This is a genomic window from Arthrobacter sp. 01T425, from assembly GCF_056398725.1.
Genome location: NZ_JBFTPY010000023.1, coordinates 1 through 55092 on the forward strand (window position 1 = coordinate 1; position 55092 = coordinate 55092).

Genomic DNA, 55092 nt, shown 5'->3' on the forward strand with positions numbered 1-55092 from the left:
CACGGACCTGGTCCGCGACGAGGGCATCCGTCCCGGGTCCTCGGCGGAGAAGCTCGCCGGGCTCAAGACCGTGTTCCGGACCGGGAACGGCACCGTCACGGCCGGGAACGCGTCCCCGCTCTCCGACGGCGCGTCCGCGGCGTGGCTGGGCAGTGAAAAGGCCGCCGGGATCCTGGGGATGGAGCCTTTGGCCCGGATCGCCGGGCGCGGCGCGCACGCCAACGACCCGCAGTACTTCGGCTACGCCCCGGTCGAGGCCGCGAACAAGGCCCTCGCCAAGGCCGGGATCGGCTGGGACCAGGTCGGCGCCGTCGAACTGAACGAGGCGTTCGCCGCGCAGTCCCTGGCCTGCATCAACGCCTGGGACATCGACGCGGGAATCGTGAACCGGCACGGCGGCGCGATCGCCATGGGCCACCCGCTCGGCGCCTCCGGCGGCCGCATCCTCGGCACCCTGGCCCGGTCCCTGCACGCCTCCGGGCAGCGCTGGGGCGTCGCCGCGATCTGCATCGGCGTCGGCCAGGGCCTCGCCGTCGTGCTCGAAAACGTAACTTCCCGCGATGCGGCATAGAGGACAGGGCAAAGACAGATGCTGAATTTCATCGACACCGTCGGCGAGGCAATCGCCGGCATCAAGGATGGCTCCACCGTGATGATCGGCGGCTTCGGCAACGCCGGGCAGCCGTTCGAGCTCATCGACGCGCTGCTGGAGTGCGGCGCCACCGGCCTGACCGTGGTGAACAACAACGCCGGCCAGGGCGACCAGGGCCTGGCCCTGCTGATCAAGGAAGGCCGGGTGAAGAAGATGATCTGCTCCTTCCCGCGGCAGTCCGACTCCTGGCATTTCGACGCCAAGTACCGCGCCGGCGAGGTTGAGCTCGAACTGGTCCCGCAGGGAAACCTCGCCGAGCGGATCCGTGCCGCCGGCGCCGGGATCGGCGGTTTCTTCACGCCCACCGGCTACGGCACCATGCTCGCCGAAGGCAAGGAAACCCGCTTCCTGGACGGCAAGTGGCAGGTGTTCGAGACCCCCATCCACGCCGACGTCGCCCTGATCAAGGCCCTCACGGCGGACGGCCGGGGCAATCTGGTCTACCGTAAAACCGCGCGGAACTTCGGCCCCATCATGGCCGCCGCCGCGAAACACACCATCGCCCAGGTGTCCGGGATCGTCCCCACCGGCGGACTGGACCCGGAAAACATCGTGACCCCCGGCATCTACGTCAACAGCATTGTGAAGGTGGCCTGAGATGAGCATCCCAACCAATGACCAGAGTCTGCGGACCGGCAACCAGGCTGATCTCCAGACGTCCGGCAAGCCGCTGGGCCGTGACGATCTCGCCCGCCTCGTGGCCCGCGACATCGTCCCCGGATCGTTCGTGAACCTCGGCATCGGCCAGCCCACCCTGGTCTCGAACTACCTCGAGCCGGAGCAGAACATCACGCTCCACACCGAGAACGGCATGCTCGGCATGGGCCCGGAGGCCACCGGGGACCAGATCGACGGCGACCTCATCAACGCAGGGAAGATCCCCGTGACCGAACTGCCGGGGGCGTCCTACTTCCACCACGCTGACTCCTTCGCCATCATGCGCGGCGGACACCTGGACATCTGCGTCCTGGGCGCCTTCCAGGTTTCCGCCACCGGCGACCTCGCCAACTGGCACACCGGGGCCCCGGACGCGATCCCCGCCGTCGGCGGCGCCATGGACCTCGCCACCGGCGCCAAGGACGTCTTCGTCATGATGACGCTCCTGACCCGCGACGGCGTGTCCAAACTCGTGGAGAGCTGCACGTACCCGCTCACCGGGATCGGCTGCGTGACCCGCGTCTACACCGACAAGGCCGTCTTCCTGACCGGACCCGACGGCGTCCAGGTGCGGGAGACCTTCGGCTGCACGCTCGAGGAACTCCAGGCCATGGTCCCGATGCCGCTCCGGGCGGCGGACCCAAGCTGACAGGCCTGCGGCCGGACAAGCTGTGGGCACCGCTAAAGTGATGCGGGACCGAGAGGCGGAAAATGACTGAGCCAGCCAAGAGCGGCGGCGCGCCCGCGGCCAGCGACCAGTACGTGCAGTCGCTGGCGCGCGGGCTCGCAGTGATCCGTGCCTTCGACACGGAACACCCCAAGATGACGCTGACCGAGGTGGCGGCCCGGACCGAGCTGACCCGGGCCACCGCCCGGCGGTTCCTGCACACGCTCGCGGAGCTGGGCTATGTCCGCACGGACGGCAAGATCTTCGCCCTGACTGCCAAAGTGCTGCAGCTCGGCTACGCCTACCTGTCCGGGCTCTCCCTGCCGCAGCTCGCCCAGCCGCACCTGGAAGAGCTCTCCCTCGAACTGGGGGAGTCGACGTCGGCCGCGGTGCTCGAAGGCACCGACATCGCCTACATCGCCCGGGTTTCCACCCGGCGGATCATGACGGTCGGCATCACGGTGGGCACCCGCTTCCCCGCCTACGCCACGTCCATGGGCAGGGTGCTGCTCGCGGCCCTCCCGCCGGCGAAGCTGGAAGAGTACCTCGCGGCAGCCGAGATCCGGCCCCTGACTCCCGGAGCCATCGGAACGCGGGCCGCCCTCCTGGCGGAGCTGGATACTGTTCGCGCCCAGGGCTGGTGCCTGCTGAACCAGGAGCTGGAGCTGGGCCTGATGTCCATTGCGGCGCCCGTCCACGACGGGCCGAAAGTGGTGGCGGCCATCAACGTCTCGCTGCAGGCCCAGACGGTATCCGCGCAGCCCGATCCGGACTCCTACCTCAAGGCCGTGCGTGAGGCGGCGCTGGCCACGGCGGAAATTATCTCCGAGGACCTGACCTCGGGCCGGTGAAACGCGTTTCAGACGGTACGTCTGGGAAGGGGTACGTCCTGGGAAGAGAACCGTCAGGTAGCGGGATCCGGGATCGGCTCAGTTGAAACCGTGATCGTCACGCCACCGGGTTCGTCACCGATTTTCAAATGCAGGTCCCTGCCCACCAACAGGGCATGGATGTCTTCGCTGCCTCCGGGCGCGATCTGCTCGGCCAGCCGCGTGAGCGCCAGTGCCATCGCCCGGCCCCAGTCGTGCGGATCGACGCTGGATGATTCTGCCGTCGCTGAGTAATTCTCTGTTTCAGTCATCTGCCCCCGCTTTCGGCGTCCGGAGCGCAGCCTCCGGCACATCACGAAGTCCAGTCTAGTGAGCCTGCGGAGCGCACGTCCACGATTCGCGCCGGCCCTGCGCAGGTTACGCGGGCACTGCGGCTAGGATTTTAGTTCGGGAACCCTCCGCCGAATTGCCCCTAAGGACGCCATGACAGAGAACAGCACCGCGACGTCGGAGACCCTGGAAACCGGGGACAATACAGCGTCCCGGCGCGCCGCCGTGGTTATCAACCCCATGAAGTCTCCCGGCGACAGCTTCCGCGCCTCCTTCTTCCGCCTGTGCGAGACCCAGGGCTGGGCGGAGCCGCTGTGGCTGGAAACCACGAAGGAGGACACCGGGCTGGGCCAGGCCCGCGAGGCGCTGGAGGCCGGAGTCGACGTCGTAATCGCCGCAGGCGGCGACGGAACGGTCCGCTGCGTGGCGGAAGTCCTCGCAGGCACCGGAACGCCGATGGGCCTGGTGCCCCTGGGGACCGGGAACCTGCTGGCCCGCAATCTCGGCATCGACATCACGGACCCCGTGGCGGCCAGCTACGACGTCCTGAGCGGCACGGACACCAAGGTCGACGTAGTGAAGGCCACGCTGGACCACGCCGAGACGGAATCCACCTTCCTGGTGATGGCCGGACTTGGCTACGACGCTGCGATCATGGCCAACACCGTCGACGAACTCAAGGACCGCGTGGGCTGGCTCGCGTACGTTGAGGCGGGCATCCGGCACCTGCCGGGCAAGCCCATCAGGGCGAAAATCAGCATGGACGGCGAGCACCCGGTACGGCGCCGCATCCGCAGCGTGATGGTGGGTAACTGCGGCAAGATCATGGGGGGCGTGGAGATCTTTCCCGACGCCAAGATCGACGACGGCATCCTGGACGTCGTGATTTTGGCCCCCATCGGCCGGTTCGGCTGGCTGGATGTGCTGGCCGGCGTCTTCGGCCGGAGGAATGCCAAGAATGCGTCGGTGGAATACTTCGCTGGAAAGTCAGCCGAGATCGAACTCGCCCACGAGCAGGAATTCCAGCTCGACGGCGACCCCCTCGGCAAGGCCAAGCACCTTAAGGTCACGGTCGAGCAGGATGCCCTCACCATCCGGATGACAGGCATCTGACCCTGCGCCAACCATCGGGCGGCTATTTCACCGGCCAGCCGGGCCGCCGGCCTGCCGGGCCGGCTAACGCGCCGCCGGCCGGTGCGCCAGGATCTCCGCGAGTTCGGCCAAACGGTGTGCGCGGGCAGACTCGGCAGGCGTAAACGGCTCGCCGGGCCGGGAAAACGTAATGGGCCCGTGCCACGCCGTAGGGATTTTCAGGACCGTCCCGTCACCGCCCGTGGAGGGCGGGCCCTCGGTGATGCCGGCGGCCGTTCCGGGGATGATCCGTGCCCGCAGCAGTTCCGCGACCGCCAGCGGCAGCTCCTCCGGGCTGGCGGCGATCCGGGCGGCCAGGCTCAGTGCGCCGGTTTGCCCGTCGGCCATGGCAAGGGCGGTGGTCGGCCAGACGTGCGGGTCCGCTCCGCCGCCGGCCCGCAGCGCCCGGAGCAGCTCGGCTTCGCGGACTTCGCCCGGGGCCGAGAGCACAAACTCGTCCAGCACACCGCCGGCCACGGGATGAACATGAATGCTGAGGATGTTCGTGTTCAGGCCGGCCAGGGCCTGCGTCAGTTTCTGCAGCGACCCGGGCTTGTCTTTCAGGACGGTCCGCGCCCGCCACAGGGCGGGTGCGGCGCCGAGCCGTTTGCGGTGCCGCAGGGCCGGGGCATGCAGCCAGCCCCTGAGCATCCGGGCCGCCGAGGGTTCGGCCACCCAGATCACCAGGATGGTCGCGGTCATGGTCAGCACCAGGACCTTGGCAACGTATGGCAGGTGGGTTTGCACCACCGCCGCGTGCACCAGCAGTTCGATCGGGAGCATCACGGCGACATTGGCCAGGGTCAGCCGTGCCTTGGTCGGTTCGGGCATCTGGCCGCACACTTCGCAGCTCAACTCGGAGGTGGCCGGGGACTGGGCTTTGCCGGTGGTTTTGGCAGGGTTTTTGCCTGTAGCGTTGCGCGTCATGCTCCCATGATTCCGGCCGGCTGTTTCGGCCGGGTTGCCGCCGGGTGACGGTTTCGCGCCGGGACCGGGCCAGGCCGAGTGATCGTGCTGTTACAGGTCCGGTCCACCCTCCGGGCCGCGCTGGAGCAGGTGGCGGTGGGCGTAAAGGTCGCGGAGCAGGGCGACCTCGGCCAGGTGGTGGATCATCTCACGGTTGATGTGCAGGACCAGTGCTGCCATGGGGGCATCGGCGTACGGGCCCTCGGCCGGCCCGCAGGGTGCCGCCAATCCCGATTCGTGGAGGCCCTTCACGCCGTGGATCCACCGGCCGTAGTACTCGTCCAGCTGGGCCAGTGCCCCGGCCGCGGTGCCGGGGTAGGCGAAGCTCTGGTAGTCCAACGGTGGGCCGCCAAAGTGCGATGCCGTGCGTGCGCCGAGGACGCCGACCAGAATGTGGCACAGGCGCCACGCAATGGTTGTCACCGGAGCAGGAACGGGCTCCGGGTAGCTGAAATCTATGGTGAATTCGCCCGAACCCGGCGCGGCCGGTGGTGTTGAGGCGTCTTTGCGGCGGACATTCCAGCCCGGTACCGGCTCCCAAAAGTACTCGTGGTCAGTCAACCCCTCCAGCCGCGGCCGGGCCTGATTGGCAAAATGCCAGTCCAGTTGGTCCACCAGCTCGTGGTTCCAACTAAGGTCCGGCATGGTGTTCCTCCTTGGCAGTCAAGCTCGCGCGGCGGGCCCCTACATCAAAGCACTCCGGTCCGGCCGCCCGCCAGAGGGCCCGGCAAGGACGGGTCAGACGTGAGTTCGGCTTGCGGTTCCGGCCGGTTCGGACGAGTGTGCCTTCCCCTCCGGGTACTCCCCGTCCCGGTGTTCCCCGTCCGGGTGTTCCCCGACGCGGGCGCGGGTGGCGGCGGAGTCCGGGCCGGCCAGATTGGCCAGCAGGTCGCGGATCTCGGCCAGCAGCGCGGTGTCGGCCGGGATCGGTTTCTCCTCGGGCTCGGCTGCCTTGAGCCGGTTCTTGACCATTCGGTTGATCCGGTTCATGGGGGCCACGAAAATGAAGTACACCACCGCGGCGGTGATGAGGAAGGTCAGGAAGGCCGTCACCACGGCGCCGATGTTGACGAAGGTCTTGTCGTTGCCAGGCCAGACGTAGAAGCCCAGGCCGTGGGTTTCGACTCCGCCGGCGGCAGCCAGGATCGGGTTGACGATGTTTGCGGTGAACGCGCTGACCAGGGCGGTGAAAGCGGTGCCGACCACGACGGCGATGGAAAGTTCGATCACGTTGCCGCGCAGGATGAAATCCTTGAATCCTTTGAGCATGGGGAACCTCCGGTGTGCGTTGCGGGCTTGATTCAACCGATAGACGCTACCACTTCGCGGTGCAGCCGGCCGATCCCGATCAACGGATTCCGATGCCGCCGCCGCGCCGTTCCGGCGTAAACTCCCTCTTGGATGCCAGCGCCGCCGTCGTAACACTCCGGCTGCAACGAAAGGCGCCTGAACTCATGAACAAATGCGTGAGAACCCGCCCATGAAGAGCTTTTTCGCTGTGAGGCCGGCGCTATGAAGGTGTTCGCCGAGATGTTCACCATCGCGCCGGGCAACAAGGACCACCAGGTTGCCTTCCGCTGCGCCGTGGGAGTCTTTGTTCCGCTGATCACGCTGGTGCTGCTGGACCGCCTGGATCTGGCAATCTTCGCTTCCTTCGGCGCCTTCACCGGCATCTACGGCCGCAACGAGCCGCACGCCAGGCGTCTGACCCTGCAGGTCCGCGGCGGCGGGCTGATGCTGCTGGTGATGTTCCTGGCCGCCCTCACCGCGCGGGTGGACGCCCTGGCCGGGCTGTCGGCGGCAGGCACCACCTGGGTCCTGGTCGTGGCCACCACCGTGATCGCGTGGGGCTGCTCCCTGGTTGTCGCGTGGTGGCGCCTGCGCCCCTCCGGTTCGCTGTTCCATATCTTCGCGTTCGCGGCCATCGCGTCAATCCCCAATCAGCCGCCGCTGTGGCAGGCCATGCTGGTGGCGGTCCTCACGGTGGCTTTCTCCCTGCTGCTCGGCCTGTCCTCGCGGGTGGCCCGGAGCCACCGGACCCCGTGGGTGAATCCGAGACCGGCGGCCCTCACTCCGCGGGAGACACGCACCGCGTGGCATGAAAGCTGGGGCTACCTCGTGGCGGCAGGCCTGGCGGGAACGCTGGGAACCCTGGCCGGGGAATGGCTGGGCATTGGCCACAACTACTGGGCGATGGTGGCCGCCGTCGTTCCGCTGGTGGGCCACACAACCCGGCACCGCGTCAGCCGCGGCCTGCAGCGAATCGCGGGCACAGCCCTGGGGCTGGTGCTGCTCGCCGGCATCCTGCTCCTGCAGCCGACGCCCTGGCAGACGGTGCTGGTCATTGCCGCGTGCCAGTTCGGCGCCGAGATGTTCATCGCCCGCCAGTACATGCTGGCGCAGGTTTTCGTCACGCCGCTGGCCCTGACCTCGACGCTTCTCGTGGCGCCCGTGCCGCCCGGCCTCCTGCTCCGCGACAGAATCGTCGAGACCATCATCGGCGCCGCCGTCGGCATCGCCGTCGTGCTGGCGCCCGGCGCGTGGCGCAAACTCAGGGGCCGCCGCGAGGCGCGGACCCCGGAGCGCTTCTCCTAGGCGCGACTGACGGCTACGAGTGCCCGACGCTGGCGCCGGCGCGGGACACTGCCGGAACGGTCTGCGGGACAAAGGCGAGGGCGAGCACCGCCAGGACGGCGGCCGCGGCGAAAACATAGAAGCCCCACGGGTAGGCGATGCCGGCGGCCACCAGCGCGCCGGTGACGGCCGGGCCCATAATTGCCCCCAGCCGGCCCACGCCGGCGGCAAAGCCCAAAGCGGTGCCGCGCAGGCGGACGGGGAAGAGCTGGGTGACCCAGGCGTAGACCAGAACCTGGGAGCTGAAGACGAACACGCCGGTGACGAAGACGGCGGCATAGAGCACCACTTCGTTCTGGATCTGGACGCTGAGCGCGGCCAGGAACACGGCGGAGAGGCCAAACCAGAGCAGGACGATCTTCTTGGTCCCGTGCCGGTCGGCCAGGACGCCGGCGATCAGCAGGCCCACCACGGCGCCCACGTTCAGGACCAGGAGCAAGGCGAGGCCGGCGTTCAGGCTGTAACCGGCGGAGGCCATGAGCTGCGGCAGCCAGGTGTTCAGGCCGTAGACCAGCAGCAACCCCATGAAGGACGCCACGGCCACACCGGCCGCAATCAGCGGGTAGGGCTTGCGGCCCAAATCCCGGAAGCTGGCGCGTTCTTCCGCGGGCGCGGCCCCGGCCTGTGTGCGGGCCTGGCTGCCGGCCGGGGACTTGGCGGCCGCGGGGATGTGGTGGACCGGCGGAAGGGTCTCCGGAAGCTTGAACCACAGGAAGGGGACCAGGGCGAAGCCGGCCAGGCCGCCGGCCACGAACATGGTCCGCCAGCTTGGAATGACCATGAGGGCCAGGAACGCGGTGGCCACGGCGCCGACGTGGTACCCGGTCATGGTCCGGGTGGTGGACTTTCCGGCCGTTCCGGCGGGTGCGTAGTCGTTCATGTACGCCAGCGCGGCGGGCAGGCAGGCGCCCAGGCCGAGGCCCGCCAGCAGCCGGAACGTGCTGAACCACGCAACGTTGGGTGCGAAGACGACGGCGATCGTAAAGAGGGAGAACCACGCCACGCAGGCCACCAGCAGGTTCCGCCGGCCAAAGCGGTCCGAGAGCGGGGCGATGAAGAGCGCGCCGAGCCCCACACCCACCAGGGAGACGGTTGCGGCGAACGTCGCCCCAACGGCGTCGAAGCCAAGTTCCTGCGACTTGATGAGGGTCGGGATGACCGTGCCGAGCACCACCAGGTCAAAGCCGTCCAGCACCATGGCCAGCCAGCAGAGCCACACGGGCCACCGTGATTTCTCTCCCGATGACGACGACTTGTCCAATGACGACGTTGACATTGTTACCCCAGCGCTAGTGTTTAGGTGATTCCGTGCCCCGGCCGGTGTTCGCCGGGCCTCTTTCCATTGTGAGAGTTGTATCACCGCGCCGTGTTGCATGGGACACTTAAAACCATTCAACGGAAGGGATATGGTGGCCAACTCGAACTCCGGCGACTCGGTGGTGGACCGGGTCCTGCGGTTGATTGCCGCGTTCCCTGAAGGCGTCACGGCGCTGCCGCTCTCGGAGCTTGCCGCGAGGGCGGAGCTCCCCCTGACCACCGCGCACAGGCTCGTCCGGCAGTTGGCCGGGCATGGCCTGCTCGACGTGGGCCCCGGCGGCTCCGTCAGCCTGGGCCTGCGGCTCTGGGAGCTCGCCAACCGCAATTCCCCCACGCTCGAACTCCGCCAGGCAGCCCTGCCGTTCATGGAAGACATCCAGCAGGTGCTGCATCAAAACGTGAACCTCGCCGTGCTGGACGGGCGGGAAGCGCTCTTTGTGGAGCGGCTGTCCCGCCGCGGCTCCGTCGCCAACCGGGCGCAGGTGGCCGGCCGGATGCCCGTGCACGTGTCCTCCGCCGGGCTGGTGCTCATGGCCAACCAGCCCCGCCCCGTCCAGGCCGAGTACCTCGAGGGATTCAGTGATCCGGCCGGCCGGCTGGCACTGGAGGATCTCCGCGCCCTCCTTGGCGAGGCCGCCCACCGGGGCTATGCCCAGCTGGCCGGCGTCGTGGACCCTGACACGTGGGGGATCGCGGTTCCGGTGCTGGACCGCAGGAAGCACGCCGTGGCGGCGCTCGGCGTCGTTGTTCCCCTTCGCGAGGTGCGCCTGCAGGCGCTTGTTCCCGCCCTCCAGACGGCGGCGCGGGGGATCGGGCGGCGGCTGGGAGAGCCCCGCGAGAATCCTGTATTCCATTCAGCGGAATCCATGTAACGCGTATCACCCCCGGGGGAGCACACTGTTAGCCGGAAGACGAAAACGGCCCCGGCCCCGACCGCCCGGACCCCGCAACGAAGCGAGACGCACATGGCACAGCGAAAAGTCATCACCACCCAGGTAGCCATCATCGGGGCCGGCCCGGCCGGACTCATGCTGTCCCACCTGCTGGCCAAGGCCGGCATCGAATCCACCGTCCTGGAGATCCGCAGCCACCAGGCGATCTCCGAGACGGTCCGTGCCGGCATCCTTGAGCACGGCTCAGTTAACATGCTCGTCGACAGCGGCGTCTCCGACCGCGTGCTGCGTGACGGCGACCGGCACGACGGAATCGAACTGCGTTTCAACGGCGAAAGCCACCGGATCGACTTCCAGGACCTCGTCGGGGAATCGGTGTGGCTGTACCCGCAGACGGACGTGTTCCTGGACCTCGCCGCACGCCGGAAGGCCGACGGCGGCGATGTCCGCTACGGCGTCACGGACACCACCATCCACGACATCGAAGCCAAGCCCAAGGTCTGGTTCACGGACGCGGACGGCGTCGAGTACGAGCTCCAGGCCGACTTCATCGCCGGCGCGGACGGCTCGCGCAGCCACTGCCGGTTCCAGATTCCCGAGGCGCACCGCAAGTGGTACTTCCACGAGTACCCCTTCGCCTGGTTCGGCATCCTGGCCGAGGCGCCGCGCAGCTCCGACGAGCTGATCTACGCCAACTCGGAGAACGGCTTCGCCCTGATCAGCCAGCGCACGGAGACGGTTCAGCGGATGTACTTCCAGTGCGACCCCAACGAGGACGTCAACAACTGGGATGAGGACCGCATCTGGGAGGCCTTCCGCAGCCGCGTCAACGGCAACGGATTCGAGGTCAAGGAAGGGCCCGTGATCGACAAGACGGTCCTGAAATTCCGCAGCTTTGTCCACGCCCCCATGCGGCACGGCAACCTGTTCCTCGCCGGAGACGCCGCGCACACGGTGCCGCCCACCGGGGCCAAGGGCCTGAACCTGGCGCTGCATGACGTCAAGGTCCTCTTCGAGGGATTCGACAGCTTCTACGCCACCGGCTCCGCCGCGCTCCTGGACGCCTACAGCGACCGCGCCCTGAACAGGGTGTGGAAGGCCCAGCAGTTCTCCTACTGGATGACTTCAATGCTGCACACCCCGGCCGGCGCCGATGATTTCTCCCGCGCCCGCCAGCTGGGCGAGCTCCAGTCCGTGGTGTCCTCCCGCCACGGCAGCGCCTACCTCGCGGAGGCCTACACCGGCTGGCCGGGGGCCCGCTAGACCGGCGGCCCGGCGGGGCTCATATTTTCCGTCGACAGGCACCGGGGCCAGGACTAGCCTTGAACCGTCCCAGCACGACCCGACAAGGACGATGGAGAGGTGTCCGATCATGGGAACCGAAGAGAATGTTGAACTGGTCCGGCGGGGTTACACGGCCTTCAACGCAGGGGATATGGCGACCCTCAGCGACCTGTTCGCGGAGGACGCAGTCTGGCACGTTGCCGGAAGCGGCGTGCTATCCGGAACCAAACAGGGCCGCGACGCGATCCTGGCGTACTTCGGTGAACTGGGCGCGCGCACCCAAGGTCACTTCCAAGCCAACGTCGAGGACATCGTCGGCGGGGAAAACCACACGGTCGCGATCCAGCAAACCCACGGGGAAGCCAACGGCAAAACCCTGGACATGCCTACCGTCATCACGTTCGTGGTTCGCGACGGACAGATCGCGGAAGGGCGGGAGTTCTTCGAGGACACGGCCAAGGCAGACGACTTCTGGACCTGACCGAACAACCGCATGATCGGCCCCGCCCGCAGGCTGTTTCCATCATCGGCGGCGGCATCGCCGGGCTGGCTCTTGCAGCCCGGCTGGATCCCGCGCGTTTCGAGGTCACGGTCACAGAACAGCGGTGCGGGCTCCCGACCGTGGGGACATCCTTGGCCATGTGGCCCGCGGCCCAGCGCGCCCTCGGCGATTTGGGCATCCTGGACGCCGTCAGGGAGGCCAGCCCGGTGATCGACGGCATGACCGTCCGGGCGGCCTCCGGCAGGGCATGGACATCAGCGCAGGCGACGGGGCTGATCGGCGTCTCCCGGGTTGATCTCGTCCGGCTCCTCGACGGTGCAGTCCCGGCCAGCGTGCGCCGGGTGTCCGGCCGCCTCGACGTCGTCCGTCCCGGTCCTGCCGGCCTCGTGGTGGGCGCTGACGGTGTCCACAGCGCGGTGCGCCGCAGCTGCTGGGGTGCCCGCTCCGGTGCCCGGTACACCCGCTACCTCGCGGTCCGCGGCGTGGTTCCCGGATCGCTGTGGCGGGGGCACACGGGCGAATACTGGGGCCGCGGGCAGCTCTTCGGGATTGGTCCCGCGGCGGCCGGGACCAACTGGTACGCGGCGTTCCGCTCCGGGGCGGGACACGGAAGCCTCGACGTCGCCGCGGTCCTGGCGGAAACCCGCGCCCGCTACGCAGGCTACGCCCCGGGCATCCGCGACGTCCTGGCCGCTGCGGAACCGGAAACAACCCTGGTGCAGCGGATCTGGACGACGCCGCCGCCTGGCAGCTATGTCCGCGCCCGGGTGGCACTCCTCGGGGATGCCGCCCACGCGATGACACCCAACCTTGGCCGGGGTGCCTGCGAGGCGCTGGTCGATGCCGTGACCCTCGCGGCGCTGCTCAATACCCGGCCCGTGGACGAGGCGCTGGGCGCCTACAACCGGGCGCGCCACCTCCGCACGCAGGCGTTGCGGTGGGCGTCGTCGGCCGTGATGCGGCTGGCCCTGGCGGAGCGGGGCCAGCCTGTGCGGGACGCGCTGCTGGGCTTGGCTAGTCCTGGTCCAGGGTCTCGGTCAGATGGTGCGTTGGAATCCGGTCCCGGTCGTAGGTGATCTCGGTATAGCCGTGCGGCTCTGGCTTGCCGGACGGGCTCAGGTTCACGAAGACGATCTCATCAATGGTGAGGATGCTGCGGCGCGTGATCATGTTCCGGACTTCGGCCCGCATGGTCAGCGATGTCCGGCCGAAACGGGTCGCGGTCAGGCCCATTTCGATCAGGTCGCCCTGGACCGCGGAGCTGACAAAGTTGATTTCGGAGATGTATTTGGTGACGGCCCGGCCGTTGCCCAGCTGCAGGATGGCGTAGATGGCCGCCTCCTCGTCGATCCACTTCAGCAGGCTCCCGCCGAACAGGGTGCCGTTGGCGTTGAGGTCCTCGGGCCGCACCCATTTGCGGGTACGGAAGGTGATGTCGGCCGATTCCATAGTGCGAGGTTAGCCGACTCCGTGACCGGCGGCGTTGTGTGACGCAGCCGGCCCGGGGAGGCGCGCGGCCTCACGCCATGGCGGTGTGCGCGGCGCTGTGCGAATCGATCGGCTTCGCGTAGCAGTACGAGTGCACCAGGCCGACATAAGGCCCAAAGTTCGGCACGGAAACGAAGCCCGAGTTCTCGTAGAACTGCCGGCCGTCGGTCTGCACCGAGCCGGCCTCCGCAGTCAGGGTGGTGATTCCCAGCGCGTGGGCGTGGGCTTCGAGGGCCGCGAGGATGGAGCTCGCCACTCCTGAGCCACGGGTGTAGGGCAGTACGTAGAGGCGTTTGATTTCAGCGGTGGTGGCGTCCAGCATGCGAAGGCCGCCGCAGCCCACCGGCTGGCCTGAGGCTTTGTCGTGCGCCACCAGGAACACCGCCGTGTCCGCTTCCGACGGCGGCGGGCCGGGTTCGTGGTCGGGCCGGCCGAAGCGGGCCTCGAGTTCCGCCTGCTGGGCTGCCCTCAGGTCCGCGCCGACGGGGTTCGCCCAAGTGACCTGACGGATGTTGAGCCGCGGGTTGGTCTGCATCACTGCCTCGATTCGCCGAAGTGTTATGCAGTCCAAGGCTAGGCACCAGCGGTTTCGGCTGTGTTTCCTGCCGGTAAGCGTCGCGAGAACTGTGGGCGGATGGCAGTGCAGTTGCGGCTTCCGGCTCGACTTTCCGGGTCGCCGTGGCGACGGCCACAGCCTAGCGGCGCACCAGTGTCCGCAGGAGTTTCAGCGCCACGGAGATCGAGGCGATATCCACTTGGCCCGGTTTGGTCACTTCCGCGAAGGTGTCCTTGATCCGTGCCAGCTGCTCCTGGTGCCCGCGTTCCCAGGCCACGATGCGCTCCACGGCATCGGACGTGCCGGCGTCGGTGGCATTCAGGCCCTGGGTTGTCGCCATTACCGAGACGGTCATGTCGGCTACGGCGGAATACACATCGTCGCGCAGGGCTGCCCGCGCGAGAGACTCCCAGCGGCTCTGCCGGGGCAGGTCGGTGATGCTGAGCAGTAGGTTCGCGGCGCCGATGCGCTGGAACACCGCGTAGTACAGGTCAGCAATAGTGGGGATGGGTTCGCGCACCTGCTCGGAGATCAGGGAGATGTCCAGCAACCCGAAACTCTCCAACAGGTCCGAGGCGCGCAGGCCCAGCTCCCGGGGCATCCCCACGGCGGCCCAGTGCGCGAGTCTGTCTTCCACGCGGTCCAGGTCGGAGCCGCGGAGGTAGTCCAATGTTCGGGTCCGCAGCAGTTCCAGGGTGGGCATGATCCTGTCCACGGCCGCGGCCACGGGCTGGTCGCGATGGTCATGCGTCACGTACCATCGCGTGGCCCGGTCGAGGATCCGGCGCATGTGCAGCGTCGCCTCGGCGACGTGTTCGGTGGGATATCCGGCGGGGAGTGCGGCCAGCCGGGTGACGATCCACGGCAGGTCGTAGGCCTCGCGCGCCACCACAAAGGCCCTGGCAACGGCGGCGGCGGTGGCAGTGGTTTCCTCGATGGCACGGAAGGCGAAGGTGATTCCGCCGAGATTGATCATGTCGTTGGCCACCACTGTGCACACGATCTGGCGGCGCAGCGGGTGGTCCGCCAGCTCTGCTTCAAAGCGTTCGGACAGCTGGCGTGGAAAATAGCCGCGGAGCACGCGCCGGAACCACGGGTCATCGGCAAGGTCGCTGGCGGTGAGCTCCGCTGCCAGTTCGATCTTTGCGTAGGCGGCCAGCACCGACAGTTCCGGCGCGGTCAGGCCCTCACCTGACCGCAGCCGTTCCCTGAGTTGTTCGTTGCTTGGCAGGCCCTCCAGCTTGCGGTCAAGGTCCGTGGCGTTCTCGAGCCAGTCCATGGTCCGTTCGAAGCCCGGGCTCCATTCCCGCACCAGGTGCCGGTCGTTGAAGAGCAGGACATTCTGGTCCGCGTTGTTGGCCAGCACAAGGCGGGCCACCTCGTCCGTGAGGGAATGCAGGAAGCCGGCGCGTTCCGGCGACGGCATCTTTCCCGCCGCGATCATCCGGTCCACGAAGATCTTGATGTTTACTTCATGATCAGAGCAGTCCACGCCGGCTGAATTATCGATGGCGTCGGTATTGAGCAGGACGCCTGCCAAGGCGGCCTCGATCCGCCCGAGCTGCGTGATTCCGAGGTTCCCGCCCTCGGCGATGATCTTCGCCCGCACCTCATTGCCGTTGACCCTGACGGGGTCGTTCGCCTTGTCGCCAACCCCGGTGTTGGCCTCTGATGAGGCCTTGATGTAAGTTCCGATGCCGCCGTTGTACAGCAGGTCCACGGGCGCCCGGAGGATGGCCTGAAGCAGAGCGTGTGGCGGCAGGGACACGGTGCCCGGCTCCAGGCCCAGAGAGCTCCTGACCTGTTCAGTGATGCCGATGGACTTGGCCCGGCGGGAATGGACACCACCGCCCCCGCTGATCAGTGCTGGATCGTAGTCCGCCCAAGATGAGCGGGGGAGGGCAAAGAGCCGCCGCCGTTCCTCGAACGAGGCCCCCGCATCCGGCGCCGGGTCAAGAAAGATGTGGCGGTGATCGAAAGCCGCCACCAGCCGGATGTGGCGGGAGAGGAGCATCCCGTTCCCAAAGACGTCGCCGCCCATATCGCCGATGCCGGCAACTGTGAAGTCCTCTGCCTGGCAGTCCATCCCGAGTTCGCGGAAATGCTGTTTCACCGATTCCCAGGCCCCGCGGGCCGTGATGCCCATCTGCTTATGGTCATAGCCCACGGTCCCGCCGGACGCGAAGGCATCGCCCAGCCAGAAGCCGTACTCCGCTGCCACCGCGTTCGCAGCGTCGGAAAATGACGCTGTTCCCTTGTCCGCCGCCACCACGAGGTAATAGTCGTCGACGTCGTGCCGCACCACTCGCGCCGGAGGCACCACTGTTTCGCCGTGGGCGGTGGTGACCAGGTTGTCGGTGATGTCCAGCAGCCCGCGGACGAAGGTCCGGTAGCATTCCAGGCCCTCCGTCAGCCAGGCGTCGCGGTCCATGGCCGGGTCCGGCAACTGTTTGGGATAGAAACCGCCCTTGGCGCCGGTTGGCACTATCACCGAGTTCTTCACGTTCTGCGCCTTGACCAGGCCAAGGACCTCGGTGCGGAAATCCTCGCTCCGGTCGGACCAGCGCAGCCCGCCCCGGGCCAGTGCCCCGAAGCGCAGGTGGACGCCTTCCACGCGGGGCGAGTACACCCAGATTTCATATTTGGGACGGGGAAGCGGGGCACCCGCGATCGCGGAAGGGTTCAGTTTGAAACTCAGGTGGGGCTTCGCCTGGAAGTAGTTAGTGCGGAGCGTGGATTCCACCAGGTTCATGAAGGTGCGCAACAGCCGGTCGGCGTCGAGGACGGGAATGTCGTCGATCGCGGCCAGCAGATCCCTCCGAGCCGCGTCGGTGTCCCCGAACCGGCGTGCCGCCTCCAGCTCGGGATCGAACTTGGCCCTGAACAATGCCAGGAGCGCGTGGGTAGCCCGGACATTGACCAGCAGCGTATCGGCCATGAAGCCGTAGGAGGTCGTTGTGCCCAATTGCTGCAGGTACTTGGCATAGCTGCGCAGGATTGCCGCCTGGCGCCATTCGATGCCCTCCCGGAGGACGAGGCCGTCAAAGCGGTCCGATTCTGAGTCCCCACGCATGGCAGCTCCGAAGGCATCCCCCAGCAGCCCGCTGGTGCGGGACGGATCCACGCCGGCCGGGTAGCGGACGCCAAGGTCATAGAGGAACAAGGCCCGGTCCCTCCCGCGCACCACATCGAAGGGCCGTTGGTTCAGCACCTCCAGTCCGAGGTTGTGGAAGAACGGCAGGATCCGCGTCAGGCTGTGGGCGGTGGTCAGGTAAAGCCGGATCCGTGCGTCTTCGGCCAGCGTCGGGGAGGCGTCGGTGCGGACATAAACGGCCAGCTGAGGATCGTTCAGCGGTCGCCCGCCCGTGCCGTCGAGATCGAACCGCTCGAACGTATTGATGTCCTCGACCGCGTCCTCGACCTCGAAATCAGCCCGGTAGCTGGCCGGGAAGGCGGCGGACCACAGCGCCGACAACCGGCTGGCCTCCGCCGACGGCAACCTGTCACGGAGCGCTTCGTCCAGGCCCTGGGCCCACGTCCGCGTTGCGCTGACAACGCTCCGCTCCACTTCAGCGGGATCGACGTCGGGCATCCCGCCGGCGGGCAACAGTATCCGGAAGAACACGCGGGCCATCGGGGATTCACTAAGCCTGACTTCGAACTCGAGCGAGGAGGACCAGAAAGCCTGTTTAAGCTCGTGTTCAATCCGGAGGCGGACGGCCGTGCTGTACCTGGGCCGGGGGAGGAACACCAGCGCGGTCATGAAGCGCCCGTAGCTGTCAGCGCGCAGGAACACCCGTGTCTGGTGGTGGGCCTGCAGGCGCAGAATCTCTCGGGCAAGCCCGGAAAGTTCATCCAGGTCCCGGTGGAACAGCTCGTCCAGGGGGAAGGACTCGAGGACGGTGAGGAGCTGTTTGCCAGGGTGGGAGGCCTCGGTAAAGCCGAAGCGCTCCTGGATGGCGCGTACCTTGTCCCGGATGACCGGGATGCGCCGCACGGACCGGCCCGTGGCACCCGGGGCGAAAAGGCCCACAAACCTGACTTCTCCCGTGGCCTCCCCGGCGCTGCCGAAGGTCCGGACGAGGATTTCATCCAAGTAAGCCGGGCGGGGGACGGAGGATCTCAGATCCGAAATGGAGATGGTGAGGACCTGCGAATGGGGCAGCCCCGTAACAGGCTGGCGGGCCTCCGGCCGCCCGTCCCTGAGCAGGCCCAGCCCCGCGCCGGGCAGCAACGACACAACATCCGGGCCCTCCGCCGTCGAGTATTCATATTCGCTGTATCCCAGAAACATGAAGTTGCCGCGGTCCAGCCAGCCCAGAAGCTCACCGAGCTGCTCCGGAGCCGGAACCGTGCCGGCGGGCAGCAGGTCCAGGGAGTTGATGGTGCGGGCGAGACGGGCGTGGATGGCTGGGGTGTCATCCGCGACCAACTGGACGTCCGCGAGGACACGCCGCACGTTGGCGGTGAGCTCCGCGATGGCCCGTGACCCCGGCATGCGGCCTATCTCTGCCGCCACCCACGTTTCTGATCTCCACCCCGGCGGGACCTGGACGGTGCCGGCCGCCGCGGCACCCGGGACGCCGGCAATTGGGCCCGTCGGTCCGGACTGCGAGGACCCATGCCGTACTTCCATCAACCGATCAGTCCGCGGATCCCGCCGCACCAGGAAATTGGGATGCACCAGTAACCGAATGGACTCGTTTTGGCGGGCCAGCTCCGCAGTAAGCGAATGGATCAGGTGCGGAATGGCGTCGGCAACCACCAGCAGGACGCTGGCGTCGCTTTCGTTCAGGATGTCGACGGCCGCCGTGCCTGCCGGACGGCCGTCCGCTAGTTCCGCATGGTGCCTGGAGCGCTGCTCCAGGTTTTCTGGACTGTAGCCTTGGAGGTCCTCCGGCGCAGCGTGCTCGTAGTACGCCGCGAGGAACTGGTCATCGAAGCCAGGGAAAACGTGGCCGGGCGCATGCCCCGGGTGTACCGATTTGCGTGACATGCCCCTGCGCCTCCACTGCGCGGGCTCAACCGCATGCCGCGGCCGACCATCCTGTCCCCACGCCTGTCTTCATCATCGCCGCGTTCCCGTGAGCAGTCCAGACCCGGTACGCCCCGCCGGGACGGCCTGTACGCCCGCCGGGGACGGACCGGCCCGCTACGCCGGACGGCCGGTGGGATCCTCCGCCGTCGGATCCGCCAGTACCAGTCCGCCCACGGGACTGTCGTCCCAGTGGATGAGTTCCCAGCCGTTGGCGGGATCGCCTTCCAGCGCCACGATTCCGGTGTTGTCCAGCACGTGCCTGATGGCAAAGTCCGGTTCGATGTTGTCCGCCCGCAGGCCGGCCCACACCCGGATGGCTGCGCCGTGGCTGACCACGGCCACGGATCCTGAGCCCCCCGCCCCGTTTGTCCGTCCCGCTATTTTGGCGATCGCGGCGTCGTAACGCTCAAAGAAGTCCCGGCCGCTGGGACCGGCAGGCATCCGGCGGTCCAGCTCGCCGTCCGCCCACGAAAAAATGGTGCCGATGTACTGCTTGTGCGATTCGTGGTCCGTGCGCTTTTCCAGCGACCCGGCCTCGATCTCGTGAAGGCCCTCCAGCACCTCGGTTTCCAGCCCGTGCACCCGGGCGAGCGGTGCCGCTGTGATCTGCGTCCGAACCAGGGTGGAGGCGTACAGGGCAAGGATCCGCTCGTTCGCCAAGGCGCGGGACAACGTCTCGGCCTGACGCTCGCCGAGTTCGGTCAGCCCGGGCCCCGGGTGCGCCGTGTCCAGCTGGCCCAGCACATTGCCGGGCGTCTGGCCGTGCCGGATGAGCAGAAGCCTCATTTGAGGTGGTCCACCAGCTGGTCCGCGATGCCCGTGTACTTGCCCGGGGTCAGCGCCAGCAGGCGGGCTTCGGCGTCGGCGGACAGGCCGAGGCTCTGAACGAATTCCTGCATCCGGGCGGCATCCACGCGCTGTCCGCGGGTCAGGTCCTTGAGCCGCTCGTACGGGTTTTCCATGCCGTCGACGCCGGCGATGGCCTCGGCGCGCATGACCATCTGGATGGCCTCGCCGAGGACTTCCCAGTTGGTGTCCAGGTCCGCGGCCAGCACGTCCTCGGCAACCTTGAGCCGGTCCAGGCCCTTGGCAACGTTCGAGATGGCGAGCAGCGAGTGGCCGAACGCCACACCGATGTTGCGCTGCGAGGAGGAGTCGGTGAGATCGCGCTGCCAGCGGGAGGTGACCAGGGTGGAGCCGAGGACGTCCAGCAGGCCGGAGGAGATCTCGAGGTTGGCCTCGGCGTTTTCGAAACGGATCGGGTTCACCTTGTGCGGCATGGTTGAGGAGCCCGTGGCGCCTGCCACCGGGATCTGCACAAAGTACCCGATCGAGATGTAGCTCCAGATGTCGGTGCAGACGTTGTGCAGGATGCGGTTGAAACGCGCGACGTCGGCATAGAGTTCGGCCTGCCAGTCATGGCTTTCGATCTGCGTGGTCAGCGGGTTCCAGGTCAGGCCGAGGCCTTCGACGAAGCCCTTGGCGACGTGCTCCCAGTCGGCGCCCGGGACGGACGCGACGTGGGCGGCGTAGGTGCCGGTGGCGCCGTTGATCTTGCCGAGGTATTCGGTGCGGGCGATCCGGTCCAGCTGCCGGTTGAGCCGGTGCGCGATGACTGCCAGTTCCTTGCCCAGCGTGGTGGGCGTGGCGGGCTGGCCGTGGGTGCGGGAGAGCATCGGCACGGCGCGGTTTTCCCCGGCCATGGCGCTGATCTGGCCGACGAGGGCGCGGGCCGCAGGCAGCCACACGTCCTCCACGGCCCCCTTGATGCCCAGGGCGTAGGAGAGGTTGTTGATGTCTTCCGAGGTGCAGCCGAAGTGCACCATGGCGGTCAGGTGATCGATTCCGATGCCGGGCAGGCGGCGGCCGATGTAGTACTCCACGGCCTTGACATCGTGGACCGTAACGGCCTCGATCTCGGCGAGTTCGGTGACGGAGGCGGCGTCGAACTCCGTGACGATCGCACGCAGTTGCTCCTGTTGTTCCGCCGTGAGCGGTCCGGCCCCGGGCAGGACGCTGTTGCCGGTCAGGTGGATCAGCCACTCGACCTCCACAGCCACGCGGTCGCGGTTCAGGGCAGCCTCGGAAAGGTAGTCGACCAGCGGCGCGACGGCGGACTGGTAGCGGCCATCCAGCGGGCCGAGCGCGATCTGGTGGTCGGACGCGGCGAGGGCCAGGCGTCCGGACGGCGTGCGGGTATCAGCTGTGGCGGCAGTTTCAGGCATATGGCGATTCTTTCACGAAGTGCCGCCGGGCCTTAAGCGCCCCCGTCCTTATGACATTGCCGGATGACATTGCCGGCTGGCAGCGCATGGCGGTCCGGACGTTGTCCACATAGCCGGGCGGCTCTCTTCAGCGGGCACAGGCCGCCCCGCTAGCGTCGGTTCATGGGCAGCTGGATGAGGCAGGTCACTGGGATGAGGCCGGGGTGAGGCCGGGATGAGGCCGGTCAACGGGATAGCACCGGGACCGGCGGGCAGTGTGGCGGTGCAGGACATGGCGGTGCAGGATATGGCGGTTCTTGGCGTGACGGCCGCCGACGCCCTTGAGTGCGCTTCGCGCAGTTATGAAGTCCAGCAGTTTGCTGCGCGCGTTGCGCGGTGCGCCGATGAGGCTGATGCGGTGCTCGCCGCCCTCGCCCGCCTTGAGCTGCAGTCGTGGCAGTCACCGGCCGGCCGCGCCTACCGTGTGGCCTTGTCCCTGCACGCGGCGGCGCTGCACCGAAGCCGGGATGCGCTGCTCGATGCTGTTGCCGTGGTGCTCCGGCATGCCCGGAACGTGGCGCAGCCCACGGACCAGATGGGACCCTGATGGCCGAGTCGAGTCCGGCGGGCTCCGGCGGCGGCCCCGGGGTTTCCGCGCCGCCGCGCGACGGCAGCCTGCTCATCCGGGGCGGAATCGGCGGGGTGAGCTTCCAGTTTGAGGAGCTGCTGGCGGGTGCCGCGGCACTGGACGGGCTGGTGCGGCAGCTGCAAATGGTTGAGGCGGAGGCCGACACCGTCCGGCAGGCACTCTTTCCCTACCAGTCCGACTCCTACACCAGCGGCAGCAACGCCATCATCGCTGTGGGGGAGGCCGGCCGGGAGGTCGGACGCGTCCGGTCCCAGCTTCAGCGGATCGGCGACGACGTCCGCGCCAGTCACCGCGAATACGAATACGCCGAAGCCCGGAATGCCCTGCTGCTGCGCATGGGACTGCACGGCTCCGAGTACGGCGCAGCACCGGAGCCCTTCGCCCTGCCCGGGGTGCGCGGCACTGTTGAAGGCTGGGTCGCCATGGCGCCCCGGAATCTCGCCGTGCTGCTTGGCCTGCCCTGGCCTTTGGCCGCCGTGGCCAGCGCCCTGGCCGGGCCCGCTGACGTCCGCCGCCTGGTGCGGGACGCCTCGGAAGCGCCGGGGCTTGTGTTCCTCAAGCCCCGCCCCGTCAGCATCGTGGGCCGGGAGACGTTTACGGCCGACGTCGACCTCTCACCGGCCGGGCTGCTGCGGCGGGCCGGGGCAGTGGGAGAGCAAGGCGGCCGGATCGAGGTTATCGAGGTCGACGGCGGTTCCCGGCCAGCGTGGGTGGTGATCATCCCCGGAACCCAGCAGGGCGCCCTGCCGGAAGGAACCAACCCCTTTGACCCCGCCGGAATCGCCGAGGCCCTGGGCTATGACTCGGCGTCGACGGCGCAGGCCATCAGGGAGGCGTTGCGGCAGGCCGGGGCCGAGGCCGGCGATCAGCTCGTGGCCGTCGGCTACAGCCAGGGCGGGATCCACGCGATGAATCTCAGCAAGGACCGTGCTGTCCTGGCCGAGTACGACCTCAAGTTCGTGCTGACCGCGGGCTCGCCGGTGGGCGGGATCAGCCCCGCGCCGGGGATCCGCAGCCTGCACCTCGAACATGAGCAGGACTGGGTGCCGGGGGCGGACGGACTGGCGAACCCGGACACCAGGGACAGGGTGACCGTGACCCTCACCAACCCGCTGGCGGTGCCGCCGCCACAGGATTTCGGCCTGGGTCCCGGGCACCGGTTGGAGAATTACGCTGACGGGGCCGCGCTCGTCTCCGCGAGCCGGGACAACACCCTGCAGGACTCCACCGCGGCACTGGCCGCAGTGGTGGGGACCGGCGGGGCGGCGTCGGTGACCAGGTTCTCGCTCCGGCGCGAGGCCCGGCCGGAACCGCGGGCAACGCCCGCAACCTCTTCGGGCACGCCGCGCGGCACGGGCGCTTCTAACGATCGAGGGCAGGAAGGAAGCTCGCCACGAGGGACACCAGACTGATGATGATGGCGGCGAACACGGCAGTCCAGAAGAACGAGTCGATGGTGAAGTGCACAGTGGTGTAGCTGCTGATCCAGGAGGTCAAGTAGAGCATCGCGGCGTTGATGACCACGGTGAACAGGCCCAGGGTGAGGATCGTGATCGGCAGCGAGAGGAGGCTGACAATGGGCTTGACGAAGGCATTGACCAGACCGAAGATCAATCCGATGAACAGGTAGCCCAAGATGATGCTGATGGTGCCGTCACTCTGGGTGGAAATATCCAGCCCGGTGAGGATCCAGCAGGCGATTGCAAGGGCCAGTCCGTTGATGATGACTCGTACGATGATTGAGCGCATGGCCCCATGCTGTCATACGCCCGGCGGCGACGGCAGGGACCATATTCCCCATGTCAGCAACGGTTATCCCCTACGGACAGCAATCGGCTCCCGCAACTGCGGCAGCGACCCGAAGTAGGCTAGTTGGCATGACTTCATCAGAGAATCCGGCCGGGGGCATCAGGCCCCGTCCGGTGGTAGACCTCCTCCCCCGCTACGCGGCTGGAAAACCCCCCGTTCCCGTGGAAGGCCTGACCAGCTACAAGTTGTCCTCCAACGAGAACCCGTTGCCCCCGATCCCTGCAGTGCAGCAGGCCATCGCGGCGCAGACCGATTTCAACCGCTACCCCGATCCGCTCAGCAGCAGGCTGCGTGAAGCGCTCGCCCGCTTCCTGGATGTTCCCGCCGAGGACATCGTCACGGGCGCCGGCAGCCTGGGCGCCCTGAACCAGCTGCTGACCACCTTCGCCGGCCAGAACGACGACGGCAAGGCCGACGAGGTCATCTACGCCTGGCGCTCGTTCGAGGCCTACCCGATCTGCGTCGGACTGGCCGGCGCCGAGAGCGTCCGGATCCCGCTGACATCCGACGGGCGGCATGACCTGGACGCCATGGCCGCCGCAGTGAGTGCGCGGACCCGGATGATCCTGCTGTGCACGCCCAACAACCCCACCGGACCCATCCTGACGGCCGAGGAAACGGAGCGCTTCATCCAGGCCGTTCCGGCCGACGTCGTGGTGGTCATTGACGAGGCCTACCAGGAATTCGTGCGCGCCGGCGACGCCGTGGACGGCATCGCCATGTACCGCAAGTACCCCAACGTCGTCGTCCTGCGGACCTTCTCAAAAGCGCACGGCCTCGCCGGACTCCGTGTGGGCTACAGCGTCTCCAGGCCCGAACTGACGCAGCACCTGCGCGTCAGTGCCACCCCCTTCGCCGTGTCCCAGATCGCGGAAACGGCGGCCGTGACGTCGCTCGAGCACTTCGCCGATGTTGTAGAAAGGGTACAAAGACTGGTGGACGAACGGGACCGGGTCACGGCGGGACTGCGTGAGCTCGGGTGGTTCGTCCCGGAGGCCCAGGGCAACTTTGTCTGGCTCAATCTGGGCGAAAACAGCGCGGAATTTGCCGCCCTGGCGGCGGAACGGGCGCTGTCCGTACGGGCCTTCGGCAACGAGGGCGTCCGGGTCAGCATCGGCGAAACGGAAGCCAACACCCGTTTCCTGGAGCTCTGTGCGATCTATACAAAACCGCCGCGGCGTTCCTAGCGCTTAACACTGCGCGCTCAGGCCGCCCCGTGCGGATAAAGTAAGGACCAGTAAGCCAAAATATATGCCGGACCTGGAATGTATTCCTGGTCCGGCATATATCCCAGCGATTGCGGCGCATTCGGATGCGGCAAGCAAGGAGACGGTATGGGCGCCACACATCTGCCCTCTACCGAGTTCGACGGAACCGGGATGGATGACCAGCTCGAAGCGGAGGCCGAGGCCCAACTGGGTGCCCCGGCCGAGCCGATGGTGCAGTTGCTGGACCCGGACGGCACCCTGGGCTCGGACCCGGTTTTCTCAAAATACGCCGAGAAGCTGGACCCGGGCACCCTGCGCGGCTTCTACGCGGATATGGCCAAGATCCGCCGCTTCGACGTGGAGGCCACCGCCCTGCAGCGGCAGGGCCAGCTGGCCCTGTGGGTCCCGCTCACCGGACAGGAAGCCGCCCAGATCGGCTCCGGACGGGCCAGCCAGCCGCAGGACTACATCTTCCCCACCTACCGCGAGCACGGCGTGGCCCTGACGCGAAACGTGGACCTGGCCGAGCTGCTGCGCCAGTTCCGGGGCGTCTCCAACGGCGGCTGGAACCCGAAAGACACGAACTTCCACCTCTACACGCTGGTCCTGGCCGCCCAGACCCCGCACGCCGTCGGGTACGCCATGGGCATCCAGCGGGACCAGAAACTGGCGGCCGCCAACGCCGTCGCCAGCGGTGAGGCGGGACAGGCCGTGGAGCCGAACGCCGCCGTCATGGTGTATTTCGGCGACGGCGCCAGCTCCGAAGGGGACGTCCATGAATCCATGGTGTTCGCCGCTTCCTACCAGGCGCCCGTGGTCTTCTTCTGCCAGAACAACCACTGGGCCATCTCCGTGCCAAGCTCCGTGCAGACCCGCATCCCGCTCGCCAACCGCGCCAAAGGCTACGGCTTCCCCGGTATCAGGGTGGACGGCAATGACGTGATCGCCGTCCACGCCGTCACGGAATGGGCGCTGGAGCGGGCCCGCGAGGGCCATGGGCCCGTACTCATCGAGGCGTTCACCTACCGGGTCGGGGCGCACACCACGGCCGATGACCCCACCAAATACCGCGCATCCGCCGAAGAAAGCCTCTGGCGTGCCAAGGACCCGCTGGCCCGGCTGGAGAAGTATCTCCGGGCCCAGGGCCTCGCGGATGACAGCTTCTTCGAGCAGGTCAAGGCCGACGGCGACGAGCTCGCCGCCTATGTCCGCAAGACCACCCACGACCTCGAAACCCCGGACATCCGGACCGCCTTCGCCAACACCTATGTGGAGGCCCACCCGCTGGTGGCCGAGGAACTGGCCTGGTTCGAGGAATACAGCGCAGGGTTCGCCGATGAGGTGTCCGCCGATGAGGCACGCACAGCCGAGACAGACAGGGCGGCCCGCTGATGACCACCATGACCATTGCGAAAGCCATCAATGAGGGTCTGCGGGCCACGTTGAACAACAACCCCCGCTCGCTGCTGATGGGCGAGGACATCGGGGCCCTTGGCGGCGTCTACCGGGTCACCGACGGGCTGATCGCCGAATTCGGCGCCGACCGCGTGGTCGATACCCCGCTGGCCGAATCCGGCATTATCGGCACCGCCATCGGCCTCTCCCTGCGCGGCTACCAGCCGGTCTGCGAGATCCAGTTCGACGGTTTCGTGTTCCCGGGGTTCAACCAGATCACCACCCAGCTGGCCAAGATGCACTCGCGCAGCAACGGCAACCTGACCGTTCCCGTCGTCATCCGGATCCCGTACGGCGGCGGCATCGGCTCCATTGAACACCACTCCGAATCGCCGGAGGCACTGTTCGCCCACACGGCCGGGCTGCGCATCATCACCCCCTCCAATCCGCACGATGCCTACTGGATGATCCAGCAGGCCGTCGACTGCCAGGATCCCGTGATCGTCTTCGAGCCCAAGCGCCGCTACTGGCTCAAGGGCGAGGTCGACACCGAGACCCCGGGCGCGTCCGCTGACCCCTTCAAGGCGCATGTGCTCCGCGAGGGCACCGACGCGACCGTCGTCGTCTACGGCCCGCTAGTGCCCGTGGCCCTCGCAGCGGCCGAGGCCGCCGCCGAGGACGGCCACAGCGTCGAGGTGATCGACCTCCGTTCCATCTCGCCGATCGACTTCGACACCGTCACGGCCTCGGTCCGGAAAACCGGCCGGCTGATCGTGGCCCACGAGGCCCCCACATTCGGCGGCATCGGCGGCGAAATCGCCGCGCGGATCAGTGAGCGGGCGTTCCATTCACTGGAGGCCCCCGTCATCCGCGTCGGGGGATTCCACATGCCCTATCCCGTGGCCAAGGTCGAAGAAGACTACCTGCCGGACATCGACCGCATCCTTGAGGCGCTCGACCGCGCCCTGGCGTACTGACGAGGACCCATGACGCTCAACAAGTTCAACCTTCCCGACGTCGGCGAAGGGCTGACAGAGGCCGAAATCGTCGCCTGGAAGGTCAAGGCCGGCGATACCGTGGCCGTCAACGACGTCCTGTGCGAGATCGAGACGGCCAAATCCCTGGTGGAACTGCCCTCACCCTTCGCCGGGACCGTCACCGAACTGCTGGTGCCCGAGGGAGTCACGGTGGATGTCGGCACGCCGATCATCAGCGTGAGCGACGCCATCGACGCCCCGGCGCCGGCCGCCGCGGCACCCGCCCCGGCGCCTGTAGCCCAGGAGCAGGCTGCCGCCGCGCCCATGTACGGCACGCTTCCGGCTGATGACTCCGACGCCGGCGAACCAGCCGGGCGCCCGGCCGGCGGGCCGCTCGTGGGCTCCGGTCCCAAGGCCGACGCCGTCAAGCGCCGGCGGCGGATTTCCGCCCCTGCGGCAGCCGGCCACGACGCCCCGTCCGCCGCGGCAGCCACCGGCGCTGCCGCCCCGGTGGTGGAGCAGGTGGGGGTGGAGGCCCACGACATATGGATCAACCCGGACGCGGCCAGCCGCCCTGCCGACGCGGCCACGGGCCCCGCCGGCTCCGTTGAGGCGCGCCCCACCTTCGGCGGTGCCATCAGCGGCCTGGTCGGCAAGGTGCTGGCCAAGCCGCCGGTCCGCAAGATCGCCCGGGACCTCGGGATCAACCTGGCCGATGTCGTGCCTACCGGCGCCCGCGGTGAAGTGACCCGCGAGGACCTGGTGAGCTACCAGGCCCAGCGGGACGCCGAGGTGGACAAGGCGGACTCGTTCTGGGGCAAGTCCGGCCGCCCGCAGGACCAGCGGATCGAGCGGATCCCGGTCAAGGGAGTCCGCAAAGCCACCGCGAAGGCCATGGTCGAATCCGCGTTTGCCGCGCCGCACGTCAGCATCTTTGTCGACGTCGATGCCAGCCGCACCATGGAATTCGTCAAACGCCTCAAGGCCTCCCGCGACTTCGAAGGCATCAAGGTCTCCCCGCTGCTGATCCTGGCCAAGGCGGTCATTTGGGCCGCGGCGCGAAACCCGAGTGTCAACGCAACGTGGGTGGACAACCCGGACGGCAGCGATTCCGCGGAGATCCACGTCAAGCACTTCATGAACCTGGGCATCGCGGCCGCCACGCCCCGCGGGCTGATGGTGCCGAACATCAAGAACGCCCAGGACCTCTCGCTCAAGCAACTGGCCCTGGCCCTGAACGAGCTCGCCACGACGGCGCGGGCCGGCAAGACCCAGCCTGCCCAGATGCGCGGCGGCACGCTCACCGTGACCAACATCGGCGCCCTCGGGATCGACACCGGAACGCCGATCATCAACCCTGGCGAGGTCGCCATCGTGGCGTTCGGCACCATCAAGCAAAAGCCTTGGGTCCTGGACGGCGAAGTCATTCCGCGTTGGATCACCACCCTCGGCGGCTCCTTCGACCACCGCGTGGTGGACGGCGACCTTTCGGCCCGCTTCATGGCCGACGTCGCCGCCATCCTGGAAGAGCCGGCCCTGCTGCTGGACTAGCCGGCGAAACCGGCCACGAAACCGGCCGCGAAACCGCAGAACCCCGCCGCTGAACCTTTCAGCGGCGGGGTTTCTCAGTGTTGGGGTTTCTCAGTGGCCAGCCTGGCCCGGGCCGCTCAGTTTCCCGAGTATGCGGTCAGGATCTGGACCAGCGCGGGATCGCCGCTCATGCCGGCGAGGGCGGCCGAGGCGGCAAACATCAGGCCCGCGAGCCCCGCGCAGCACGCGCTGATTCCCGTCAGGAACTTCCAGTCCTCCCGGAACACGCTGCGCAAGGTGTCGGGCATGCGCAGTCCCGGGGCAATCAGGTTGGGTGCGCTGTCCGTCGATCCGTCGTCCAGGAACGCGACAACGCGACCGGCACCGCGGTCCACGCGCATGGCGCTGATGTGGTTGCCGTGCCGGGCCAGCAGGATGTCGTGGCCAACCAGCTGGCGGCGCTGAAGAGTGATCATGGGGCTCCCTTGGTAGGTGGGTTCTCGGACGTCCGCACCATCGCAGGGCACCTCCCATTTTACTGAGCCGGTCCGCGCCGGGCGGCCCGCTGGGCGGTGAGGCTGCCCACGACAAAGGGTGATCCTCATCAAGTCCGGACACGGCCACGACCGGACACAGCCAAGTCCGCGCCCTCCTGTCCCGCGGCTACGCCCGGCACTAGAGTGGCACCAGCCGCCGACAGCCCGGGCGGAAGCGGATCAAAGGAGATGTTGCGTGTTTTCAAGCCCGTACCCCGACGTCGATGTTCCCAACCTCGGCATTTACGACTATCTCTTCGGCGCTCTGGCAGAGGAGGACCTGGACCGGGTCGCCGTCGTCGATGGCGCCAGCGGTGCGGAGACCACCTACCGGGCGCTGCGCGGGCAGATCGACGCCCTCGCCGGTGCCGTCGCCGCCCAGGGCCTGGGCGTGCACGGCGTGGCCGCCATCCTGTGTCCCAACGTCCCCGCCTTTGCGACCGTCTTCCACGGCCTGCTCCGGGCAGGCGCAACGGTCACCACCATCAACGCCCTGTACACGGCCGACGAGATCGCCACCCAGCTCACCGACGCCGGCGCGGACTGGCTCTTCACCGTATCGGCGCTGCTGCCGGCCGCCCGGGAGGCCGCCGAAAGGACCGGGATCCCTGCCTCACGGCTCGTGGTGCTCGACGGCGCCGACGGCCACCCCTCGCTGGCCGACTTGCTCGCCATGGGCGCACCGGCCCCCCGCGTCTCGTTCGATCCCGCCACGCATGTGGCCGTGCTGCCCTACTCCTCCGGCACCACCGGCCGGCCGAAGGGGGTCATGCTCAGCCACCGCAACCTCGTCGCCAACGTGGAACAGGCCAGGGGTCTGCTCGACGTCGGCCCCGAAGACCGGGTCCTGGCGCTGCTCCCGTTTTTCCACATCTACGGGCTGACCGTGCTGCTGAACCTCGCGCTGCGCCAGCGGGCCAGGCTTGTGACCATGCCCCGGTTCGACCTGCCCGAGTTCCTGCGGATCATCCAGGACCACCGGTGCAGCTACCTGTTCATCGCACCTCCCGTGGCCGTGGCGCTGTCCAAGCACCCGCTCGTTGCCGAGTACGACCTCGGCTCGGTGCACACCACCCTTTCCGGCGCGGCACCGCTGGACGGCGAACTTGGCAAGCGTCTGGCCGAACGCCTCGGCTGCCAGGTCCTGCAGGGCTACGGCATGACCGAGATGAGCCCGGTATCGCACCTCATTCCGCGCGGAGGCCGCGATGGGCTCAGAGTCCCCGTCAGTTCCGTGGGGTATACGGTGCCGAACATGCAGTGCCGCCTCGTGGACCCGGCCACGGGGGAGGAGATCCCGGTTCCCGCGGAAGGGACCAGCGCGCCGGGGCACCTGTTGTGCCGCGGGCCGAATGTGATGCTCGGCTACCTCAACCGGCCGCAGGAAACCGCGGACACCCTGGACGCGGACGGCTTCCTGCGCACCGGGGACATCGCCACGGTGCGGGCGGACGGGGTGGTGACGGTCGTGGACCGGCTCAAGGAACTGATCAAGTACAACGGCTACCAGATCGCCCCGGCGGAACTGGAGGCGCTGCTCCTCACCCACCCCGGCATCGCCGACTCCGCGGTGGTCGGCTCCCTCGACGCCGACGGCCAGGAAGTGCCCAAGGCGTTCGTGGTCCGCCAGCCGGGCGCGGACGGCGATGCCTTGGACCTGGCGGGCGTCATGGACTTCGTGGCGGCCCGGGTGGCGCCGTTCAAGAAAGTCCGACAGGTTGAGTTCATCGACGCCGTGCCGAAATCCGCCTCAGGAAAGATCCTGCGGCGGATGCTTGGGTCTGCAGGCTCAGACACCGGCCAAGCCGCCGTGCCGGCAGCGGCACCGAAGCAGCAGTAGCGCCTCAGTCGGCGTCGGTCTTGGCGATGTAGACGTCACAGGGGGCGTTGTGGGCCACGCTGTTCGCAACGCTCCCCAAGACCCGGCCGATTCCGCTCATGCGCCGGTTGCCGACCACGATCATCAAGGCACTCGTCCGTTCGGCTTCCCGGATCAGGGCCTCGGCCGGCTTGCCCCGCGCGGCGGCGTACGTGACGGTGATGTCCGGGCGGCGCAGGCCTTCCGCGACCGAGCGCGCAACCGTTTCCGCGTTGCCGGCGTCGGAAACGATCCACTGGTCACTGCCGCTGCCGAAGACCTGTGTCTTGTCGCTGTCAAAGGCGCTGACCACATGAAGTGTCGCCCCCACGGAAACTGCGAGGTCGCGCGCGGTGTGCGCCGCCCGCAGTGCAGTTTCACTGCCGTCGACGCCGACAACGATTATTCCGGTCATGGACCGCTCCTCTTTCAACGAGTAATGCTGTTTAGTGTGCCTGGCCGATCAACTGGCCCCAGCGCGCCCCAGTCGAGGCCCCGCATGGATCCTGCCGGTGTTCACGCTACAGGGCGGCCAGGGCTTCCCGCAGGACCGGCGCGAGCCGCCGCACACCCTCGCGGATCGATTCGGGCGGCACCGCGCTGAACGCCAGCCGGATCTTGTTCGACGGGTCGTCCGAGTTTGTGAAGGCCGCTCCCGGAATGAAGACGACGCCGGCGTCGATGGCCTTCCTCAGTAGCGGGTAAGTATCCACGCCGTCGGGCAGCGTAACCCACACGAAGAAGCCGCCCTCGGGGCGCGTCCAGGTCAGTCCCTCCGGCATGTAGTCGGCCAAGGCGGCCAGCATTGCCTCGCAACGTTCCTGGTACAGCCCCCGGTACGTCTCGATCTGGCCGCGCCAGTCGTAGTCGCGCAGATAGGCCGACACCAGCATCTGGTTCAGCGTCGGCGGGCACAGGGTGACGGCCTCCGACGCCAGGTAGTACCTGCGCTGCAGGTGGGCCGGGACCAGGGCCCAGCCGATCCGCAGGCCCGGGGCGAAGATCTTGGAAAAGGACCCCATGTAGATGACGTCATCCGGGTTGGCCGCCCGCAGGGGGGTGAGCGGCTTGCCGTCGAAGCGGAGCAGGCCGTAGGGGTTGTCCTCCAGCACCAGAATATTCGCGCGACGGCATATATCCACCACGGATGGCCGGCGTTCCGCGGACAGGGTGATGCCGGACGGGTTGTTGAAGCTGGGAATGGTGTAGAGGAACTTGACGTTCTTGCCCGCGGTCTGGAGGGCGGCGATCTTTGCCTCCAGCAGATCAGGGATGATGCCGTCACCGTCCATCGGCACCGTTTCGACCTCCACCTGGTAGGCCTCGAAGGTGTTGAGGGCCCCGACATAGGTGGGGTCCTCGACGAGGACCACGTCGCCCGGATTGCAGAAAACCTTGGTGGCCACATCCTGCGCGGACTGCGAGCCGGCCGTGATGACGATGTTCGCGGGGTCGGCGTCCAGGATCCCCTCTGCCGCCATGACCTCGCAGATCTGGATGCGGAGCTCTTCAGTGCCTTGGCCGCCGCCGTACTGCAGGGCGGTCATCCCCTGCTCGGCGATGATCTTCGCGGCGGTCTGGCCCAGGCGTTCCAGCGGCAGGGACTGCAGGTAGGGGCTGCCCCCGGCGAGGGAGACGAGGCCGGGGCGCATCGAGATGTCGAAAACATCCCGGACCGCCGACTGCTTGATATTTGCTGCGCGCTCCGAGAACAGGATCTCGTGGCGGTGGGCGGACGTAGCCGCACGTTCGATTGCGTCAATGGCCTCGGCCGGAAGTACTGCTGCGGCGGCATCAAGTGTTTCGTGGGTCACAAACCCAAGGATACTACCCGTGTTGTCTTGGGGGAAACGATTGTTTCCAAATCATGCCCGGGCCGAAAGCGACCGGGCTGCTCCGGGCGGCCCGAGGCCCCCGGCAGCCGTGTGCTGCCGGGGGCCCGGGAGGTATCTGGAGCGGAGTGCGGGGTTCGGAAGCTTACGCCGCTTCCGCAGCGGGAGCCTCGGCCAGCGCGTCGAACACGCCCTTGATCTGCTCGACAACTTCGGCGTCGTCCTTGGGGTGAACCTCGGCGAAGCGGACCATCGAGCCCGGGACTGCCAGCTTGACGTTTTCGAGGACCTGGGCGCCGGCGATGCCGACGGCCTTGCGGGCCTCGTCCTGGGCCCATACGCCGCCGAACTGGCCAAAGGCGGTTCCGACAACCGCGGTGGGCTTGCCGGACAGGGCGCCTGCGCCGAAGGGGCGGGACAGCCAGTCGATGGCGTTCTTCAGCGATGCCGGGACGGTGCCGTTATGCTCCGGCGTGACCAGCAGGATGGTGTCGGCCTCGTTGGCGGCGGCCCGCAGGGCGGCGGCGGCCGCGGGCACCTGGCCTTCGACGTCGATGTCCTCGTTGTAGAAGGGGATGTTGCCCAGGCTCTCGTGAATGACCACGTCCACCTGTTCCGGGGCGTTGAGCGCGATGGCCTCGGCCAGCTGCAGGTTGGTGGAGCCGGCGCGAAGGCTGCCGACGAGAGTGAGGATGGTCTTCTTGGACATGTGTACTCCTGTGCATCACGCCGCGGGGTGATTCCGGCGGCTGGTGGATCGTGAGGCTTTGGGGGCCTTCACCCATCCTAAACGGACTGCGGTCCGGTTATATTCCGGGGCGCTAGAATCAGCGGTGTGAGCCTCATTCCGATCCGTCCCGGTGCCCAGTCCGGGGCAGGGCGCCCCGTCGCGCCCGCCGCAGAATCAGCGCGCAGCGACGCGATGCGCAACAGGGAGCTCCTGCTCTGCGCCGCCCGGGAAATCGTTGAGGAATCCAGCGCCGACGCCCTCACCATGGACCGGCTGGCGCAGCGCGCCGGAGTTGGAAAAGGGACGGTCTTCCGGCGGTTCGGCAGCCGTGCCGGGCTGATGATGGCGCTCCTTAGCGACGCCGAGGCCGAATTCCAAGGCCGGTTCATGTTTGGTCCGCCCCCGGTAGGTCCCGGCGCGCCGCCCCTGGAGCGGCTGATCGCCGTGGGCGCCGCCCGCATTGACTGGATCCTGGAATTCGGGGAGCTGGCGCGGGCCGCCGACGCCTCGGTCCACAACAGGTTCGATGTCCCGCCGGCCGTCCTCTGGCGCCGTCATCTCGAGATGCTGCTGCGCGAAGCCGGCGTGACGGCGGACCCGTGGGTCATGGCGTCGGCCCTCGGGGCGTCGCTGGAGCCGGAACTGCTGCTTCATTCCGTCGGCGTGCACGGGATTGCGCCGGAGCGCCTTGCGGACACCTGGCGGGAGCTTGTCACGCGCGTAGTGTGCGGCTCCTAGCGGCGCAGCCGGTTCCGTGGTCCAAATCCATTCCACGGAGTTATTCATAACGATCTGTAGCGAAGCCGCCGTGTCGCGGCCCGTGAGAGCCCGGCGGAGCCCGGCTAATGTGATAGCTTCCTCTGGAATGTGACCCGCAACATAGCCCACAAGGGCTCAGCCGCAAGGCATGCGGGCGGCCGGAAACCAGCTGGCCCATACTCCCGAACCGGCTGCGGAACCCGCTGCCGGATGGGGACGACGGAAGGATCGACGTTGTGAATAATCTTGTCCCTGGCACAGGCGGGCCCGCCCGTGCGGCCGCAGCCGTGACGCACGGATCTGCTCAGGCAACGGCGATCCAGAACTAGCCGCTCCATGCTTCGATATCTCGCCAAACGTGCGCTCACGTATGTCTTCATGATCTTCCTGACCACCAGTGCCGGCTATCTCCTGGCTGTGAGCACGCTGCAGCCGGCGCTGCTTGAGCAGGAGCGGATTCCGCGGCCCACGCCCGAGCAGGTGGTCAATTCCTTCCGGCTCAAGGGGCTCGATCCCACCCTCAACCCGTGGGAGCGCTACGTCGACTGGCTCACCGCCATTCTCACCCGCTGGGACTGGGGACGGAGCCCCAACGGTGCCTTCATCAACGCCGAGTTCGGCGACCGGGTCTGGATCTCAACCCGGCTCTTCCTGGCCTCGATCATCCTGACCCTCGTGATCGGCGTCGCCCTCGGCGTCTTCACCGCGGCCCGCCAGTACAAGGCCTCGGACCGGGCCATCACCTCGTACAGCTACCTCATGTACATCGTCCCCGCACCGATCGCCTACTTCCTGGTGCAGCTGGGCGCCATCAACATCAACGAGTCGGTCGGGGAGCGGGTCTTCTTTGTCACCGGCATCTCCACCCCGGGTCTGGACGGCGACGGCTGGGCCCAGTTCGTCGACATGCTCGCCCACTACGCCGTGCCCACGTTCGCCATCACGATTGTGGGCTGGGGCGCATACCAGATCGCCCAGCGCCAGTATCTGCTGGACAACGTCAACGCCGACTTCGTCAGGACGGCGCGGGCCAAGGGCCTGACCCGCAACCAGGCCATCAGCCGGCACGCCCTGCGGGTGTCCTTCATCCCCGTGGCGCAGAGCATTGCGTTCACCATCCCGGCCATCTTCGCCGGCGGCTTCTTCGCCGAGAAAATCTTCGCCTGGCACGGCGTCGGGTCCTGGTCCATCGACTCAATTGCCCTGCAGGACGTCAACGCGGCCACCGCGACCCTCGCCTACGGCTCCGTCATCTTCGCGGTCGGAGCGATCCTCGCCGACTTCGCCACCACGCTCGTGGACCCGAGAGTGCGGGTGCAGTAATCATGACCAACCTCAACACGATTGACCCAGCCGCCGTCCTGGACGAAGGAAAGTTCGGCGACGACGAGGTCGTGATCGGCAAGTCGCGGATCATCCTGCGGCGCTTCCTGCGCAACCGGACAGCGGTCGCCGGCCTCGCCATCTTCCTGGCCCTGACCCTCTTCTCCTTCATCGCCGGCTTCTTCGGCAGCTGGGACAAGGAGACCATCGACCCCTTCAACATCGGCATGCCGCCCTCCGCGGAGCACCTGCTGGGCACCTCCCAGGCCGGGATCGACCTCTACGCCCTTACCGTCGAGGGCACCAGGGTCTCCATCCTGATCGGCGTCGTCGTCGGCCTCGTCTCGGTGCTGATCGCCGCCGTCTACGGCTGCACCATGGCGTTCTTCGGCCGCAAGGTGGACAAGGTCATGCTGTTCATCCTCGAAGCCCTGATCATGATGCCGGCCCTGCTGGTTGTCGCGGTGGCCACGAGCGGCGGCGCCAACGGCCTGAAGAACACCGTCCCGAGCTGGCTGCTGCTCATCATCGTGCTGCTGGTCTTCAGCTGGATGGGGACCGCACGCCTCATCAGGTCCCTGTCGCTCTCCCTCATGCAGCGTGACTTCGTCAAAGCCTCCCAGTACATGGGCATCCCGCCGCGCCGGATCGTCTGGCGCCACCTCGTGCCGAACATCGGCTCCCTGCTGGTCCTGGAAGTCACCCGCGGCGTCACTGGAGCCATCCTCGCCGAGGTCGCGTTCTCCTTCATCGGCATCGGCATCAAGGTCCCCGACGTGAGCCTGGGCGTCCTGATCGGCCAGTCGACCTCCCAGGTTTCCACCTTTCCGTGGATGTTCTGGGCGCCCCTGATCGTGATGTTCCTGCTGACCGGCTCGCTCGCCATGATGAACGACGGCCTCCGCGACGCGTTCGACCCCAGCTCCAGCTCCGTTGGCCGCGCCAAGAGGAGCAAGGCCACTGGCAACGCCACCGGCGGCGCCACCGGCAAGACACAGAAGAAGAGCAAATGACCAGCAACACCACCGCACGGGACACCGCGCAAGGGACCGCCGAGCGCCTCCACTCCGCCGGGCTGCACGCCCCCACGAGCGCGGTCCTCTCCGTCCGGGACCTCAACGTCCGCTTCAACACGGAAAACGGCGTGGTGCACGCGGTCCGCGGCGTCGACTTCGACGTGATGCCCGGCAAGACGCTGGGCATCGTGGGCGAGTCCGGCTCCGGCAAATCCGTCACGTCCATGGCGATCATGGGCCTGCTGCCCCCGACGGCGGAAATCACCGGTTCGGTCCGGCTGCAGGGCAAGGAGCTCCTGGGGCTCAGCGACAAGGCCATGTGCCGCCACCGCGGCAGCGACCTCGCCATGGTGTTCCAGGACCCGCTGTCCTCCCTGACCCCGGTCTACACGGTCGGCACCCAGATCATCGAGGCCCTGACCGTCCACAACCCGACCATGAGCAAGCAGGCCAAGGAGGCACGCGCCGTCGAACTCCTGGGGTTGGTCGGCATCCCCAGCCCGAAGGACCGGCTCAAGGCCTTCCCGCACGAGTTCTCCGGCGGCATGCGCCAGCGCGTCATGATCGCCATCGCGATCGCCAACAACCCGCGGGTTCTGATCGCCGATGAGCCGACGACGGCGCTGGACGTCACCATCCAGGCGCAGGTCCTCGAGGTGCTCCACGCCGCCCAGGAGGAGACCGGCGCCGCGGTCGTCATGATCACGCACGACCTCGGCGTGGTCGCCGGCATGGCGGACGACATCATGGTGATGTACGCGGGCAGGCCGGTGGAGACCGGCAGCGTCGATGACATCTACTACAGCCCGCGGATGCCGTACACGATGGGCCTGCTCGGTGCGGTCCCGCGCGTGGACGTCGCGGAAAAATCGTCGCTGGTGCCGATCGACGGCATCCCCCCGAACCTCACCCAGCCGCCCACCGGCTGTTCGTTCGCGCCGCGGTGCCCGCTGGCCAGCGAGGCCTGCCTCGACGGCGAACCGGACCTTCGGGCGGTGGCGCCCGGCACCGGGCACAGCGCCGCGTGCATCAAGAGCGAGGCCCTTGCCGACGTCGATGTCCACACGGTTTTCGCCGTCCCGGCCGTGCCGGTATCCCGCTTTGACAGCCTTCCCCGGCACGAACGCAAGACTGTCCTGGAACTCCGCGACGTCAGGAAGCACTTTCCGCTGATGAAGGGCGCCCTGATCAAGCGCAGGATCGGCACGGTGAAGGCCGTGGACGGGCTGAGCTTCGATATCCGTGAGGGCGAGTGCTTCTCGATCGTGGGGGAGTCGGGCTGCGGAAAGACCACCACCCTGCTGGAAATCATGGAATTCCACAGGGACCAGGACGGCGAGGTGGTGATCGGCGGGCTGAGCAACAAGCAGGCCGCGGACGCCCGGGCCAAGAGCGCCATGCGCAAGGAACTGCAGATGGTGTTCCAGGATCCCACCGGGGCACTGGATCCGCGCTTCACCGTCTACGAGGTCCTGGCCGAGCCGATGGAAAACCTGGGCATGCCCAAGGCTGCCATCCGGAAGCGGATCATGGAGCTCATGGAGCTGGTGGGCCTGCAGGCGGACCACGTCAACCGGTTCCCCAACCAGTTCTCCGGCGGCCAGCGCCAGCGCATCGGCATTGCCCGCGCCCTCGCGGTGAACCCCCGGCTGGTGGTCCTGGATGAGCCCGTCTCCGCCCTCGACGTATCGGTGCAGGCCGGCGTCATCAACCTCCTGGACAAGCTCCGTGCCGAACTCGGCCTCAGCTACCTCATGGTGGCCCATGACCTCTCCGTGGTCCGGCACATCTCCAACCGCGTTGCCGTCATGTACCTGGGCAAGATCGTGGAGATCGGCGACGTCGACGCCGTCTTCGACAACCCCCGCCACCCCTATACCCGTGCCCTGCTCTCCGCGATCCCGGTACCGGATCCGGAGCTGGAGCGCACCCGCGAGCGGATCATCCTCCAGGGCGACCTGCCCTCGCCGCTGGAAGCGCCGGCAGGCTGCAACTTCGCCACCCGCTGTCCCGTGTTCGCGGCCCTGCCGCCGGCCAGGCAGGAGAAGTGCCTGACCCTGGAGCCGGCCCTCGAAGCGTCCGCCACCGACCAGCAGTTCGCCTGCTTCTACCCGGACGGCGAACTGGACGCGGACATGCTGGTTGTCCACGAAAACCACTGAATCACCGGACCAGCACACCACCCGAGAACCCACGCATCACACTCGCATGAAAAAAATGAAGGGGATCACATGAAAAATCGGACCAGGATCGGCGGCCTCACCGCCGTCGTGGCTGCCCTCGCGCTGACCGCTTGCGGCAGCGGTGGCGCCTCAACCACCGCCCAGAGCGCCAAGGCACAGGATGCCTCCGGCGACCTGAGCAAGCTGGTCAGCGTCAACGCCAAGAAGGCCGCCGACCTGCAGCAGGGCGGTACCGTGACGCTGCCGCTGGGCAACATCGGACCGGACTTCAACGGCTTCTCCAACGCGGGCAACTCGGCGGACAACACCGAACTGCACTACCCGATCGACGAGGCCGGCTACGTGGGCTGCTGGAAGCTGGACTTCGACGGCACCGCCAACCTCAACAAGAACTTCTGCGAAGACTTCAAGAGCGAGGTCAAAGACGGCAAGCAGACCATCACCATCAAGATCAACCCGAAGGCCGCCTACAACGACGGCACCCCGATCAACGCCGCCACGTTCGAGAACACGTGGAAGATGCTCAATGGCCAGAACAAGGACATCGACATCGTCAGCTCCGGGGCCTACGAGTTCATCGACTCCGTCAAGGCGGGAAGCAGCGACAAGGAAGTCGTTGTCACCACCACACAGCCGGTGTACCCGCTCAGTGACATGTTCGGCGGCTTCATCCCGCAGACCGTGAACACTCCCGAAATCTTCAACACCGGCTTCACGGGCGAACTGCACCCCGAGTGGATGGCGGGCCCGTTCAAGGTCGACAAGTTTGACTCCGCCGCGAAGACTGTCTCCCTCGTGCCGAATGACAAGTGGTGGGGCGAGAAGCCGGTCCTGGACAAGGTGATCTTCCGCCAGCTGGAGGCCAGCGCCGAGATCGCCGCCTTCAAGAACGGCGAAATCGACATGGCCGACGGCCGCACGCTGACGAAGTACAAGCAGCTTGAAGGCTCCAAGAACTCCGAGGTCCGCCGCGGCCAGCGCCTCTTCGCCGGCGGCCTGAACCTCAACGCCCTCAAGGCCCCGCTCACTGACGTCGCAGTCCGCAAGGCAATCTTCACCGCCGTGGACCGCCCCGCCATCCGCGCCGTCCGCTTTGGCGGACTGAACTGGGAAGAGAACAGCTCGGGCTCCATGATGCTGATGCCGTTCTCGAAGTACTACCAGGACAACTACCCGGTCAAGGAAACCGGCGCCGACGCGGCCAAGAAGGTCCTGACCGAGGCCGGCTACAAGGCCAACGCCAAGGGCATCATGGAAAAGGACGGCGTCCCGGCGTCGTTCAAGATCACCAACTTCGGTGACGACCCCACCGGCCTCGCCACCGTTCAGACGCTGCAGAAGCAGCTTCAGGCGGCCGGCATGGACGTTGGCATCGACCAGCGCGGTGACGCCGACTTCGGCAAGGTGGTTGGCAGCCGCGACTTCCAGCTCACCATCAGCGGCTACACGGTAGGCGCCGACGCCACCTCCGGCGTGAAGCAGTTCTACGATTCCAAGACCAACGAGAACGAACTCGGCGACGCCGAACTGGACAAGGCCATCAAGGACCTTGCCTCCATCCAGGATGACGCCCAGCGCAACAAGGCCGCCATGGACGTCGAGAAGAAGCACATGGAGAAGTACTTCTCCATGGGCGTGATCATGAACGGCCCGCAGATCTACTTCGCCCGCACGGGCCTGGCCAACTACGGTGCGGCCCTGTTCCAGACCCCGGACTGGAGCGTCGTCGGCTGGCAGAAGAGCTAGTCCCGGCAAGCACCACGCACTAACAAGCAGCACGGCCGAGGCCGGTGCCCCTGGAAGCTTCCGGGCGGCGCCGGCCTCGTTCGATTAAGCCCTGCCGGACAGGCGCCCCGGTGCATGCCCAGCCGGTAGCCTTGGCACCATGAGCAACGATTCAACCCGGCCCATCCGCACCGCCGTCGCCGGTTTCGGCCTTTCGGGCAGCGTCTTCCACGCCCCGTTCATCGCCGCAAACCCGGCCTATTCGCTCGATGCCATTGCCACCTCCGACGCCGCCAGGAGATCTGCCGCCGCACACAGCTATCCGGCGGCCAGGATCGTCGACACCCCGGCCGATATCCTGGAGCTCGCCGGCGAACTGGACCTGCTGGTGCTCGGCACGCCGCCCGCCACCCACTACCCACTCGCGAAAGCGGCGCTGGAAGCCGGCCTCGACGTCGTCGTCGACAAGCCCTTCGCTGTCAGCAGCGCCGAGGGGCAGGAGCTCATCGACCTGGCCGGGCGGCTGGGCCGGGTGCTCACGGTGTTCCAGAACCGGCGCTGGGACGGCGACTTCCTCACCGTTAAAGCCCTCATGGACACCGGAGCCTTCGGCACCGTGAGCCGCTTTGAGTCCCGCTTCGAGCGATGGTCGCCCGACGTCCCCAAAGCATGGAAGGCGGTCGCAACGGCGGACGACGGCGGCGGGGTGCTGTTTGACCTCGGCACCCACCTGCTGGACCAGGCCGTGCAGCTTTTTGGGCCGGCCACGCTCATTCACGCGGAACTGGCGGCCCGGCGGCCCGGAGCCAAGGCGGACGACGACGTCTTCCTGGTCCTGCGGCACAGCTCCGGGGTGACCAGCCACCTGTGGATGAACATGCTGTGCGCCCAGCAGGGCCCGCGCTACCGCATCCTGGGCAGCGAGGGCGGTTTCACCAAGCACGGCGTGGACCCGCAGGAGCCGTACATCCTGGCCGGCGGAAGCCCGCTGGATGCCGACTACGGCGTGGAAGATCCGGACTGGGCCGGGCTGCTGGGGCGCGACGGGCACCTGGACCGGCTACCCACCGAGCGCGGCGCCTACCCCGAGTTTTACCGGATCCTGGCCGCCAAGATCGCCGACGGCGGCGCAAGCTCGGCGCTGCCCGTCCCCGTCGACCCCGCGGGCCCGCTCCAGGTGTTGCAGCTGATCGAGCAGGCCCGGTCCCTGGCCTAGGTTCTCGGCGCGGTGCGGGCTTAAACAGCCATCGGCTGCTCCTAACTGCCCTTCTGAGTGTCCAAAAAAGGGCGGTTTGGGCCCACACCGGCAGGGTTCCCTGGCCGAGCTTGGGAGGCGAGGGGGCCGGTGGGGAGGAGCAGCCGATGAAGTGCTGGCTACGCGGAGATGTGCTGGCTACGCGGAGACCAGCTCGTGCCAGTCGGCGACGAGGGGCAGGTTGTGCGCCTCGGAGACCGAGCGGTGCGCAACCTTGCCGCCGGCGATGTTCAGGCCGGCGGCAAGGGCGGCGTCGCGCTCAAACGCAGCCTTGACACCCAGGTTCGCCAGCGAGACGGCGTAGCGCAGGGTGACGTTGGTCAGCGCGTACGTGGAGGTGTTCGGGACGGCGCCGGGCATGTTGGCGACGCAGTAGAAGATCGTGTTGTGGACCTTGTACGTCGGTTCCTGATGCGTGGTGGGGTGCGTGTCCTCGAAGCAGCCGCCCTGGTCCACGGCGATGTCCACCAGCACGGAGCCGGGCTTCATCCGGGACACGAGCTCGTTGGTGACGAGCTTCGGTGCCTTGGCGCCGGGGATCAGGACCGAACCGATCACGAGGTCGGCGTCGACCACGGACTTCTCGATCTCGTACTTGTTGGACGCGACAGTCTTCAGGCGGCCCTGGTACTGGGCGTCCAGCTCGCGCAGGCGGTTGATGTTGATGTCCAGGATGGTGACGTCGGCACCCAGGCCCAGGGCCATGGCGGCAGCGTTGGTGCCGGCAACACCTGCGCCGAGGACAACGACCTTGGCCGGACGGACGCCCGGGACGCCGCCGAGCAGCACGCCCTTGCCGCCAGCCGGCGCCATCAGGGACGTGGCGCCGACCTGCACGGACAGCCGGCCGGCAACCTCGGACATCGGGGCCAGCAGCGGCAGGGACCTGCCCTCCTGGACGGTCTCGTAGGCGATGGCGGTGACGCCGGAGTTGATCAGGGCCTGGGTCAGTTCCGGTTCGGCGGCCAGGTGCAGGTAGGTGAAGAGGATCAGGCCCTTGCGGAAGCGGTGGTATTCGGCCTTGACCGGTTCCTTGACCTTCAGCACCATGTCGGCGCGGCCCCAGACGTCGTCGGCTTCGGCGACGATCTCGGCACCGGCGATCGCGTATTCCTCATCCGTGATGCCGGAGCCCAGGCCCGCGCCGCGCTCGACGAGGACCTCGTGGCCGTGGGTCCGGAATTCATGGACGCCGGCCGCCGTGATGGCGACGCGGAACTCGTTGTTCTTGATCTCTTTGGGTACGCCGATGATCATTTGTTAGCTCCAGTAGGTGGTGGCCTCGTGGGCCTGGATGAGCGGGGGATTCGTACTTCCAGAATAAATCCCGCTGTGAGGCACGCGACAGGTGCCGCCGCCGGGCGTTGGGCGCCCGACGCGTCATTCCGGGGTTTTTCAAAACCGGGGATAGACATTTGTCGATGGAGCAGGCGTCAGGTGTCGGCTGGTGTCCGTCCCGGCTGCATTCGCAGTGCGGCGGGCGGGGGCAGTAGTCTGGCAGGATGCAGCAGCAGGACGTGGAGCAGCTCGTGGAGCAGGTGGCGCAGCGGCTGGGCCGCGGCCTCTCCCTCGAGGACCTCGACGGTCTGCTCCTCGCCTACAGTTCCAACCAATCCCATGCGGACCGCGTCCGGGTGAACTTCCTGCTCAGTAAGCGTGTCCCCGTGGACGTCATCGCGTGGCAGCTCTCCCACGGGATCGCGACGGCGGTCCGGCCGGTCGTCGTGCCGGCCAACGCGGACCTCGGCATGCTCGGGCGCGTGTGCGTGCCGCTGCTGGTGCGGGGCTTCCGGGTGGGGTACCTGTGGGTCCAGCTCGACGCCGAGGAACCCAGCGCCGCGACCGTCCTCGCCCAGCTGCCGGACGTGGCCCCGGAGCTGGAACAACTGTCCACCCTGCTGCTGGATTCCAATACGGCCGAGTCCGAGTTCCGGCGCCGGCGCGAACAGGAGTTCCTGGCCGCGTGCGCCGGCGAGGCCAACGCGGCGGCGGCCGTCGCGGGCTGGAAAGAGGTCCAGGGCAAGGGACCCTGGCAGCTGGTGACCGTCCTGGACGCGGATGGCTGGGCCGGTGGCTCGGATCCCATCGCCGACACGCTCATTCACCGCTCCGCGGCGCTGCAGGCGACCATCGGGGTGGACGCCGCACTGTTCAGCGCCGGCACGGAGACCCACGCGGTGGTGCTCTTCAAGGAATCCACGGGACGCGCCGACCACGCCCAGGTGCTGGTCCACTACCAACTCGAACTCGCCAAACGCTCCGGGCGCACGGTCCGGCGGATCATCCTGGGCACGTCCGAGGGATTCGCCAAGCCTCGGGAACTGGCCGAGGCCTACCGGCAGTCACGGCAGGCGGCCCAGGCCGCGGCGGTGGATCCCCAGTTGGGCGAGCTCGTCGACTGCCGGGCCACCGGCGTCTACCAGCTCCTGGCCTCGGCCGGCGGCGGCGCGGGAGCCTGGGCAGACGCGGGTTCCGTGTATTTCCGCCTCCTCGAGGACCATGACCGCAACCACGAGCTGCTGCCCGTGCTGGAGCTGTTCTACGACAACGACGGCTCGGTCCAGGAAGTCGCGGCCAAACTGCACCTGCACCGGAGCAGCATCTACAACCGGCTCGGCCGGATCCGCCAGCTGCTGGGCGTGGACCCGTTGAAGGGAATGGTGCGGCTGGAACTGCATGCCGGGCTCAAGGCGCGGCGCTGGGCTGGCCGGCCCAGAATCTAGCGGCGCGCTTAGCCCTCGCGCTTGGAGGGGTCGGCGTCGAGGGCCGGCTTCGCGTCGTGGCCAGCGTCCTGGCCAAGGTCCTGGCCGGGGCGGGCGATGCCGGCGGCACTGCGGCGGCGGGAAATCCGGCTGTCCACCCAGAGCGACACCGCTACGAAAGCGACGCCGCTTGCCAGATACGTGGCGGTGTTGTTCAGGCCCATGGCGGTTCCGAAGATGCCAGCGAGCAGCATGGCGGCGATCCCTGCCACGATGTGCCACCCTCTGAATTTACCCACATTCCAAGCTTAACCCGCGGGATATCAGTGCTTCCGCGCCGGACCGGGATCGTTGCTTGATCCTTATCACTGCTTCATGAAGCACTGGCAGCCTCGTCATCCTGGCCGGCCGGCGTCCCGGCGCCCGCACCGTTCTTCTTCTGCGTTTCGAGCCACGCCATGATGTCGGCCAACCGGATCCGGCGGTGCGTTCCGCGGTATTCCACCGGGATCTCGCCGCGGTCGGTCATGTTCCGCAGATACGTGTGCGAGATCCCCGCAAGCTCCGCGGCCCGGGACGTCGTCAGCATTTCCTCGACGCTGCTGACCGTCACGGCCTCGCCGCGGCTGAAGCGGTCCAGCAGATCGACGACGGCGTCCCGCGCCGCGGGCGGCAGCCGGTGGACGGTGCCGTCCACGAACACCGTGATGTCGTGGCTGCCGTCGAGGGCGTACCTGAGGTTCTGCGCATCCTCGGCCGGGAGGCCGGCCGTCACCCGGGGGGCTATCAGTGCCATGAGTGCATCCTAGCGGCAGCAGCTACAGCCCAAGGTCCTCCAGAACCGGCAGTTTTGCCCGCACCCAGGCCCGGGCCTCGGTAGCGCTCGGCGCGGACAAGGCCAGCTTGGCAAGCTCCCGGGCTTCAGCCAGGGTGACGGTCTTCAGCACGGCGGCGACGGCCGCGATGGAACGCGCCGTCATGGACAGCGTGGTGACGCCCAGCCCCGTGAGGACGACGGCGAGGGCAGGGTCCGCCGCGGCCTCGCCGCACACGCCCACCGGCTTGTTGTGGCCCTCGGCCGCGGAACCTTCCACGGTCAGGCCCACCAGCCGCAGTACGGCCGGCTGCCAGGGGGTGTTCAGGGCGGCCAGCGGGCCGAGCTGGCGGTCGGCCGCCATGGCGTACTGGGTGAGGTCATTGGTGCCCAGGCTGGCGAAGCCGACCTCGCGGAGGATGGCCTCGGCCGTCAGCGCCGCCGACGGGACCTCCACCATGACGCCGGGCGTCTTGATCCCTGCCGCGGCGCACAGCGAGGCAAAGCGGGCCGCCTCCTCAGCGGTGGAAATCATCGGGGCCATCACCCAGACGTCCGCCTCGGATGCCTTCTCCGCCAGGGCAATGGCCTGCAGCTGGCGCTCCAGGACCCCGGGCGTGGTGAAGTCGGTGCGGTAGCCGCGGACGCCCAGGGCCGGGTTGGGCTCGGTGGCGTCGGTCAGGAACGGCAGCGGTTTGTCCGCTCCGGCATCCAGCGTGCGGAGCACCACTTTCTTGCCCGGGAAGGCGTCGAAGACGCCCTGGTAGGCGGCGGCCTGCTCCTCCACGGTCGGTTCGGTGTCCCGCTCCAGGAAGCAGAACTCGGTCCGGAACAGTCCCACGCCCTGGGCGTTCAGGCCGGCCGCGGCCACGGCGTCCTTGGCGCCGCCGACGTTGGCCAGGAGCGGCACGAGGTGGCCGTCCGCCGTCGTGCCGGTCCCGTCGAAGGCGGCAAGCAGCGAGGCGGTGGCGGCCCAGTGGGCTGCGGCCGCGCGCTGGGACTCGTCCGGGTTCGCGGTGATGAGGCCGGCCGCACCGTCCACGTACACCTCGGTGCCGTCGGCGAGCTCGTCGACCCCGACGGCGGCGACCACGGCCGGCAGACCCAGCGAGCGGGCGATGATCGCGGTGTGGGACTGCGGGCCGCCACCGGCGGTGACCAGCGCCAGGACCTTTTCCGGATCCAAGGTGGCGGTATCGGCCGGGGCCAGGTCCTCGGCGATGAGGATGAACGGGGTGGGGGACACGGGAATGCCCGGCGCGGGGACCCCGCGCAGTTCCGCCACGATCCGGGAGCGGACATCCAGGACGTCCGTGGCGCGCTCGGCCATGTAGCCGCCCAGGTTGTGCAGCATCTCCGAGACCGAGGCGCCGGCTTCCCAGATTGCCCGCTGCCCGGAGGTGCCGCGGCCGATCAGTTTGGCGGCGGATTTGAGCAGCATGGTGTCGGTGGCCATGAGGGCCGTGGCCTCGAGGACGGCCTTGCCGTCGCCCGAGACGGTCTCGGACCGGGCCTTCAGTTCGTCGTGGACGGATTTCGCCGCGGCCTTCAGCGCCGCCGTCGCGTCCTCCGCCGTGACGCCGGCGGGAAGCTGCTCTCCGGCAGGCGGTTCGCTGATCGGTTTGGGCATCTGCCGGACGGTACCGATGATGCGGCCGGGGCTAACGCCTACTCCTGGGAAGTTCTGCACTGAAGGTCCTCATTTTCTGTCGTAGGCCAGTGGCCACTAAGCCGGTAAACCAAGTGCCGCAGCGACCCTGCTGATCATCTGCGCCTGCGGCTGACGGCTGCGGCAGCGGGCGGGTCACGGCACCTGGAAAAATCGTATGTGATGCAGTTCATATAGCGTTGCTATAGGTGCTAGGGTAGCGGTTATGAGTATCGATGGCCAGCTACCACCCAAGGCCCGGCTGCTGCGTGCGGCCGCCGAGCTGCTGGCCAACTCCGGCGGATCCGCAGTCTCGACCCGCCAGATCACGCAGCTGGCCGGTGTCACGGCACCGACCCTCTACCACCACTTTGGTGACAAGGAAGGGCTGTTCGACGCTGTCGTCGCAGCAGGTTTCGACGAATATGTCGCGGGCGAACGTGACTTCGCGCCCTCTGGCCAACCTCTGGAGGACATCCGGAGGATGTGGGACAACCATGTCCAGTTCGGGCTGAAACAGCCGGAACTGTACCTCGTCATGTTCGGCAATATCCGCCCTGAGAGCCGCCCGGCCATCGTCGCCGATGCCGAGGCCCTCATGGAGGAAATGCTGAACAAGGCGGCTGTCTCCGGCCAGCTCAACGTCCCGCCCAAGGAGGCGGCCAGGTCCATCCTGGCGGCCAATGTGGGCATGACCCTCATGCTGATCGCGGAAAAGGTGCCGGAGCGGAACCTCGAGCTCTCCGCCATGACCCGCGACGCCATGATCTTTGCGGTTTCCACCGAGCAGGCCCGGGACAACGGTTCTGTGGACAGCGGAAAGTCCTCAGTGGTTGTGGCGGCCATCGCATTGAATGCAGCACTCCAGGCGTCCCACTCGGACCAGCTCTCCAGCTCGGAACTCAAGCTCTTCCTCGAATGGCTCCACCGGATCTCCAACAGCTCCACCAGCTAGCTCGGCGAAATTATCGGACCATCCTGCAATGCAGCGGGAACGACGGTTAGGAACTCACATGGCAACAGAGACAGTTGCGAAACCACGCACCAGCATGCGCGTACACGTCCAGAAATTCGGGACGTTCCTGTCCGGAATGATCATGCCCAACATCGGCGCCTTCATCGCCTGGGGCTTCATCACGGCGCTCTTCATCCCGGCCGGCTTCTTCCCCAATGCGGAGCTCGGCAAGCTTGTCGGGCCCATGATCACGTACATGCTCCCGCTGCTGATCGGCTACACCGGCGGCCGGATGGTCTACGGCGTGCGCGGCGGCGTGGTGGGCGCGGTGGCCACCATGGGCGTCATCGTCGGTACCGACATCCCCATGTTCATCGGCGCCATGATCCTTGGCCCGCTCACTGCCTGGATCATGATGAAGCTGGACAAGATCTGGGAAGGCCGCGTCAAGCCCGGCTTCGAAATGCTGATCGACAACTTCTCGGCAGGCATCGTTGCCGCTGCCATGGCGGTCGTGGGCATGCTGGTGGTCGGCCCGATCGTGAAGGCCTTCAGCAATGGCGCCAGCGCCGTGGTCGAATTCCTGGTCACCAACGGCCTGCTGCCCTTCACGAGCATCTTCATCGAGCCCGCAAAGGTCCTGTTCCTCAACAACGCCGTTAACCACGGCATCCTCACCCCGCTGGGCACGCAGCAGGCGCTCGAGCAGGGCAAGTCCATCCTTTTCCTGCTCGAAGCCAACCCCGGTCCGGGCTTCGGCATCCTGCTCGCCTTTTCATTCTTCGGCAAGGGTCTGGCCAAGGCGTCCGCGCCGGGCGCAGCCGTGATCCAGTTCGTCGGCGGTATCCATGAGATCTACTTCCCGTACGTCCTGATGAAGCCGATGACGATCTTCGCCGCAATCGGCGGCGGCATGACCGGCATCTTCACGCTCGTGGTCACCGGCGCCGGACTCCGGTCCCCGGCAGCCCCGGGCAGCATCATCGCGGTCTACGCCTCTACGGCACGCGACAGCTACGTTGGCGTGACGCTCTCCGTCCTCTTTGCCACCACGGTGTCCTTCCTGATCGCCTCGGTGGTCCTGAAAGCCAGCAAGGCGCCCGCCGAAGACGACCTCGATCAGGCCACCCACCGGATGGAGGCCCTGAAGGGCAAGAAGAGCTCGGTGTCCGCAGCCCTGATCGGTGAGGGCGTGGGTGCCAGCGGCGTCGCCGTCCTCGCCACCCCGATCAAGAACATCGTCTTTGCCTGCGACGCCGGCATGGGTTCCAGCGCGATGGGCGCCTCGGTGCTCCGCAACAAGATCAAAGCCGCCGGCTTCTCGGACGTCAAGGTCACCAACTCCGCGATCGCCAACCTCACCGACACGTACGACGTCGTCATCACCCACCAGGACCTGACCGAACGGGCCAAGCCCGCGACCGCCAGCGCCGTGCATGTCTCTGTGGACAACTTCATGAACAGCCCGCGGTACGACGAGATCGTGGAACTGGTCGAGGCCAGCAACACGGAAGCCGGCACCACGGAAACGACCCCTGCCGCGGCCGCCGCCGGCACCGCCCCCGCGGCCGCCGAGGCAGAAGCCGAGCAGGGTCCTGCCGGCATCCTGGTGGCCGAAAGCGTCGTCCTCAACGGCCGCGCGACCACGCGGGACGCCGCGATCGACGAGGCCGGGCAGCTTCTGCTGGACCGCGGCGCCGTCGACTCCGGCTACGTGGACGCCATGCACGAACGCGAGGAATCCGTCTCCACGTACATGGGCAGCTTCCTGGCCATCCCGCACGGCACCAACGCCGCGAAGGACCACATCATGAAGTCGGCGGTCTCCGTTATCCGCTACCCGAACGGCATCGACTGGAACGGCAAGGAAGTGAAGTTCGTCGTCGGTGTGGCCGGCGTCAACAACGAACACCTGCACATCCTGTCCTCAATCGCCAAGGTCTTCACCAACAAGGCCCAGGTGGCCCAGCTCGAGGCGGCCACCACGGTTGACGAAGTGCTGGCCCTGTTCGGAAAGGTCAACTCCTAGTGAAGGCTGTTCATTTCGGAGCCGGAAACATCGGGCGCGGCTTCGTGGGCCTGCTGCTGCACGACGCAGGGTATGAGGTGGTGTTCGCCGACGTCGCGGACGCCCTCATCACCGAGCTGGCCGCCGCGGACAGCTACGAGGTCCACGAAGTCGGAGAGAACCCCGCTGTCCGTACCGTCAACAACTTCCGGGCGCTGAACTCCGGCACCCAGGAAGCCGACGTCGTCGCGGAAATCGCGACGGCGGACATCGTCACCACCGCCGTGGGGCCGCATATCCTGAAGTTCGTGGCGCCCGTGATCGCCAAGGGGATTGCCGCCCGTGCCGCCGGGCTGGCGCCGCTGCAGGTGATGGCGTGCGAGAACGCGATCAACGCCACGGACATCCTGAAGTCCGAGGTCGTTGCCCAGTGGGATCCGGCCGCGGGCGCCCTGGACGCGGCCGCCGTGTTTGCCAACACGGCGGTGGACCGGATTGTGCCGAACCAGGAGGCCGGGCAGGGCCTGGACGTCACGGTGGAGACGTTCTATGAGTGGGTGATCGACCGTACCCCGTTCGCCGGGAAGGAGCCGGTGGTCCCGGGCGCGACGTTCGTGGACGATCTCGCACCGTACATCGAGCGGAAGCTGTTCACCGTCAACACGGGGCACGCGGCGGCGGCCTACTTCGGATTCGAGGCCGGCCTGGGCAAGATTTCCGAGGCCATGGCCGACCAGGACGTCGCGGCCGATGTGCGCGCCGTCCTGGACGAAACCAAGGAGCTGCTGGTGGCCAAGCACGGCTTCAACCGGGCCGAGCAGGAGGCGTACGTGGAAAAAATCCTGGGCCGCTTCTCGAACCCGCACCTGCCGGACACCGTCACGCGGGTGGGCCGTGCCCCGCTGCGCAAACTCAGCCGGCACGAGCGCTTCATCGGTCCCGCTGCCGAGCTGGCCGAACGCGGAATTGTCCCCGAGGCGCTGCTCGGGGCCATCGCCGCCGCCCTGCGCTTCAATGATCCGGCCGACGCCGAGGCCGTGGAGCTGGCGAAAATCCTCTCCGCATCCACGCCGGACGAGGCCACGGAGGAGATCACTGGCCTGCCGGCGGACCACCCGCTTTTTGCCGCCGTCTCCTCCCTCATCGAGGAGGCCAAGGCGGTCGTCTGATCAACGCCCTAGCTGGGCCGGCGCCGGAACTCACCTGAGTTCCGGCGCCGGCGTTTTAAGCCCCTCACACCCCCGTTGCCCTATCACTTTTGGCTGCTATCCGACGGTTTTAGCACCCGGGAGTGATAGGGCAACGAGAGTCCTTGACCATTAGGTTGCCTAACTGTTAGGCTACCTAACTATGAACGCCAGTGAACCGGCTGACCCCGGCCTCGTCGCTCTCGCCGAGGACTTCCGCGAGGCCCTCCGCCACAGCATCTACCTCGTCCGCCGCCTGGACGCCGACGGCGAACTCAGCGCCGCCCAGCTCAGCATGCTCAAGATGCTGTTGGACGCCGGGCCCGCCGCAGGCGGCGTGCGGGTAGGCGAAATCGCCCGGAACCTGGGCGTCAAGGTGCCCAGTGCCACCGAGCAGATCATTAAGCTCGAGCGCGCCGGCCTCGCCCGGCGCGAGCCGGACCCCGACGATTCCCGCGCCGTCCGGGTCACCCTCACGGACGCCGGCCTCGCCGCCGTCGCATCCGCCAACGAGCGCCGCAACACCGTCATGGCCGGCGTCCTCTCGTCCCTTTCGGGCGAAGACCGCGCCGCCCTCGCGGCCGCCCTCCCGGTCATCGGCCGGATCAACGCGACGCTCCTGGCCTGATCTTCACCCAACAATTCCAATCACTTAGGAGTGCCCCCATGCACGGCCAGCCCGCCGACACCCTGCCGGCAGCGGAAGTAACCCTCGAGGCCGAGAAGGCCTCACTGCTCAAACAGCCCAAGGCGGTGTGGGCCACGGCCCTCGCGGCGGTGTTCGCCTTCATGGGGATCGGGCTGGTGGACCCCATCCTGCCGGCGATCGCCAAGAACCTGGACGCCTCGCCGAGCCAGGTGTCGCTGCTCTTCACAAGCTATTTCCTGGTGACCGCAGTCGCCATGCTGATCACCGGCTACGTCTCCTCCCGGATCGGCGGGAAGCGGACGCTGCTGATCGGGCTGGCGGTCATCGTCGTGTTCGCCTCCCTGTCCGGCACGTCGGGCAGCGTGGCTGAGCTCATCGGCTTCCGCGCCGGCTGGGGGCTGGGCAACGCCCTGTTTGTGGCCACGGCGCTGGCCGTGATTGTCGGCGTCGCAAGCGGCGGCGCCGGCACGGCGATCATCCTTTACGAGGCCGCGCTCGGCCTGGGCATTTCCCTCGGCCCGCTCCTGGGCGCACTGCTGGGCGGCTGGCAGTGGCGCGCCCCGTTCTTCGGTACGGCCGTGCTGATGGCCTCCGCGTTCATCGCGCTCATTGCCCTGCTGCCCAAGACGCCGCTGCCCGAACGGAAAGTCCGGCTCCGGGATCCGCTGCTGGCCCTGGGGCACAAGGGGCTGCGGACGACGGCGGCCAGCGGCCTGTTCTATAACTACGGCTTCTTCACCGTCCTCGCCTTCACGCCCTTCATCCTCGGCATGGACGCCTACGGGATCGGCGGGGTGTTCTTCGGCTGGGGTGTGGCCGTCGCGGTCTTCTCCGTGTTTGCCGCCCCCGTGCTGCAGAACCGCTTCGGAGCGGTCCGGGTCCTCACCGGCACGCTCGTCCTGCTGATGCTCGACCTTGTGGGACTGGGCCTGGCCGCCGGGCACTCGGTGCCGGCCGTCGTCGTCCTCGTGGTCATTTCCGGGGCGCTCCTGGGCATCAACAACACCATCTACACGGAGCTGGCCATGGGCGTCTCCGACTCGCCGCGGCCGGTCGCCTCGGCCGGCTACAACTTTGTACGCTGGATGGGCGGCGCCCTGGCACCGTTTGCCGCCGCGCAGCTGGGCGAGCACTTCGGCCCGCAGGTGCCCTTCTTCGCCGGCGCGCTGGCCATGGTGGCCGCCATTGCCGTCGTCTTCGGCGGACGCCGCTACCTGGCGGCGCACGAGCCGCACGTGGTGTAGCAACACCCGGTGTTGCGCAGAACCCGCTGAGGTGACAAAGAACGCCCATGCTTCCTCGCAAGCATGGGCGTTCTTTTGTCGGAACGCTGAAGGCGCGGCGGGCCTCACAGAAGCGCCGGCTCAGGCCCTGGCGGACTCTTTCGCGGATTCCTTGGCGGCTTCCTTCGCGGATCCCTTGGGCACGAACAGGGTTTCGGCCTGCTCCAGGGACATGCCGTTGGTCTCCGGGACCTTGAACATGACGAAGAAGAACGACGCCGCCGCGAACAGCGCGTACATGGCGTACGTCAGCGGCAGGGAGGCCGCGGCCATGACCGGGAAGCTCAGGGTGATGGCGAAGTTGGCGATCCACTGCGCGGCCGCGGCCAGGCCCAGGGCCCGGGCGCGGATCCGGGACGGGAAGATCTCCCCCAGCAGCACCCATACCAGCGGCCCCCAGGAGGCGCCGAAGCTGATGACGAACACGTTGGCGGCGACCAGCGCCGCCGGACCCCACGCCCCGGGCAGCGAGATCGCGTCGCCGGACCCGGTGGCCGAGCCGAAGGCCAGCGCCATGGTGCCCAGCGAGAGGGCCATGCCGATGGAGCCGGCCAGCATGATCGGACGACGCCCGATCCGGTCCACCAGGGCGATCGCCACGAGCGTGACCAGGATGTTGGTGACGGCGGTGGCCACGGAGATGGTGAGCGAATCCTTTTCCTGGAAGCCCACGGCCTTCCACAGCGTGGTGGAGTAGTAGAAGATCACGTTGATGCCGACGAACTGCTGCAGCACGGACAGGATGATGCCGATCCAGACCACCGGCTGCAGGCCCAGGGCCTTGCCGCGCAGGGATCCCTTCTGGCCGGCAAGCTTGTCCTCGTCGATGGCCTTCTTGATGTCGCGCAGGTGCCGGTCCGAGTCCTCGTCCGGGGCGATCGACTTGAAGACCCTGAGGGCCTCATCGTCCTTGCCCTGGAACACCAGGAACCGCGGCGATTCGGGCAGGGTGAAGGCGATCCAGCCGTAGACGACCGCGGGAACGGCGGCGGCCATGAACATCCAGCGCCACGCTTCCAAACCAAGCCACAGGGCCTGGTCCGCGCCGCCGGCCGACGTCGCGAACACGGCGTCGGAGAGCAGGGCGGCGAAGATGCCGGTGGTGATCGCCAGCTGCTGCAGCGAGGCCAGGCGGCCCCGGACGTGGCGGGGGGAAATTTCGGAAATGTAGGCCGGCGCGATCACCGAGGCCAGGCCGATGCCGAGCCCGCCCACCAGACGCCAGAAGATCAGGTCCCAGACGCCGAACGCGAACCCGGTGCCGATGGCGCTGACCAGGAACAGCAGCGCGCCCAGCTTCATGGCCGGGATCCGGCCGTAGCGGTCGGCGATCTTGCCGGCCAGGTAGGCCCCTGCCGCGCAGCCGAGGAGGGCCACGGCGACGGCGAAGCCGGTCACGGCCTCGCTGAGGGCGAACTCGTCCTTGATCGCGTCGACGGCGCCGTTGACGACGGAGGAGTCAAAGCCGAAGAGGAAGCCGCCGACGGCGCCCGCTACGGCCAGCCAAATGACCCTTTTTGGGATCTTGGCGGCGGTCTGGTCATGGGTGGTGGTCATACGGCTCCCTTGGCAGTTCGCGGTCCACGGCCTTCGCCGCAACTACCCAGTCTTACACCCGCCCCCGCGTGCCCCCTGTCACAACCACTGGAAAGTGAGACGAAACATACACTTTGCCGCTGCTGCGGCTGAGGACAGACGACGACGGCCGGCAGTCCACAAGACTGCCGGCCGTCGTCGTGTTCCAGACCTCGGGACCGCCTAGTTGTACTGCCCAGGGAGGTTGGTTAAGCGGCTGATGGGCGGCTGGCCTCCGATTGCGGTGTGGGGCCTGTGGTGATTGTAGTGGTGCAGCCATGCCGGGAGGGCGTTTCTGCGGGCTGATTCCGTGGCGTAGAAGCGCTTGAAGGCCCAT

At 67.6% G+C, this 55092-nt stretch carries 50 protein-coding genes; 29 read left to right on the plus strand and 21 right to left on the minus strand.

The window, feature by feature from the left end:
- From AC1DNG_RS19280 to AC1DNG_RS19295, 4 genes are all read left to right on the plus strand, one after another.
- A partial coding sequence (locus tag AC1DNG_RS19280) for a thiolase family protein (protein ID WP_476888031.1) occupies positions 1-571 on the plus strand: 571 nt, incomplete at its 5' end.
- Positions 572-589: 18 nt separating this feature from the next.
- Entirely contained in the window at positions 590-1249 is a 660-nt protein-coding gene (locus AC1DNG_RS19285) for a 3-oxoacid CoA-transferase subunit A (RefSeq protein WP_230007405.1), read from the plus strand.
- Position 1250: 1 nt separating this feature from the next.
- The gene (locus AC1DNG_RS19290; protein WP_476888032.1) at positions 1251-1958 is read left to right on the plus strand and encodes a 3-oxoacid CoA-transferase subunit B; all 708 of its coding nucleotides are present in this window, start codon (positions 1251-1253) and stop codon (positions 1956-1958) included.
- A gap of 62 nt (positions 1959-2020) precedes the next feature.
- The gene (locus AC1DNG_RS19295; protein ID WP_028277605.1) at positions 2021-2827 is read left to right on the plus strand and encodes an IclR family transcriptional regulator domain-containing protein; all 807 of its coding nucleotides are present in this window, start codon (positions 2021-2023) and stop codon (positions 2825-2827) included.
- 53 nt (positions 2828-2880) lie between these two features.
- Here the strand turns inward: AC1DNG_RS19295 and AC1DNG_RS19300 are convergent, their stop codons facing one another.
- On the minus strand, positions 2881-3117 hold the full coding sequence (locus AC1DNG_RS19300) for a hypothetical protein (RefSeq protein WP_028277604.1): 237 nt from the start codon (positions 3115-3117) through the stop codon (positions 2881-2883).
- A 172-nt stretch (positions 3118-3289) separates the two neighbouring features.
- Between AC1DNG_RS19300 and AC1DNG_RS19305 the strand changes: the two genes are divergently transcribed.
- Positions 3290-4249, plus strand: a complete 960-nt coding sequence (locus tag AC1DNG_RS19305; protein ID WP_043436382.1) for a diacylglycerol/lipid kinase family protein — start codon at positions 3290-3292, stop codon at positions 4247-4249.
- 63 nt (positions 4250-4312) lie between these two features.
- On the opposite strand, the gene AC1DNG_RS19310 is transcribed toward AC1DNG_RS19305, so the two are convergent.
- The 3 genes from AC1DNG_RS19310 to mscL form a co-directional block, all read right to left on the minus strand.
- The gene (locus tag AC1DNG_RS19310) at positions 4313-5194 is read right to left on the minus strand and encodes an ACT domain-containing protein (RefSeq protein WP_476857683.1); all 882 of its coding nucleotides are present in this window, start codon (positions 5192-5194) and stop codon (positions 4313-4315) included.
- A gap of 90 nt (positions 5195-5284) precedes the next feature.
- Positions 5285-5878 carry a DinB family protein gene (locus tag AC1DNG_RS19315; protein ID WP_476888033.1) on the minus strand — a complete coding sequence of 198 codons (594 nt, stop codon included), beginning with the start codon at positions 5876-5878 and terminating at the stop codon, positions 5285-5287.
- Positions 5879-5971: 93 nt separating this feature from the next.
- Positions 5972-6502, minus strand: coding sequence for a large conductance mechanosensitive channel protein MscL (gene mscL / locus AC1DNG_RS19320; RefSeq protein WP_476888034.1), 531 nt, complete (start codon positions 6500-6502; stop codon positions 5972-5974).
- 243 nt (positions 6503-6745) lie between these two features.
- On the opposite strand from mscL, the gene AC1DNG_RS19325 reads away from it, so the two are divergent.
- Complete coding sequence (locus tag AC1DNG_RS19325) at positions 6746-7828, plus strand: FUSC family protein (protein WP_476874168.1); 1083 nt, start codon at positions 6746-6748, stop codon at positions 7826-7828.
- 13 nt (positions 7829-7841) lie between these two features.
- Here AC1DNG_RS19325 and AC1DNG_RS19330 read toward each other — a convergent pair whose 3' ends face one another.
- Positions 7842-9143: an MFS transporter gene (locus AC1DNG_RS19330; protein WP_476857687.1), complete on the minus strand. Its 1302-nt coding sequence runs from the start codon at positions 9141-9143 to the stop codon at positions 7842-7844.
- A gap of 133 nt (positions 9144-9276) precedes the next feature.
- Between AC1DNG_RS19330 and AC1DNG_RS19335 the strand changes: the two genes are divergently transcribed.
- The 4 genes from AC1DNG_RS19335 (at position 9277) to AC1DNG_RS19350 (ending at position 12939) form a co-directional block, all read left to right on the plus strand.
- A complete protein-coding gene (locus tag AC1DNG_RS19335) occupies positions 9277-10056 on the plus strand; it encodes an IclR family transcriptional regulator (RefSeq protein ID WP_476874192.1) in 780 nt (259 codons plus the stop codon).
- 93 nt (positions 10057-10149) lie between these two features.
- A complete protein-coding gene (locus tag AC1DNG_RS19340) occupies positions 10150-11340 on the plus strand; it encodes a 4-hydroxybenzoate 3-monooxygenase (RefSeq protein ID WP_476859610.1) in 1191 nt (396 codons plus the stop codon).
- A gap of 109 nt (positions 11341-11449) precedes the next feature.
- Positions 11450-11842, plus strand: a complete 393-nt coding sequence (locus tag AC1DNG_RS19345; protein ID WP_230008143.1) for a nuclear transport factor 2 family protein — start codon at positions 11450-11452, stop codon at positions 11840-11842.
- A 44-nt stretch (positions 11843-11886) separates the two neighbouring features.
- The gene (locus AC1DNG_RS19350) at positions 11887-12939 is read left to right on the plus strand and encodes an FAD-dependent monooxygenase (protein ID WP_476888051.1); all 1053 of its coding nucleotides are present in this window, start codon (positions 11887-11889) and stop codon (positions 12937-12939) included.
- Here AC1DNG_RS19350 and AC1DNG_RS19355 read toward each other — a convergent pair.
- From AC1DNG_RS19355 to purB, 5 genes are all read right to left on the minus strand, one after another.
- On the minus strand, positions 12878-13312 hold the full coding sequence (locus AC1DNG_RS19355; protein WP_079555099.1) for an acyl-CoA thioesterase: 435 nt from the start codon (positions 13310-13312) through the stop codon (positions 12878-12880). The two genes, AC1DNG_RS19350 and AC1DNG_RS19355, sit on opposite strands and share 62 nt — an antisense overlap.
- Before the next feature lie 70 nt (positions 13313-13382).
- Positions 13383-13886, minus strand: a complete 504-nt coding sequence (locus AC1DNG_RS19360) for a GNAT family N-acetyltransferase (protein ID WP_043436378.1) — start codon at positions 13884-13886, stop codon at positions 13383-13385.
- Positions 13887-14046: 160 nt separating this feature from the next.
- On the minus strand, positions 14047-18903 hold the full coding sequence (locus AC1DNG_RS19365) for an NAD-glutamate dehydrogenase (RefSeq protein ID WP_476888035.1): 4857 nt from the start codon (positions 18901-18903) through the stop codon (positions 14047-14049).
- Between the two features lie 156 nt (positions 18904-19059).
- Complete coding sequence (locus AC1DNG_RS19370; RefSeq protein WP_476872278.1) at positions 19060-19731, minus strand: histidine phosphatase family protein; 672 nt, start codon at positions 19729-19731, stop codon at positions 19060-19062.
- Positions 19728-21170 (minus strand): adenylosuccinate lyase, encoded by a 1443-nt coding sequence (gene purB / locus AC1DNG_RS19375; RefSeq protein WP_476888036.1) that lies wholly within the window; start codon positions 21168-21170, stop codon positions 19728-19730. The genes AC1DNG_RS19370 and purB overlap by 4 nt, the downstream gene beginning before the upstream one ends.
- 271 nt (positions 21171-21441) lie before the next feature.
- On the opposite strand from purB, the gene AC1DNG_RS19380 reads away from it, so the two are divergent.
- Both AC1DNG_RS19380 and AC1DNG_RS19385 read left to right on the plus strand, forming a co-directional pair.
- Positions 21442-21756, plus strand: a complete 315-nt coding sequence (locus AC1DNG_RS19380; protein WP_476888037.1) for a hypothetical protein — start codon at positions 21442-21444, stop codon at positions 21754-21756.
- Positions 21756-23210, plus strand: a complete 1455-nt coding sequence (locus AC1DNG_RS19385; RefSeq protein ID WP_476888038.1) for a hypothetical protein — start codon at positions 21756-21758, stop codon at positions 23208-23210. The genes AC1DNG_RS19380 and AC1DNG_RS19385 overlap by 1 nt, the downstream gene beginning before the upstream one ends.
- On the opposite strand, the gene AC1DNG_RS19390 is transcribed toward AC1DNG_RS19385, so the two are convergent.
- Positions 23161-23547, minus strand: a complete 387-nt coding sequence (locus tag AC1DNG_RS19390) for a phage holin family protein (protein ID WP_028277592.1) — start codon at positions 23545-23547, stop codon at positions 23161-23163. The two genes, AC1DNG_RS19385 and AC1DNG_RS19390, sit on opposite strands and share 50 nt — an antisense overlap.
- Before the next feature lie 128 nt (positions 23548-23675).
- Here AC1DNG_RS19390 and AC1DNG_RS19395 point away from each other — a divergent pair, with 128 nt between their 5' ends.
- The 4 genes from AC1DNG_RS19395 to AC1DNG_RS19410 all read left to right on the plus strand — a co-directional run bounded on the left by AC1DNG_RS19395 (position 23676) and on the right by AC1DNG_RS19410 (position 28738).
- Positions 23676-24794: a histidinol-phosphate transaminase gene (locus AC1DNG_RS19395; RefSeq protein ID WP_476888039.1), complete on the plus strand. Its 1119-nt coding sequence runs from the start codon at positions 23676-23678 to the stop codon at positions 24792-24794.
- Between the two features lie 147 nt (positions 24795-24941).
- Positions 24942-26207, plus strand: a complete 1266-nt coding sequence (pdhA, locus tag AC1DNG_RS19400) for a pyruvate dehydrogenase (acetyl-transferring) E1 component subunit alpha (RefSeq protein WP_476888040.1) — start codon at positions 24942-24944, stop codon at positions 26205-26207.
- Positions 26207-27187 carry an alpha-ketoacid dehydrogenase subunit beta gene (locus tag AC1DNG_RS19405; protein ID WP_090582226.1) on the plus strand — a complete coding sequence of 327 codons (981 nt, stop codon included), beginning with the start codon at positions 26207-26209 and terminating at the stop codon, positions 27185-27187. Before pdhA ends, AC1DNG_RS19405 begins: the two co-directional genes overlap by 1 nt.
- Before the next feature lie 9 nt (positions 27188-27196).
- Positions 27197-28738, plus strand: coding sequence for a dihydrolipoamide acetyltransferase family protein (locus tag AC1DNG_RS19410; protein WP_476888041.1), 1542 nt, complete (start codon positions 27197-27199; stop codon positions 28736-28738).
- 116 nt (positions 28739-28854) lie between these two features.
- Here the strand turns inward: AC1DNG_RS19410 and AC1DNG_RS19415 are convergent, their stop codons facing one another.
- A complete protein-coding gene (locus AC1DNG_RS19415) occupies positions 28855-29193 on the minus strand; it encodes a hypothetical protein (RefSeq protein ID WP_476851437.1) in 339 nt (112 codons plus the stop codon).
- Between the two features lie 256 nt (positions 29194-29449).
- Between AC1DNG_RS19415 and AC1DNG_RS19420 the strand changes: the two genes are divergently transcribed.
- Positions 29450-31093: an AMP-binding protein gene (locus tag AC1DNG_RS19420; protein ID WP_476888042.1), complete on the plus strand. Its 1644-nt coding sequence runs from the start codon at positions 29450-29452 to the stop codon at positions 31091-31093.
- A 4-nt stretch (positions 31094-31097) separates the two neighbouring features.
- Here AC1DNG_RS19420 and AC1DNG_RS19425 read toward each other — a convergent pair whose 3' ends face one another.
- The 3 genes from AC1DNG_RS19425 to AC1DNG_RS19435 form a co-directional block, all read right to left on the minus strand.
- Complete coding sequence (locus AC1DNG_RS19425; RefSeq protein ID WP_223914942.1) at positions 31098-31526, minus strand: universal stress protein; 429 nt, start codon at positions 31524-31526, stop codon at positions 31098-31100.
- A gap of 106 nt (positions 31527-31632) precedes the next feature.
- A complete protein-coding gene (locus AC1DNG_RS19430) occupies positions 31633-32925 on the minus strand; it encodes an aminotransferase-like domain-containing protein (RefSeq protein ID WP_476888043.1) in 1293 nt (430 codons plus the stop codon).
- Between the two features lie 163 nt (positions 32926-33088).
- A complete protein-coding gene (locus AC1DNG_RS19435) occupies positions 33089-33652 on the minus strand; it encodes an NAD(P)H-dependent oxidoreductase (RefSeq protein ID WP_018775397.1) in 564 nt (187 codons plus the stop codon).
- A 126-nt stretch (positions 33653-33778) separates the two neighbouring features.
- On the opposite strand from AC1DNG_RS19435, the gene AC1DNG_RS19440 reads away from it, so the two are divergent.
- The 6 genes from AC1DNG_RS19440 to AC1DNG_RS19465 all read left to right on the plus strand — a co-directional run bounded on the left by AC1DNG_RS19440 (position 33779) and on the right by AC1DNG_RS19465 (position 41895).
- Positions 33779-34411: a TetR/AcrR family transcriptional regulator gene (locus AC1DNG_RS19440; protein WP_476888044.1), complete on the plus strand. Its 633-nt coding sequence runs from the start codon at positions 33779-33781 to the stop codon at positions 34409-34411.
- Positions 34412-34768: 357 nt separating this feature from the next.
- Positions 34769-35755 carry an ABC transporter permease gene (locus tag AC1DNG_RS19445; RefSeq protein WP_028277582.1) on the plus strand — a complete coding sequence of 329 codons (987 nt, stop codon included), beginning with the start codon at positions 34769-34771 and terminating at the stop codon, positions 35753-35755.
- A 2-nt stretch (positions 35756-35757) separates the two neighbouring features.
- Positions 35758-36768 carry an ABC transporter permease gene (locus tag AC1DNG_RS19450; RefSeq protein ID WP_476888045.1) on the plus strand — a complete coding sequence of 337 codons (1011 nt, stop codon included), beginning with the start codon at positions 35758-35760 and terminating at the stop codon, positions 36766-36768.
- Positions 36765-38933, plus strand: coding sequence for a dipeptide ABC transporter ATP-binding protein (locus tag AC1DNG_RS19455; protein ID WP_476888046.1), 2169 nt, complete (start codon positions 36765-36767; stop codon positions 38931-38933). The genes AC1DNG_RS19450 and AC1DNG_RS19455 overlap by 4 nt, the downstream gene beginning before the upstream one ends.
- 69 nt (positions 38934-39002) lie before the next feature.
- Positions 39003-40700 (plus strand): ABC transporter family substrate-binding protein, encoded by a 1698-nt coding sequence (locus AC1DNG_RS19460; RefSeq protein ID WP_230006921.1) that lies wholly within the window; start codon positions 39003-39005, stop codon positions 40698-40700.
- 139 nt (positions 40701-40839) lie between these two features.
- Complete coding sequence (locus tag AC1DNG_RS19465) at positions 40840-41895, plus strand: Gfo/Idh/MocA family protein (protein WP_476888047.1); 1056 nt, start codon at positions 40840-40842, stop codon at positions 41893-41895.
- Positions 41896-42072: 177 nt separating this feature from the next.
- On the opposite strand, the gene ald is transcribed toward AC1DNG_RS19465, so the two are convergent.
- Entirely contained in the window at positions 42073-43191 is a 1119-nt protein-coding gene (ald, locus tag AC1DNG_RS19470; RefSeq protein WP_079555133.1) for an alanine dehydrogenase, read from the minus strand.
- A 245-nt stretch (positions 43192-43436) separates the two neighbouring features.
- On the opposite strand from ald, the gene AC1DNG_RS19475 reads away from it, so the two are divergent.
- A complete protein-coding gene (locus AC1DNG_RS19475; RefSeq protein WP_223914951.1) occupies positions 43437-44657 on the plus strand; it encodes a PucR family transcriptional regulator in 1221 nt (406 codons plus the stop codon).
- 8 nt (positions 44658-44665) lie between these two features.
- Here the strand turns inward: AC1DNG_RS19475 and AC1DNG_RS19480 are convergent, their stop codons facing one another.
- The 3 genes from AC1DNG_RS19480 to ptsP all read right to left on the minus strand — a co-directional run bounded on the left by AC1DNG_RS19480 (position 44666) and on the right by ptsP (position 47140).
- Entirely contained in the window at positions 44666-44935 is a 270-nt protein-coding gene (locus AC1DNG_RS19480; RefSeq protein WP_230006918.1) for a hypothetical protein, read from the minus strand.
- A gap of 74 nt (positions 44936-45009) precedes the next feature.
- On the minus strand, positions 45010-45432 hold the full coding sequence (locus tag AC1DNG_RS19485; RefSeq protein ID WP_230006917.1) for a helix-turn-helix domain-containing protein: 423 nt from the start codon (positions 45430-45432) through the stop codon (positions 45010-45012).
- A gap of 22 nt (positions 45433-45454) precedes the next feature.
- Positions 45455-47140, minus strand: a complete 1686-nt coding sequence (ptsP, locus tag AC1DNG_RS19490; RefSeq protein ID WP_230006916.1) for a phosphoenolpyruvate--protein phosphotransferase — start codon at positions 47138-47140, stop codon at positions 45455-45457.
- Between the two features lie 184 nt (positions 47141-47324).
- On the opposite strand from ptsP, the gene AC1DNG_RS19495 reads away from it, so the two are divergent.
- From AC1DNG_RS19495 to AC1DNG_RS19515, 5 genes are all read left to right on the plus strand, one after another.
- Positions 47325-48053 (plus strand): TetR/AcrR family transcriptional regulator, encoded by a 729-nt coding sequence (locus AC1DNG_RS19495; protein WP_028277575.1) that lies wholly within the window; start codon positions 47325-47327, stop codon positions 48051-48053.
- 58 nt (positions 48054-48111) lie between these two features.
- Positions 48112-50082, plus strand: a complete 1971-nt coding sequence (locus AC1DNG_RS19500) for a PTS mannitol transporter subunit IICBA (protein WP_476888048.1) — start codon at positions 48112-48114, stop codon at positions 50080-50082.
- Positions 50082-51230, plus strand: coding sequence for a mannitol-1-phosphate 5-dehydrogenase (locus tag AC1DNG_RS19505; RefSeq protein ID WP_476874184.1), 1149 nt, complete (start codon positions 50082-50084; stop codon positions 51228-51230). The genes AC1DNG_RS19500 and AC1DNG_RS19505 overlap by 1 nt, the downstream gene beginning before the upstream one ends.
- Positions 51231-51411: 181 nt before the next feature.
- Positions 51412-51876, plus strand: coding sequence for a MarR family winged helix-turn-helix transcriptional regulator (locus AC1DNG_RS19510; protein ID WP_476888049.1), 465 nt, complete (start codon positions 51412-51414; stop codon positions 51874-51876).
- Between the two features lie 38 nt (positions 51877-51914).
- Entirely contained in the window at positions 51915-53141 is a 1227-nt protein-coding gene (locus AC1DNG_RS19515) for an MFS transporter (RefSeq protein ID WP_028277571.1), read from the plus strand.
- Between the two features lie 120 nt (positions 53142-53261).
- Here AC1DNG_RS19515 and AC1DNG_RS19520 read toward each other — a convergent pair whose 3' ends face one another.
- Both AC1DNG_RS19520 and AC1DNG_RS19525 read right to left on the minus strand, forming a co-directional pair.
- Positions 53262-54737, minus strand: a complete 1476-nt coding sequence (locus tag AC1DNG_RS19520; RefSeq protein ID WP_476888050.1) for a sugar porter family MFS transporter — start codon at positions 54735-54737, stop codon at positions 53262-53264.
- A gap of 201 nt (positions 54738-54938) precedes the next feature.
- The coding region (locus tag AC1DNG_RS19525) for an integrase core domain-containing protein (RefSeq protein WP_476888052.1) at positions 54939-55092 on the minus strand (154 nt) is incomplete at its 5' end.

What these genes read in the sequence shown, in the direction of transcription:
- AC1DNG_RS19520 (WP_476888050.1), bottom strand. Translation starts at nt 54,737, where the DNA reads ATGACCACCACCCATGACCAGACCGCCGCCAAGATCCCAAAAAGGGTC.
- AC1DNG_RS19355 (WP_079555099.1), bottom strand. Translation starts at nt 13,312, where the DNA reads ATGGAATCGGCCGACATCACCTTCCGTACCCGCAAATGGGTGCGGCCC.
- AC1DNG_RS19325 (WP_476874168.1), top strand. Translation starts at nt 6,746, where the DNA reads ATGAAGGTGTTCGCCGAGATGTTCACCATCGCGCCGGGCAACAAGGAC.
- AC1DNG_RS19295 (WP_028277605.1), top strand. Translation starts at nt 2,021, where the DNA reads ATGACTGAGCCAGCCAAGAGCGGCGGCGCGCCCGCGGCCAGCGACCAG.
- AC1DNG_RS19395 (WP_476888039.1), top strand. Translation starts at nt 23,676, where the DNA reads ATGACTTCATCAGAGAATCCGGCCGGGGGCATCAGGCCCCGTCCGGTG.
- AC1DNG_RS19310 (WP_476857683.1), bottom strand. Translation starts at nt 5,194, where the DNA reads ATGACGCGCAACGCTACAGGCAAAAACCCTGCCAAAACCACCGGCAAA.
- AC1DNG_RS19425 (WP_223914942.1), bottom strand. Translation starts at nt 31,526, where the DNA reads ATGACCGGAATAATCGTTGTCGGCGTCGACGGCAGTGAAACTGCACTG.
- AC1DNG_RS19515 (WP_028277571.1), top strand. Translation starts at nt 51,915, where the DNA reads ATGCACGGCCAGCCCGCCGACACCCTGCCGGCAGCGGAAGTAACCCTC.
- AC1DNG_RS19305 (WP_043436382.1), top strand. Translation starts at nt 3,290, where the DNA reads ATGACAGAGAACAGCACCGCGACGTCGGAGACCCTGGAAACCGGGGAC.
- AC1DNG_RS19455 (WP_476888046.1), top strand. Translation starts at nt 36,765, where the DNA reads ATGACCAGCAACACCACCGCACGGGACACCGCGCAAGGGACCGCCGAG.
- AC1DNG_RS19410 (WP_476888041.1), top strand. Translation starts at nt 27,197, where the DNA reads ATGACGCTCAACAAGTTCAACCTTCCCGACGTCGGCGAAGGGCTGACA.
- mscL (WP_476888034.1), bottom strand. Translation starts at nt 6,502, where the DNA reads ATGCTCAAAGGATTCAAGGATTTCATCCTGCGCGGCAACGTGATCGAA.
- AC1DNG_RS19495 (WP_028277575.1), top strand. Translation starts at nt 47,325, where the DNA reads ATGAGTATCGATGGCCAGCTACCACCCAAGGCCCGGCTGCTGCGTGCG.
- AC1DNG_RS19460 (WP_230006921.1), top strand. Translation starts at nt 39,003, where the DNA reads ATGAAAAATCGGACCAGGATCGGCGGCCTCACCGCCGTCGTGGCTGCC.
- AC1DNG_RS19345 (WP_230008143.1), top strand. Translation starts at nt 11,450, where the DNA reads ATGGGAACCGAAGAGAATGTTGAACTGGTCCGGCGGGGTTACACGGCC.
- AC1DNG_RS19300 (WP_028277604.1), bottom strand. Translation starts at nt 3,117, where the DNA reads ATGACTGAAACAGAGAATTACTCAGCGACGGCAGAATCATCCAGCGTC.
- AC1DNG_RS19435 (WP_018775397.1), bottom strand. Translation starts at nt 33,652, where the DNA reads ATGTCCAAGAAGACCATCCTCACTCTCGTCGGCAGCCTTCGCGCCGGC.
- AC1DNG_RS19370 (WP_476872278.1), bottom strand. Translation starts at nt 19,731, where the DNA reads ATGAGGCTTCTGCTCATCCGGCACGGCCAGACGCCCGGCAATGTGCTG.
- AC1DNG_RS19380 (WP_476888037.1), top strand. Translation starts at nt 21,442, where the DNA reads ATGGCGGTGCAGGATATGGCGGTTCTTGGCGTGACGGCCGCCGACGCC.
- AC1DNG_RS19360 (WP_043436378.1), bottom strand. Translation starts at nt 13,886, where the DNA reads ATGCAGACCAACCCGCGGCTCAACATCCGTCAGGTCACTTGGGCGAAC.
- AC1DNG_RS19290 (WP_476888032.1), top strand. Translation starts at nt 1,251, where the DNA reads ATGAGCATCCCAACCAATGACCAGAGTCTGCGGACCGGCAACCAGGCT.
- AC1DNG_RS19315 (WP_476888033.1), bottom strand. Translation starts at nt 5,878, where the DNA reads ATGCCGGACCTTAGTTGGAACCACGAGCTGGTGGACCAACTGGACTGG.
- AC1DNG_RS19340 (WP_476859610.1), top strand. Translation starts at nt 10,150, where the DNA reads ATGGCACAGCGAAAAGTCATCACCACCCAGGTAGCCATCATCGGGGCC.
- AC1DNG_RS19450 (WP_476888045.1), top strand. Translation starts at nt 35,758, where the DNA reads ATGACCAACCTCAACACGATTGACCCAGCCGCCGTCCTGGACGAAGGA.
- AC1DNG_RS19510 (WP_476888049.1), top strand. Translation starts at nt 51,412, where the DNA reads ATGAACGCCAGTGAACCGGCTGACCCCGGCCTCGTCGCTCTCGCCGAG.
- AC1DNG_RS19445 (WP_028277582.1), top strand. Translation starts at nt 34,769, where the DNA reads ATGCTTCGATATCTCGCCAAACGTGCGCTCACGTATGTCTTCATGATC.
- AC1DNG_RS19465 (WP_476888047.1), top strand. Translation starts at nt 40,840, where the DNA reads ATGAGCAACGATTCAACCCGGCCCATCCGCACCGCCGTCGCCGGTTTC.
- AC1DNG_RS19285 (WP_230007405.1), top strand. Translation starts at nt 590, where the DNA reads ATGCTGAATTTCATCGACACCGTCGGCGAGGCAATCGCCGGCATCAAG.
- AC1DNG_RS19485 (WP_230006917.1), bottom strand. Translation starts at nt 45,432, where the DNA reads ATGGCACTGATAGCCCCCCGGGTGACGGCCGGCCTCCCGGCCGAGGAT.
- AC1DNG_RS19330 (WP_476857687.1), bottom strand. Translation starts at nt 9,143, where the DNA reads ATGTCAACGTCGTCATTGGACAAGTCGTCGTCATCGGGAGAGAAATCA.
- AC1DNG_RS19415 (WP_476851437.1), bottom strand. Translation starts at nt 29,193, where the DNA reads ATGATCACTCTTCAGCGCCGCCAGCTGGTTGGCCACGACATCCTGCTG.
- AC1DNG_RS19385 (WP_476888038.1), top strand. Translation starts at nt 21,756, where the DNA reads ATGGCCGAGTCGAGTCCGGCGGGCTCCGGCGGCGGCCCCGGGGTTTCC.
- pdhA (WP_476888040.1), top strand. Translation starts at nt 24,942, where the DNA reads ATGGGCGCCACACATCTGCCCTCTACCGAGTTCGACGGAACCGGGATG.
- AC1DNG_RS19390 (WP_028277592.1), bottom strand. Translation starts at nt 23,547, where the DNA reads ATGCGCTCAATCATCGTACGAGTCATCATCAACGGACTGGCCCTTGCA.
- AC1DNG_RS19365 (WP_476888035.1), bottom strand. Translation starts at nt 18,903, where the DNA reads ATGTCACGCAAATCGGTACACCCGGGGCATGCGCCCGGCCACGTTTTC.
- AC1DNG_RS19405 (WP_090582226.1), top strand. Translation starts at nt 26,207, where the DNA reads ATGACCACCATGACCATTGCGAAAGCCATCAATGAGGGTCTGCGGGCC.
- ald (WP_079555133.1), bottom strand. Translation starts at nt 43,191, where the DNA reads ATGATCATCGGCGTACCCAAAGAGATCAAGAACAACGAGTTCCGCGTC.
- AC1DNG_RS19500 (WP_476888048.1), top strand. Translation starts at nt 48,112, where the DNA reads ATGGCAACAGAGACAGTTGCGAAACCACGCACCAGCATGCGCGTACAC.
- AC1DNG_RS19475 (WP_223914951.1), top strand. Translation starts at nt 43,437, where the DNA reads ATGCAGCAGCAGGACGTGGAGCAGCTCGTGGAGCAGGTGGCGCAGCGG.
- purB (WP_476888036.1), bottom strand. Translation starts at nt 21,170, where the DNA reads ATGCCTGAAACTGCCGCCACAGCTGATACCCGCACGCCGTCCGGACGC.